Below are 43,738 nucleotides of genomic sequence, written 5' to 3'. Positions count from 1 at the left end.
GCGTTCGGCGGGGGCGGGGGGCCCCGCCGGGGCGGGGGGCTCCCCCGGGGGCCCCGCCCCCCCCGGGCCCGGCTCACGGGGGGGCCGGGTCCGGCCAACCGGGCCTTCCCCGGACCGGGGCCGCCCACCGGCACGCCGCCCGCGGGGGCGCCGGTCAGCCGGGACGGCCCCCGGCCGCGGCCGCCTCGATGGTCCACGGCGTGCGCTCGACGTGGGCGACGACGAACGCCACCGCCAGCGACCCGCCGGCGACCAGTGCGTACGAGGCGGTCCAGCCCCCGGTCAGCTCACGCAGCAGCCCGAACAGCAGAGGGCCACCCAGGGCGATCCCGCTGCCCGCGCCCTGCACGAACCCGGACAGGGCCGCCGAGCCCCGCGCGGTGGTGCTGCGCGCGTTGATCATCGTCATGGTCACCACGAACAGGCTGGTGCCCAGGCCCAGGCAGACCACCCACAGCGGCGCCAGCTGCGGTGCCGCCGCCACCCCCAGGTAGCCGACCGCGTAGCCGGTGAGGCCGAGTGCCACGATCGGGAAGGTGTTCACGGCACGCAGGGTGAGGGTCGGCGCGACCAGCCCGAACAGCAGGCTGGAGCCCACCATCAGGGACACCATGGCACCGGCAGCGGCCGGGGAGTGGCCCGCGCCGGTCAGCAGCGCGGGCAGCCAGGTGAACAGGGTGAAGACGTTCCAGGTGACCATGCCGAACAGCAGGGCCATCCGCCAGGCCGTGCCGACCCGCCAGATCGGGCGGGCCGGTCCGGCGCCGGCGGCGTCCTCCGGCCCCGCGCCGTCGGCCGGGACGGCGCCCGGCCGGCGCCCGGAGGCGGCGACGGCAGGGGCGTCCCGGCGCACCCGGCGCCCCTGGAGCGCCCACAGCAGGGCGGCCGCCAGGGCGAGCACCGACCAGGCGCCCAGGGCGAAGCGCCAGCCCACCGTCTCGGCCAGGGGGACGGCGACCAGCGGGGGGAACAGGGCTCCCGCGTGGATGGCGACCATCTGGACCGTGCTCAGGGCCGCCAGGCGGTCGGGGAAGTACTGCTTGATCAGCGGCGGGAGCACGACGTTGCCCAGCGCCGCGCCGGTGAGGGCGATGCCGGTGAGGACCAGCAGGGTCCCGGTGTCGGGGGCGAAGGAGCGCACGACCTGTCCCGCCCCGGTCAGGAGCATGCTCAGAGCGGCGGTGGCCTCCGGCCCCAGCCGGCGCATGATCGCGGGCGTGACCAGACCGAACACCGCGAAGGCGATCAGGGGCAGGGTGCCGAACACGCCGACGACGACGGCGGTGAACCCGAACTCCTCCCCCACCGTGGCGAGCAGGGGGGACAGCGAGGTGACCACCAGGCGCAGGTTGAGCGCCGCGCAGACGATCGCGATGAGGGCCAGGGTGCGGCCACGGGTCCGCGGGCGGGCCGACGATCGGTCGGCGGCTGCCGGGACAGAGGAAGGTCTCACGGTACGGACGTCCCTTGTGTTCTGCGGTGGCGCGTCCTCGCGCCAGAGCTGGGCCGAACGGCGGGGCGACGGTGCCTGCTCCGGAAGGATCACTTCCTCGGCGAGCCAAATACGACCTTTTCTCTCAAATGTTAATCATAGAGCGGGTGTATACACAACATTCCGTATTTAATACGGCTACAATGCACCCATGCCTGATCTTGACGAACTTGATACGGCGATTCTGGCCGAACTCCAGTCAGACGCACGAAAAACCAACCGGGACGTGGCCGCCGCGGTCGGCGCATCGCCCACGACGACCCTCGACCGGACCCGCGCGCTGCGGGAGAAGGGTGTGATTCGCGGCTCGATCCTGGACGTGGACCTGGAGAAGATCGGCCGCCCGGTACAGGCGCTCATCACCGTGAGCGTCGTGAAGCCCTCACGCCACAACATCGAGGCCTTCCGGGACTGGGTCCGCTCCCTGCCGGACACCCTGTCCGTGTTCGTCACCTCGGGCAGCGAGGACTTCCTGGTCCACGTGGCCCTGCCGGACAACAACAGCCTGTACGCGTTCGTCGTCGACAAGCTGACGGAGAGACCCGAGGTCGCGGACGTGCGCGCCTCGATCGTCTACGAGCACCTGCGCAACGACCGCATCGCGCCGACCACGGCGCGCACCCGGCGGCGCTGACCCGGACGCACCGGCCGGGCCCTCCGCCTTCCCGGGAGGGCTCCGCCGGAACGGCGCGCCGAGGGTTCACGGCCCACGGCCCGGGACGGCTCCCGCGGCGACCGCGGTCCCGGCATCCCCCGTCCCCGACCCCTCGGTCCTCCGTCTTCCGCGGGCGACCCGGAGTTCCCCGCAGGGCCAGCACGAACAGCGGGGGAACGCCCACGTATCGTGTCAGGTGTGACACGAGTCTCATCCGACCCCGCGCCCGGGTCCGCCGACGTCCACACGGTCTGGCGGGACCTGGGCCTCCCGGGGCTCATCGACGTCCACACGCACTTCATGCCGCACAACGTGCTGCGCAAGGTGCGGAACCACTTCGACGCCCTCGGAGACCAGTGGCCCCTCGCCTACCGGGGGGACGAGCACGAGTGCCTCGCCCTGCTCAGGGGGTTCGGCGTCCGCCACTTCACGGCGCTCTCGTACCCGCACCGTCCGGACATGGCCGTGTGGCTCAACGACTGGGCGGGCGGCTTCGCCGACGACAACCCCGACTGCCTGCGCAGCGCCACCTTCTACCCCGAGCCCGGCGCCGGCGACTACGTGGCCGCCGCCGTCGAGGCCGGCGTCCTCGTGTTCAAGGCCCACCTCCAGGTCGGCGGCTACGACCCGCGCGACCCCCTGCTCTCCGACGTCTGGGGGAACCTCGCCGACGCCGGGACGCCCGTGGTGGTCCACTGCGGTTCCGGCCCCGAGCCGGGCCGCTTCACCGGTCCGGGCCCCTTCTCCGAGGTCCTGAGCGCACACCCCCGGCTGACCGCCGTCATCGCGCACGCCGGGGCGCCGGAGTACGTCGAGTTCCTGGACCTCGCCGAGAAGTACGGCCGCGTCCACCTCGACACCACGATGGTGTTCACCGACTTCGCCGAGGCCCGGGCGCCGTTCCCCGCCGACGCCCTCCCCCGCCTGGCGGACCTGGGCGAGCGCGTCCTGCTGGGCACCGACTTCCCGAACATCCCCTACCCCTACGCCGAGCAGCTCCACGCCCTGACCCGCCTCGGCCTGGGCCCGGACTGGCTCCGGGCCGTCCTCCACGGCAACGCGGCACGGCTGTTCGGACTGTGACCGCCCCCAACCGGGAACCGCCGCGGACACGGGCCGGCCGCGGACACGGACCGGCCCAGCACAGAAGGAAGGCACCATGGAACTCGCACTGACCCCCCTGGAGTTCGCGCGCCGGACGCGCAGACTGCACCCGGACCGCGAGGCGGTCGTCGACCGGGGCCTCCGGCTGACCTACGAGGAGTTCTTCGACCGGTGCGACCGGTGGTCGTCGGTCCTCCAGGGCATGGGGGTGGCCAAGGGCGACCGGGTCGCGTACATCTCCCCCAACACCCACGCGCAGCTGGAGTCCTTCTACGCGGTGCCGCAGCTCGGCGCGGTCCTGGTACCGGTGAACTTCCGCCTGTCCGCCGACGACTTCGCCTACATCGTCAACCACTCCGGGGCGAAGGTCCTGTGCGTGCACGCCGACCAGCTCGACACCGTCGACGCCGTCCGCGACCGGCTTCCGGACGTGGAGCGGTTCGTGGCGCTGGAGGGGGCCCGGTCCGGCTGGGAGGACTACGAGGCCCTGGTCGCGGAGGCCTCCCCCGAGTTCGTGCGCCCGGTCGTCGAGGAGACCGACCTCCTGACCGTCAACTACACGAGCGGGACCACCGCGCGCCCCAAGGGCGTGATGATCACCCACCGCAACGCGTACATGAACTCGGTGGGCACCCTGCTCCACCTGCGGATGGACGTCGGTGACCGGTACCTGTGGACCCTGCCGATGTTCCACGCGAACGGCTGGACCTACACGTGGACGGTGACGGCCGCGTCCGCCACCCACGTGTGCCTGCCCGCGATGGACCCGGCCACCGTGTACGACCTGATCCGCGACGAGGGCGTCACCTGGCTGTGCGCGGCGCCCACCGTGCTGATCATGCTGGCCAACACCCCGGAGGGGGTGCGCGGCGAGGTCCCGCCCGGCGTGCGCGTGGTCACCGCCGGGGCCTCCCCGGCCGCCGACACGATCGAGCGCCTGGAAGACGGTTTCGACTGGACCGTCACCCACGTCTACGGGCTGACGGAGACCGCTCCGTTCATCACCGTGTGCGAGCCCCGGCCGGAGCACGGGGGGCTGTCCGGCCGCGACCGCGCCGCCGTCAAGGCCCGGCAGGGGGTCGAGCTGCTCACCTCCGGCGAGCTGCGCGTGGTGGACACCGCCGGCCGGGAGGTCCCCTGGGACGGTACGACCGTCGGGGAGATCACCGTGCGCGGGAACGTGGTCATGAACGGCTACTACGACGACCCCGAGGCCACCGAGGCGGCCATGGGCGACGGCTGGTTCCACACCGGGGACGCCGCGGTGACCCACCCGGACGGGTACGTGGAGATCCAGGACCGGATCAAGGACGTCATCATCTCCGGCGGCGAGAACATCTCGTCCGTCGAGGTGGAAGGGGTCCTCCTGCGGCACCCGGCGGTGCTGGAGGCCGCGGTCGTGGGGGTGCCGCACGAGCGCTGGGGCGAGACGCCGAGGGCGTCCGTGGTGCTGCGCGAGGGTGCCGAGGCCACGGAGAAGGAGCTGATCGGCTTCGCCCGCGACAACCTGGCCCACTTCAAGGCGCCCACGCAGGTGGAGTTCCTCGACCAGCTCCCCAAGACCGCCACCGGCAAGATCCGGAAGTTCGTCCTGCGCGGCGGAGCGTCCGCCGTGTCACGGCAGTAGGCGGCGGAGCGGGCCCGGCGTCCCCCGACCGGGCCCGCGCGGGGCCGTCCGGCGGGCCGGTCCGGCCCGCGGGGGCGGCTCACACCGACGGGCCGAGGACCATGAACCCGGCGCCGAAGGGGTCCGCGCAGTTCGCGACCCGCCCCACGCCCGGCGTGTCCTCCGGCTCCGTGTACACCTGTCCGCCAGCGTCGGCCGCCCGTTCCGCGGCGGCGTCGCAGTCGTCCACACGGAACACGGGGATCCAGAGCGCGGTGCCCGCGTCGTCGGACAGCCGGGACCTGTCGACGGGCAGGATCCCGCCGTGGGCGGCCTCCTCCCCCGTCCCCTCCGGTCCGACGAGCGTGTACTCATGGGCCCCGGCCAGGGCGAAGGAGTGGAAGGACCATCCGAAGAGCCCGCCGTAGAAGGAGCGCGCCCCCGCCCCGTCCGGCGACCACAGTTCGAGCCAGCACAGGGAGCCCGGGCGGTCCGCGACGTCGAACCCGGCGAACCTCCCCTCCTGCCAGACGGCGAAGTGCCCGCCCCGTGGATCCAGGAAGCGGGCCATCCACCCGAGTCCCATGACGTCCAGCGGCTCGACGAGCACGGTGCCGCCCAGTCCGCGCACCGCCTTGGCCGCGGCCCCCGCGTCCGGGACGGAGAAGTAGGCGGTCCACGCGGGCTGCTCGCCCTCCTCCATCAGCGGGCCGAGCCCGCCGACGTCCTTCCCGTCCAGGCGGGCGAACCGGTAACCGCCCGTGTGCGGTCCCGCCGAGGTGTCGGTCCACCCGAACATCCGCCGGTAGAAGGCGGCGGCCGCGTCGACGTCCGGTGTGCCCAGCTCCAGCCAACAGGGGGCGCCCGGTGTGAAGTCGGTGGTGATCATGGCAGTGGCCTCCGTGTTCCTTGCGGCCGCGGTCCCCGCCGGGGCCCGGCCCCGAACGGGCGCGGTTTCACATCGGCGAGGGCGCGAGCAGGACGAACCCCGCGCCGAACACGTCGGCGCACAGGGCGAGCCGCCCCACCCCCGGTGTGCTCTCCGGACCCGTGTACACCCGGCCGCCCGCCGATCGGACCCTCTCCACGGCCGCGTCGCAGTTCTCGACCGCGAACACCGGGTGCCAGTCCGCCGCGCCCCCGGTGGCGGCCAGCTGAGCGGGATCGACCGGCATGATCCCGCCGTGCGCCCGGTCCCGCCCCTGCCCGGCGGGGGTGACGATCGTGTACGTCCCGGCCTCCCCCGGCAGGGAGAAGCCGGTGTAGGACCACTTGAAGAGCTCGGCGTAGAAATCCCGCGCACCGTCGCCGTCGGGGGTCCACAGCTCGACCCAGCACAGCGTCCCGGGGCGGTCGGCGGCCTCCATCCCCCGGAAGGCCCTGGCCTGCCAGAGCCCGGCGTAGCCGCCCTGAGGGTCGGTGAACTCCGCCATGCGCCCGCGGTGGAGGACGTCGAACGGCTCCACCACGAGGGTTCCGCCGAGGTGCTCCACCGTGAGGACCGTGTCGTCCACGTCGGGGTCGGAGAAGTAGACCGTCCAGGCGGGCCTCTCGCTCTCGCCCATGAACGGCACGAGCCCGGCCACGGCGGCGCCGTCCAGGAGCAGGTACCGGTATCCGGCGCTGTCGGGGCCTCCCTCGACCGCCTGCCAGCCGAACAGCTCCCGGTAGAACGCGGCCGAGGCCTCGACGTCGGGCGACGACAGATCGGTCCAACAGGGTGAACCGGGCAGGAAGTCGGTGGTGATCATCAGAACCCCTTCTCCATCGGACGCACACCACTTCCGAGTGTGACCCGGCCGACCGGCCCGTCGGGGATCGGGGCGGCAAAGACTCTCACAACTCACCTTGGCCGGCCCGGCCGCTCCGGAACGCGGTCGGGGAGGCGCTCAGCGCCGCACCTCCAGCGGGAGCTCCGCCAGGACACGCGTCCCTCCGCTCAGACGTCTGGTCACCGTCAGACGCCCTCCGACGGATTCGACCCGTTCGCGCATCCCGGCGATCCCCGAGCCCGCGCTCCCGCCGGCCCGGATCCCGACGCCGTCGTCGTCGACCCGGACGACGAGCTCGCCCCCGACCGGCGCCAGCATGAGCTCGCACCGTTCGGCCGCCGCGTGCCGAACGATGTTGCTCAGCGCCTCCTGGACGACACGGGTGGCGACGAAGGCGGCTTCCCCTCCGTGTTCCGGGAGGTCGATGTGGGCATCCACCTCCAGGCCGCTCACCGTCGCCGCCGCGACCAGCTCACGAAGCGCGGCGGCGTGGTTCCCGCCGCTGCCGAGCGGAGCACGGTCACGCCGGCGCAGCGCCCGCACCAGGTCCTGCACCTGGACCAGGGCCGAACGCGACCGGTGCTCGATGTCCTCCAGCGCCTCGAGGAGCTCCTCCCGCTCCGAGGACGACACGGCCCGCGCGACGGCGGCTTCGGCGCTGATGGTGCTCAGCGCGTGGCCCACGACGTCGTGGACCTCGCGGGCCATGGCGGCCTCCCTCCGGACGTGCTCGAACTCGGCCTGCTGGCGTTCGGCACGACGCACCGCCCCGAGCCGCTCCGCCTCGGCTCGTCCGAGGAGCCAGGCCACACCGATCGCGCCGAGGCCGAACACGACCCCCTGCATCGCGTCCTGTGCCGATGAGCTGACCCCCAGCACGAGGGACACCAGGACGAGGACCCCCAGGACGACGGAGCCGGCGTCGCGTTCCCGGGGCCCGCCCCGCAGCGCCAGGGGGTACAGGCACCAGGCCGCCCCCACCATGGGATCGGTGGTGGCGGAGAGCAGCCATCCCACCGCCGTGGAGGCCAGCGCCACGGACACCGCGGCAGCCGGGAACCTCCACCGGAGCAGCACGGCGCCGCCCACGAGCAGCGCGAGGCAGGAGCCGAGCAGCCGGTCCCCTCCCGGGGCCAGACCGAGCACCGGGGGGATCCAGAAGACCAGCACGACGGCCGCGGACACGGCGGCGTCCACCAGCCGTGAGGCGGCGGAGCGCCGACCCGACGCCTCCCGAGCATCTCTCAACATGCGTCGATCCCACCACAGCGGCCCGCACCGCCGACCACGGCGCCCCACCCTCCGCACCCGTCCTCGGCGAGTGCCTTTCCATCCGCCACCGCACGGAGGCCCGTATCAGGGTGGTGCGGGCCCACCCGGGCTCTGATGGAGGAGTACCCGTCCACGAAATCCCTCCTTCACCCCCTGCTCGGAAAACTTTGGTTCACAAATTTCTCAACTTCACCTTGAACAACATGCGTCCATTCACGCATGCATAGACATGCGATTCAGCAGCAGGCGACCCGACGACGAGGCGAATAGGATTGATGACGCAGCGGAAACGATTCATTGCAGAACGTACCCGCCTCCAATTCAAGATCATTTATTCATGATTATCGAACCTGTTTCCTCATGTCTGTTCCAGTAACCCCAGTTCAATAAGGGTAGAACGGTTACCGCAGAGCGCCCACGAAGCCCCGGAGGGCGCCTCATCCCTGTTTCCTTCGAAGATTTCTGCAAGAACACTCCCCCACCAGGGGTTTCTTTCTCCGAGTGAAGCCCGGGGAGAACGTTCACAACGCCGTGACCTGCACTTCCAGAACGAAAGACATCCACCGTGGCGGCGGAGGTTCATTGACTTGGGCGGGAGAACTCACTTAGATTCCCTACGGACGGACAAACGTTCGTCCGCATACCGGGGCCGGCGGATCAGCAGGCCTGCCTACAGCCCTTTCCGACCAAACAGCCACGGTCATTGGGGAAGCCATTACCCCTTCGGGGGCCTCCTACGACCTGTATTGGCGCCCGTGGAAGACTGAAGGAAGCCGCCCCGCCAGATCCGCCAGTTCTCCAAGAAAGGAAAGACCATGAAGAAGTACACCTCCCCCTCTCTTACCCACATCGGTTCGTTCAAGAAGCTTACGAAGTCGCTGGGTCGCCTGAGCTGCAATGACATCCTCGGCTTCCGCGCCCTGTGGACGACCAGCCCCGCCTGCTGAACGACCTGAACAAGTACGGGGCAGCACTCCTGGAGTGCTGCCCCGTACTCCCATGCGAGATCGGAGAATACCGCTCTACAGAAATTCAGGACGAGCCCCGAGACGCAAAATGAAACCACCGGCACGAGAGGAGTGATCGTGGCGCTATTCATCCTCCCCGACACCGATATTCATGAGCGCACCCTGTCGCTGTTCCAGGACACAGTGGGTCCTGTGCTCTGCCATCACCGCTCCGGACGCCCCTGGATACTGGGCAGTCCAGCCAGCGGCGTATTCTTGACATCGCACAACAGGAATTTAAACTTCGTCGTCACCGGCCACGCCTGCCTAAAAAGCGGGGATCTCACAGAGAAAACGGACAGGATCTCCTCCCTTTCACAGACGAAGGACCTCGCCGACGAGCTCGTGGACTTCGATGTCCTCCTCTTCGCCCACAACGGCGAGGAACTCCACGCCTATGCTCCAGTCTTTCAGTCGAGGTCTCTTTTCTGGACGCGGTACGACGGGCTTGTGGTAGTGAGCGACGAACAGTATCCACTCGCCGCTCTCAACGGTTTCGAGTTAGATCACAGCGTACTCGCCACGCGCCTCGCCAACGCCGAGGTGTCCCACCCCTTCATACGGCGGCCGATATGGCTCAACGTCGACGCCTTGGGGACTGCAGAATACCTACACATCGCCAAAGATTCCGAACCCCGAAGAAGTCTGTGGTGGCGCCCACCGAAGGCTGACCAGCCGCTGGATGAACTGAAACACAAGCTCTCCACAGGGATCGAGACAGCACTGAGGTCACGCACAGAAGGCCGCCCTGCAGTCAGCGCCGACCTTTCAGGGGGCTTAGACTCCACAACGCTGGGCTTTTTCTTGTCCAGCATCGGACTGAATCTCCACACCTTCTTCATGGAGTCGAGGGATAAATCAAACAACGACTGGTCGTGGTCGGACCGCGCAGCGCGTGAGATTTCCTCCCATCATTTGAAGGTGCCCTACCAGTCGGTTCTGGACCACATCACGGGGGAGATCCCGGCCTCACCCTCTATCTTTCCGGAGGGGCCTGGAGCACTGTCGACAGCCATAGCATCGGCTTCCACCATTGAGAAGCATATCGGGGGTACCGGAAGCACCCTACATCTGAACGGACACGCAGGGGACGCCCTTTTCGGGCAGGTATCAAGCATGATCTGGTCCTACTTCAGGTCGGGTGGGCGGGGCAGGTACGCCTGGATCTGGCGGTACCGGACGATGAACCGCATCCCTGTACCAGCGTTGATCAGAATGCTCTTGGATCGGAGGACCTTCTCCTATGAGCTCGGCCAGATCGCCTCGGGGAACTACTCGTATCCAGCTCACGATGCATCTGATTACTCGAGCTGGATCCAGGTGCCACGGTTCCCCAGCTTCTTCACCGAAGCAACCAGGGAACAGGTGAGCAACCTCGCCCTGTCCGAGCTCCGGAAAGGAGTCGCCGAACTGTCCCCGGACCGGACAGCCCATCAAATACTCTCCTATCTCACCGTCCATGGGGCAGTGAACAGGAGGATGAACTACGTGTCGGACAAGGTCCAGTTCGACAGCCCGTATCTCGACAGAAGAGTCGTCGAAGCAGCACTTTCCCTCAATCACAGGGATCGAACGCGACAGTATCCGGCCAAGCCATTGCTTGCAGCAGCGAGACCGAAAGAGATGGGCCTCGACTACTTTCTGCGCCGCGACAAGGGGGACTACACACCTGAGGTGTTCGACCACCACCGGACGATACTCGACCGCGCACACGACACCTTCTCCGGCGGGTCGCTACTCGGCGACATGGGGCTCGTGAAGAACGAAGAGGTGGTGAGAGCATCTGATTCCTACTCGGCAGACGGGATCGCATATTCGGAAGTCGTTGACCTCGAATTCGCCGAGAGATGGCTTCGGAACGTCCGCGAAGAAAAGACCAGAACCGCCGCGGGAGGAAAACAGGCATGGTAAAGCTCAAATCCACGGTCAAGATCAGCGCAAACGAGGAAGGCGCTCTGCTGCTGGACACGAAGAGAGGAACCTACTGGCATCTGAACGCGGTTGGCATACGACTTGCCGAGGCCCTCGACGTAGAACGGTCGGTCGATGAACTCGTCCTGACCGTCACCACTGATTTCGACGTGCCCCCGGACGTCGCGCGACGCGACGTCCGCAAGCTTCTCCGGGACATGAAAAAGGCGCGTCTCGTCGAGGGGAGGATAGCGTGAGCAGCCCCGTCCTACCGGAACCGGCAGCGGAGTCCGCCTCCCGCGGAGCGCTGCTCCGTTCTCGCGCCTGTGTGGGGTTGGCGCTCGTCGTCAGCCAGCTCAAGCCGCATCGGATCAGGCAGCTCATGAGCCTGGTCGTGCGCAACGGCGGGAGACCCGCGGTGGAGGACGTGGAACACCACCGGGGACTGGTCGTCTCCGTCAGCACGCTGTGCGCCGGTGAGGGCTGTCTGCCGCGGTCGATAGCCACCGCGCTCCTGGCGAGGTGGCACGGCTACGGCGTCACCTGGTGCACCGGCGTCCAGGACAGGCCCTTCGCCGCACATGCCTGGGTCGAGATCGACGGTCGCCCCGTGGGTGAGTCCGCCGATCTGGGCGGGTTCCGCAAGATGCTCGTGTGCACCCCGGAGTACGCCTCGTCAGGCGGTGAGAAGAATTGACCGTCCCGGATACGGACACAGACCCCCGGGACCCGCTCCGTTCCGGGGACGGGGGTGCGCCTGGCCCCTCAAACGGCCCGGTCGCCGGTTTTCGTGACGTCCTGCCGCTCCTGAGGCCGTACCGCGTTCCGCTCGGCATCGCCTTCTTCCTCGGCACCCTCGGCACCGCCGCCGGCGCGGTCCAGCCTCTCGTGGTGTCCAGGATGGTCGACACCTTCCAGAGCGGCCTCCCTCTGGGTGAGGCGGCTCTGCTGGTCGTGCTCCTGCTCGTCAGCGCAGTGCTGACCGGGGTGCGCGAACTCGTGATCGAACGAACGGGTGAGAGGTTCGCCTATGATTCCCGCGAACGGCTGGTGAAGCACCTCTACTCGCTGCCGATGACCAGGCTTGACTTCCGGGACCGGGCAGACCTGGTCACGCGGGTGACGACAGACGTCTCCGAGACACGGACCTTCCTGACATCTGGCCTGATCGACCTTGCCATCAGCACGATCACCGTATTGATATCGCTTGTCATGATGGCGTTGATCGACCCCGTACTGCTCGGCCTTTCCTTCGTGGCGGTTCTGGTCGTGTTCGTCGTCGTCCTGGCTCTCGGCAGGAAGACCAGGCCGGTCGGGCTCCAGATGCAGAACGCGCTGGGTGCTCTCGCGGAGAGCGTCTCGCGCTCGCTGGGGTCCATGAAGACTGTGCGAGCCGCCCGGGCGGTCGGCCGGGAATCCGACAAGGCCATGGCGATGGCCTCGGAGGTCCGCCGAGCCGGCCTCAGGGCAGCAGGTCTGCGCGCGCTGCTGCAGACGGTGTCCGGTGTGGCCGTGCAGGTTCTCCTGATCGTGATCGTCGGCTTCGGCGCCCTGAGGGTCGCGTCGGGGGAGCTCACCACCGGTGAACTGAGCGCATTCATCATGTACTTGATGCTCATGGTGACCCCGATCGCGATGGTGGGGAATGTCGTGGCCTCCCTCGGTGAAGCTTTCGGCGCCTTGGCGCGCATATTAGAGATAAAGTCCGAGCCCACAGAACCGGACATCCAGACTGCAAACAGCAGTATCCTCGCCGGGCATGCGGACGAAGTCTTCCGCTTCGAAAGCGTATCGTTCCGGTATGACCGACCGACGTCGAGCGTCCCCGACAGCACAGAATTGACGCTCTCCAGCGTCTCGTTCTCCGTCGCACGGGGGGAAACCGTTGCCCTCGTAGGGCCGTCCGGCGCGGGTAAATCAACCCTGTTCTCACTTCTTGAGCGATTCTACGAACCGACCGATGGTCGGATACTCTTCCATGGACAAGACGTCATGGAATTATCACGCGATAAACTCCGGAAGCAGCTGGCATATGTCGATCAAGACGCCGTTGTACTTTCCGGGAACGTGAGAGAGAACCTGATGCTGGCTGACACAGAAGCGACGGACACCGAGTGCATCGACGCTCTGAGACAAGTCGGGCTCGTGCAGGACCGCGAGGAAGGCCGCCGTTATCTCGAAAAGCAGATCGGCGAAATGGGCATGCGCCTCAGTGGTGGACAGCGCCAGCGTCTGGCAATCGCCAGGGCTCTGCTCTCCGGGAACCCCGTGCTGCTGCTGGACGAGGCGACATCAAATTTGGACAGCCGTAACGAGGCCCTGATCCGGGATGCCCTGGACCTCTCGGCAATCGACCGGACAACGCTGGTGATCGCCCATCGTTTCTCAACCGTGGTCTCGGCGGACAAGATCATTGTCCTCGACATGGGACGCGTTATCGCCCAGGGAACCCACCACGAACTGATCCAGAGCTGCGAGTTGTACAATGAGCTCGCAAAGCACCAGTTCCTCTCGGGGCACGCGGAGAAGATATGAGCTCGCAGGTGTATGAACCCTCTCCTCCCGCCAGGGAGGACATCGCCGTCGTCGACGCGGCCGGGGCCGGAGGACCGACGCACCCCGGGTCCTCCATCAGGGTCTTCATGGCGGACGACGACGACGGTTTCCTGCGCGCCTACAGGAAATTCTTCGCGAAGGTTCCCGATATCGACCTGGTCGGCACAGCCGACACGGGAAAGGGAATGGTGAAGCGGCTGGCCGCCTCGGAGCCGGACGTCCTGCTGCTCGACATCGAGATGCCGGGGCCGAGCGGCATCGACGTCGTCCGCGATTTGCGACGGAATTCGCTTTCGACGAGAACCGTGATGCTCACTTCGTTCGACCACGACGAATACGTTCACGAGGCCCTGCGATTCGGCGCTTCCGGCTTCCTCCTGAAGAGCGCTTCGCCCGTCCGGATACTGAGCGCGATCAGAGCCGTCCACGCGGGACACGCGTCCTTGGCGCTGGACGTGACGTCGCGTTTGTTCGGTCGCCTCTCCGCCGGGGGCGGCGCCGCCCCGGCCGGACCGCCTGACGGCGGACACCCGTCCTTCACCGAGCAGCAGATCAAGATCTGCCGTCTCCTGGCAGCCGGCCACAGGAGCCAGGACATCGCAGCAGAACTCCATCTGAGCAACGAGACCGTGCGTACCTACCTTCGGCGCATGTTCGAGAAGTTCGGCGCCAAGAACCGGACCCACCTCGTCGTCCTGGCCTACGAGGCGGGCGTCCTTGGCTGAGGCCGGACCCCGCCCGGACGGACCGGGGCCGCCAGGTGTCCACTTTCGGGTGTCAGCGCGGCGGGGCCCGGCGTGTGAAGCTCGATGCGCACGGAGGAGGCGGTCGACACAAGGGGTCTGGTGCCGGTGATCGAAGTCAAGGACGTTTCGAAGAAGTACGGTCCCAAGGTGGCCGTCGACCGGGTGAGCTTCAGCGCCGCCCCCGGACGGGTCACCGGTTTCCTCGGCCCGAACGGGGCCGGGAAGTCGAGTACGCTCCGCGTTCTCCTCGGGATCGACCGGGCCACCTCCGGCACGGCGCTCATCGAGGGCCGGCCGTACACATCGCTACGACAGCCCCTGAGGACAGTCGGTGCGATGCTCGACGGCGCCTCGGCCGTGCCGGAACGCCGGGGAGTCGACCACCTTCGCTGGATCGCCCAGTCCAACCGCATACCGTCCCGGCGGATCTCCGAGGTCCTGGAGACGGTCGGTCTCTCCGAAGCGGCGAAGGTGCGGGTGGGCAAGTACTCCCTGGGCATGAAACAGAGGCTGGGTCTGGCCGCGGCCCTGCTCGGAGAGCCGCGGATCCTCGTCCTCGACGAGCCGGTCAACGGCCTCGACCCCGAAGGCATCCGGACCATCCGTACCTTCCTGCGACGGTATGCCGACCAGGGCAACACCGTGTTGCTGTCCAGCCACCTCATGGGCGAGACCGCGGAGACGGTCGACGACATCGTGATCATCGACAAGGGCCGCATCATCGCGAACGGCTCCCTGAGCGAGATCACCGAGGGGCACGCCTCCCTCGAAGACGCGTTCTTCTCGTTGACGGGCAGCCAGCCCGGGCAGAGTTGGTGATGGGCGTGCTGAGCGTCGTCCGATCCGAGTTGACGAAGGTCCTGACCCTCCCGAGCGTCTGGGTGATCACGGGCGTCATCCTCGCCCTCAACGTCTTCTTCCAGTACCAGACTCTCGGATTCAACATCGACACCGTCGCGAACGTGCGGCCCGACGGTATGTCCGAGGTCGATGGAAGGGCCGTTCACGCCGAGACGGAACTCCGGCAGACGCTCGGTGTCAGCGTCTTCAATCCGGGCCTCCTCTTCCCGATCCTCGGCGCGGTGCTCGCGGGTACGGAGTTCCGGGCGGGGCAGCTCGGCCTGAGCTTGGTCGCCGTTCCCCACCGCCTCCGCCTGGTCCTGGGCAAGCTCTCGGCCATGACGGCCTACGCGCTCGTGCTCGGGCTCGTGTGCATCGCCATGGCCAACGCCTTCATGTACATCGCTGTCCGGAACTGGAACCCCGGCATGCTGTGGAGCACGGACATGCTGGCGGCCGAGGCCGCCCTGCTCCTCTTCACCGTGACGTTCACCCTGATCGGCGCCGGGATCACCCTCATCACCCGGCGCACTCTGACCGGGATCATCGCGACGGTGATCCTGATCATGCTGACCATGGCCCAGGTGGTCGCGATGGTTTCGCCCGCCGTGGACGCGTTCCTGCCCCTGAGCGCGGCGCGCAACCTTCTGCTGCAGGGACGGGACGCGGGCGCGCCGCTGACCGGCAGCGCCGGGCACGGCGCGGCAGTCCTGGCCGGTTGGGCGCTCGTCACCTCTGTCGTCGCGACGCTCGCCGTCAAGCGGAGGGACGCAAGGTGAACACGAGGACCGAGGCGCCCGTGATCCGTCGACGCGACGTCACCGCCGCAGAGATCACCAAGATCATCACGAACCCGGTCGGCATCACCATGCTCGCCGTCACCCTGGCCGCGAACACGCTCCTGGCGGTGATCGAGGCGTCGGGGGTCACCTTCTACACCGGAGGCTCCCAAGGGCCCTCGACGCTGTCCTCCTTCGGCACTCTCATGCTCGCCCCGGTGTACGCGTTCCTGGTCCTGCCCGTGCACGCCGCGGCGAGCGAATACCGCGGAGGCCAGCTTCGCATGAGCCTCACCGCGACCCCGGACCGCCGCGCCCTGGTGCTCGGGAAGCTGGGAGCGATGGTCACCACCGTGCTCACCGCGGCGGTCGTCGTGCTCGCCCCCGCGCGACTGCTCATCGGGGTCTCGGCCGGGTCGGGGGCGGGAGAGCTTCTCCTCGACCTCGGACGGTGGATCGCGGTGTACGCGTTCATGTCGGTGATCGCCTTCGGCCTCGCCGGCCTCCTCCGCAGCACGATCACGCCCCTGGGGATCCTGATCACCCTCCCCCTGGTCGTCGCCACCGGCGTCCTGCAGTGGCCGGAAGCGCTCAGGCTCCTGCCCGACCAGGCCGGCCTGAGCCTGATCGGAACCCCCGCCTACGACGTGCATGAGCTTCCACCCGGAATCGCCGCGCTGACCCTCGCGGTCTGGGCTCTCGTGGCCCTCGCCGTGTACGCGGTCTTCCTGGTGCGCCGCGACGCCTGAACCGTTCGGACGAGAACTCCCCGGCACCCCCGCGCCGGGAGGCACCTTAACAAACACGAGGAGAGGTATACAGAATGAAGCAGGGAACGAAGACCGTTGTCTGGTCGATTGCGGGCGTCATCGCCCTGGCCCTGATCATCACGTTTCTCACCCTTGGCGGTTGATCGCCGGGAAAGCACCCCGGTGAAAACCCGTCGGACCGACCGGGCGTCCCGCCAGGAGTAATCGGTACCGACCCCGGGGCCCTCGGAACCGCCCGGCCCCGAACGGGGCAGGGCCGCCCCGCCGAACGGACGACTCGGTGGAAACGGGCGCCTTGCCGGGAGCACCGGCAGAACCGCCCCGCTCCGGAGTGAGGCTGCACGGCGGACCGGACTCCAGGAGCCCCTGGCACACGGGGCACCACCGCCCCGCCACCCTGTATCGGACAGCCGAGGCCGCACGGAACACCAGGAAGGGATTTTTCTGTTGGCAAACTATTTATTGTTCGACAGCAGCTGTGCAAGGTGCGGGAACCTGGCTCGAACTGTCGAGAAGATCGGAGGCGGATGGCTGGAGAGCCGAAGCCTCGAAGATCCGCATATACAGGAGATGCTCTCCCGGGCCAGACCCGGCTGGGACTGGAAGCCGATGTTGGTGACGGTCCGCCGAGAACGGGTCCGCGTCTACTCCGGGATATGGATGGTGCTGCGCCTGGGCGTCGGTCTCGGTCCGCGGAAGTCGTTCCGGATTCTGACCAGCGCCGCCTGAGCCCGGAGCGCCTTTCGACGTGGCGCCCCTGGTCGAACGACGGTCACGCCCCGGGAAACCGGCATGCAGACCCCCGCCCCCCGGGACACTCCGCCCTGCCGGGGAACGGCGGGGCAACCCACTGTGTCCTCCCTCGTCACGGGCCCTCAAGACTCCCGGTGGCCCGTAGCAGCCCGCTCACGGCACGGGGCATCGCACGGAGCGGCCGTGCTCGGACCGCCCCGGGTCAGCGCTTGAAGTGGATGAAGAGACGGCCGAAGTTCTTGGAGTCCTTCTCGACCCGGTGGTAGCGGGCCTTGACGTCCTTGCGGTCGAGGTAGCGCAGCACCCGCTTCTTCAGCTGCCCCGACCCCTTGCCGGGGATGATCTCCACGGTTCTGGCCCCGGTGCGCTCGGCCTCGTCCATGATGTCGGCGAGGGCCCTGTCGATGTCGCGGCCCTTGTTGAAGATGTCGTGCAGGTCGAGTTTGAGCCGCACCGTGCCTCCTCCGCGTCCGGTCACACGGATGATACGGGTCGACCGGACGCGGAGGCCGCTCAGGCCCGCCCGGTCGCCCGGTTCCGTTCGCGGCCGCTCCCGCCCCCGCGTCTGCGCAGCGCCCACCACAGGCCCGCCGCGGTCGCCGCGGCCAGCAGTGCTGCGGCCAGGAGGGTGACGGCGTCTGGGCGCACGACCGACTGGCCCCGCAGCGCCTGCCAGGCGGTCAGGACCAGGAGCGCCGCGTGGGCCGATCCGACCACGGCGACCACGCGCAGCCGCACGGCGTCCGGCTCCAGCCGCGGGTGGCGGCGGCCCAGCGCCACCAGGAGCAGGGCGAGCAGGACGAGCGCCTGGAGCCCGTGGATGCCGACGAAGTGGGCGACCCGCAGGTCCCCGGCGACCGTGCTCCAGCCCACGACCGGCAGCCCCGGCCCGCCGTCCGCCACGCCGACGGTGTGCGCCCCGATCACGTCCCCCGGTCCGCCGTTCTCCAGGGCGACCATCTGCTGGTCGGACGGGACGGTCATGAAGAAGGCCGCGGCCATTCCGGCGAGGGCGATCCCCGTGCCGATCCGCACCGCCCAGGTGGTGGAGCGCTCGCCGACGCGCTGCACGAGCAGCAGGACGCCGATCCCGAGGTTGGCGGTCCACGCGGTGACGATCATGGCGGCCATGGCGTTGTAGACGGCCGTGTCGAACGGGGTCGCGTAGTTGTAGTGGCTGAGCTCGCCCCGCCAGGCCTGGAGCCCGATCGCGGCCAGCTCGCCCAGGACCATGGCGGAGAAGAGCGTCCCGAGCCACCACCCGGTGCGCCGCCACCGCACGAGCAGCGAGAGCAGCCACGCCAGGGTGACGTTGTAGACCGCGATCGACAGGGCGAACTTGGCCGGCTTGAGCCAGATCGGGCGGCCGACGAGGGTGCGGTCGTCCACCGCGAGGCCGACGAGGGCCGCCGCCAGGACGACCGCGCACAGGGCGGCGGTCGCCATGAGGGGGCGGTGCCAGTCCGGCGCGGTCCGCAGGAACGCGCCGGGGGCGGGGCGGGGGGTGGTCGGGACGTTCACGCTTCTCCTTTTTGGATACTTCCACTATCCATTACGGATACCTTTACTATCCATGAAGCACCGGGACGTGGCAAGGGAAAGAAGCGAGGATGGGCCCATGCGTATCGGCGAGCTGAGTGAGCGGTCCGGGACCCCGGTGCCGACGATCAAGTACTACCTCCGCGAAGGGCTCCTGCCCCGGGGCGAGCGCACCGGCCCCAACCAGGCGAGCTACGGGGAGGGGCACCTCCACCGGCTGCGCCTGGTCCGCGCCCTGACCGACGTGGGCGGCCTGCCCATCGCCACCACCCGCGAGATCCTCGCCCGCGTCGACTCCCCCGACCCTCCGATCACCCACGAACTCCTCGGCCACGCCATGCACGTGCTCCCGCCCGCCACGAAGGGCGTCGCCACCGCCGAAGAGGAGGACCACGGCCGGGCGCGGGCCCTGTTCGAGCGGCGCGGCTGGCACGTCCACCCCGAGAGCCGCGCCGCCGCCGACCTGGCCGAGGTGGTCTCCACCTACCGCCGCGCAGGGCGCCCCCTCGACGACGAGGCCCTCGACGGCTACGCCGCCACCATGGAGCAGGCGGCCCGGGTGGACCTCGACGTCATCGGCCGGGTCACCGGCACCGACGAGATCCTGGAGAGCGCCGTCGTGTACTCGGTGCTCGGCGACACCCTCATGGCGGTCCTGCGCAGGCTCGCGCAGGCCGACGAGTCCGCCCGGCGGGCCGGCGTGGTGCCCGGGGACTGACCGCGGACCCGCGCCGGGCGCGGGGTCACAGCGCCCCCGCGAAGGCCTCGCGCACCGTGTCGTCGCGGTCCAGGACCGCGAACACCACGTGCTCGAACATCCCGGCGAACCCGCCGCCCGGCCTCAAGTGCCCCGCGAAGGCCGCCGCCACCTCCGACGGGTGGTTGCCGAACACGCCGCACCCCCACGCCCCGAGCACCAGCCGGTCGACCCCCTGCTCGGCCGCGACGGCGAGCACGCCGCGCGCCCGCGCGGCCAGGACGCCGGGGACGGGGTCGGCGGGTTCGACCCGGTTGCGCTCGATCATCCGCCGGTTCGGCGCCGCGCAGGTGAGGAAGGAGACCAGCAGGGGCTCCGGCAGCCACCCGCCCCCGTCGTCGCGGTACACCGGCACGCCGGGCGACCAGATCACCCTGTCCGTGTAGAGCAGGCTCCCGTGCTCCCGGTGGTGGTCGTAGTACTCCGGGCACAGCACCAGGGAGGCGTACAGGGCGCTCGACCTGGCCAGGCTCTCCTCCTGCGCACGCGCGCCGTTGGCGACGCCGCCGCCGGGCCTGCGGGCGGACGCGAAGTTCAGCGCCGCCACATGGGGCCGCCCCGGCCCGGACGCCAGTCGCCCGGCCGCGGCGAGCGTGCTCTCCCGGGTGACCTCGAAACGGGTCGTGCGCCGCATCCCCGGCCCGGAGGGGGCCGCCGGCTCACCCGGCAGGTAGAGCCGCGTGCCCGCCCGCATCGCGGCCAGGTCCCCCGACAGGTCCACCAGCCGCTCCCCGACCCGGTAGTGCCCCTGCTCGAAGGCGTCGCGGGTCTCCCGCCACACGGCACGCAACCTCTGGGACACGGGGCCCTCCTCCTGTGGTCCACGGCGCGGGCCCGGCCCGCGGTCCCTGGAGGCGGACGGTCGTCGGCCGAATACCGGTCGAACTACGCAAACTACTCCCCCGGACCCGAGCCTCCAAGAAGATTTCCGCATCCGGACAGCCCGAAAACCCCTGGCACGCGACGGGGGGCGCACGGGATCATCCCTATGTGGAAAGACCGGCGAACACACGCATGAACACCGAGGAGAGGGTCCGCGCCTCCAAGTTCCTGGCGCGCGTCCTGCGCCACGACCCCGGCCTCGCGGGGCTGCGTCTGGACGCCCAGGGGTGGGCCGGGGTGGAGGACCTCCTCGCGGGCTGCCGCGACGCCGGGATCCGCCTCTCCCGGGAAACCCTCGCCGAGGTGGTCGGGAACAACGACAAGAAGCGGTTCGCCCTCAGCCCGGACGGCACCCGCATCCGCGCACAGCAGGGCCACTCCGTCGATGTCGACCTCGGTTGGGAGCCGAGCGTCCCCCCGGAACTGCTCCACCACGGAACCGTGGGCCGGTTCCTGCCCGCCATCGCCGCCGAGGGCCTGCGTCCGATGAACCGCCACGACGTCCACCTGTCCCCCGACACGGAGACCGCCCGCCGGGTGGGGGCCCGCCGGGGCACCCCCGTGGTGCTCTCCGTCGCCGCCGGGCGCATGCACGCCGACGGCCACGTCTTCCGTGTGACCGGGAACGGGGTGTGGCTCGTCGCCGCCGTGCCCCCGGAATACCTGGGCGGGTCCGCCGCGCCCGACCTCTGAGGCGGGGCGTCCCGGTCGGCCCTCAGCCCTTCGGCCTGACCGCGGAGAAGATCGCGGTGCCGGGGATCATCCGGCCCCGCACCGGCCCCCAGCCTCCCCACACGCGGTCGAGCCCCTCCGGCCACTCCGGTTCGACCAGGTCCTTCAGCGTCAGCCCCGCGCGGGCGATCCCCCGTACCCAGTCGCCCGCCGTGTGGTGGTGCTCCACGTAGACCGCGTTGCCCTCGTCGTCCTCCTCCACGTAGGCGCGGCGGTCGAAGTAGGACTGGTGGACGGTGAACCCCTCCTCGCCGGGGTCGTCCGGGAAGCTCCACCGGACCGGGTGCGTCACCGAGAAGACCAGGCGCCCGCCGGGGCGCAGGACCCGCGCCGCCTCACCGAGGGCGTCGTCGGCCGAGGGCACGAACGGGAACGCGCCGAACGACGAGAACACCGCGTCGAAGGAGGCGTCGGCGAAAGGCAGCCTCTGGGCGTCGGCCTGCACGGTCGGCAGGCTGTGCCCCGTCTCGGCGTCGATCCGCCGCGAGTGCTGCAGCTGCCGGAACGACAGGTCGAACGCGACCACCTCCCGCACGCCCCTCGCGCGCAGCCACCGGCCGCACTGGCCCGCACCGCAGCCGACCTCCAGGACCCGCGCCCCCCGCAGCTCCGCGGGCTCGCCGAGCAGCCCCGCCCGCTCCTCGGTCAGCCCCTCCGGGCACCACACGAAATCGGCGTCGCCCAGGAAGCCGCCGTGTTCGGCCTGGTAGGCGTCGGCGGCGCCGTCCCACCACAGGCGTCCGGCGCGGGCGCTCTCCCCCGCGTCGACGTCGCGGCGCTCCACGTGTCCGGGCGCCGGGTAGTCGGTCTCGTCGTGCATGGGGCTGGCTCCTCGTGCCGTGGACGGGGACTCAACGGTCGGTACCGCCACCGGTCCCGGCGGCGGCCTCCGACGGCTCCTGCCCGGGCGGCCCCGCGGGGGCCGCCTCCCCCGGACGCCCGTCCTCGCGGGCCTCCCGGGCCTCGCGCAGTTCGCGGCGGACGAGGAAGATCCAGCCCGCGACGGCGACGACGGCGAACACCCACCACTGCACGGCGTAGGAGGCGCTCATGCCGGAGTCCACCTCGCGCAGCTCGACCGGCTCGGGGGCCGGATCGGGCGCCGGGTCCTGCCGGGTGAGCTCGACGAATCCGCCGTAGACCGGGTAGGGCAGTCCGTCCGCGATCATGTCGACGTCGACCATCATGAGCTGCCCCTCGGGCAGGTCGTCGCGGTTGCGCAGGCCGCTGTTCTCCTCCGTCTCGGAGAAGTGCAGCCGACCGGTCACGTCCACGGTCCCGCCGGGGGCCGCCGGGGGCTCGGGGGCGTCCAGCGCGGTCTCACCGCGCTGGATCCATCCGCGGTTGACCAGGACGGCCGTGCCGTCCTCACCAACCAGGGGGGTCAGGACGTGGTACCCGACGCCGCCGGATCCGTCGCGGTTGCGCAGGAGGATCTCGTGGGAGGTGTCCCAGGTGCCGGAGGCCTCGACGGTGCGCCACCGGTCGCCGGGGGCGACGTCCTCCCCGACGGCGGCCAGCTCCGAGACGGGAACGGGTTCGGCTGCGAGGTTGTCCTGCTGGAGGTTGACGGACGCGCTGCGCAGCTCCCAGCGGTCCAGCTGCCAGAAGCCCAGCCAGACGAAGCTGGGCACGATCACCAGGACGAGCGCGTGGAACGCCAGCATGCGTTGCGACAACAGGACCTTGAGCACGTCTTCGAGGTTATGAGACGCTCCGGGCCGCGCCGCACCGCCCCTCGCGAACGGCCGCGGGGCCGCCGGCGTCCGGCGGCCCCGCGTGGGCGCCCGGGGCGCGGGGAGCCTCCCCTCCCCGCGTCCCGACCCCGGTCCGGACCTGCCGGACCCGGGCCTCCTACTCCTCGTGGCCGGCGGCGGCGGACGCCTTGCGCTTGCGGGCGAAGTACAGGCCCGCGCCGCCCGCGCCGATCGCGGCGACCGCGGCGGCGACGAGGCCGCCCAGAGCGGTACCGGTCACGGCGAGCTGCTCGTCGGCCTGCGGCTGGGGGGTGGCGGGCCGGTCGCCACTGACGCTGGAGTCGTCCTCGCCCCTGTCCTCCTCACGGGGCGCCTCCGGAACGGTGGGCTCCTCCTCGGGGGCCTCGGGCTCCTCGGGGGTCTCGCCACCCGGCTCCTCGGGCTCCTCGGGGGTCTCGGGGTCGGGGTCCCCGCCCTCGGAGATGGTCTCCATGCAGGCGGACTGGGCGAGGCCGAGCACGGAGACGGCGTTGCCGCAGATGTCGACGGCGGCGTCGACGGGGACGAGCACCTGGTTGCCGCTGGCCACACCGCCCGCGCCGCTGGTGGAGGCTCCGCCCTCGTTCTCGGGGGAGGCCTGGATGATGTTGATGATGGTGGTGCACTTGGCACTGGAGCCGCCCAGGATGGCCACCGAGTTGCCGCAGACGTTGATGGCCGCGTCGACGGGGACGACGATCTGGTTTCCGCTGGCCACCCCGCCGGAGCCGTCCGTGAGGGCGCGGGGCGCGTCGGCGCTCTCCTGCTCCAGGACCTCGACGACCTCCAGGCACTCGGCCTCGGAGATGCCGCCGACGGCGACGGAGTTCCCGCACGCGTCGACGGCGGCGTCGACGGGGACGATGATCTGGTTGCCGCTGGCGATGCCGCCGGCGCCGCTGGTGGCGGCCCCGCCCTGGCCGCTGACCTCGTAGAGGACCTCCGAGACCCGGGTGCACTTGGCCGAGGAGATGCCGAGCACCGCGAGCGAGTTGCCGCACAGATCGGCCTCGATGTCCACGGGGACGACGATCTGGTTGCCGCTGCCGATGCCGCCGGAGCCGTCGGTGGTGGTGTCGGCGAAGGCCGCCGTGACGGGGGCGATGACCAGCCCGGCGGTCATCACGGTGGCGAAGGAGTAACGGAGTGTGTTGCGCATGTGCGGCTAGGACCTTTCACGGAGACAGCCTGGGTTGCGCCGGTCGTGGCGCTGGTGGTCGTGGGCGGACCGGGTGTCCGCGTCGCGGCGGAGCACTCGTGCGGTCCCGCTGCCACGACCGTGCGGGTCCGTCACCGGCGAGCGGTGGAACGGCGGGGTGACCCGCGCACGTGGGAGTCGTGGTCCGGCGTTCTCCGAAGTGGTTTTCCGGGGACGAACCGCCGACGGACCGAAACGTTAGCAAGCCACTGCGGGCTCGCACGCGTTTTCAGGCAATGTCCGCCATCGCCACAAATACCTTCCGCTCACAGTATGTCACTCTGAGGGATACCCGCTGTTCACAGGCATGGAGACGACTACTCAGGGTACACACAAAACAACAGAGAGCCATGAAAGATGATGAATTTTTTTCAGGTAAACCCCCGTGCGTAATCCACTAAGCACCTTCGTTGATTAGTTTGACCGGTCTTCGAGTACGCCTTATACCCCAAGGCACCCCCTTGCGCTCCATGAGAACAATGCGGCGTTGGAGAGAAAAGAGCGGATAGACGTGCGCGACGCACGGAGCTCCCGGAGCACCGGAGACGGAAGGACCCTTCGCACGACGACCCCCGCCCCCTCCGATGCCGGCGCCAAGGAAAGAGAAAAAGGAACTCACAGCAGCCGAAATGATGCCTTCGCCGTCCCAATACGACCTCTACCGCAACTCAGGAAACTCTCACCCCACTCACGGCGGCCTCGACCGAACCCGCTGGCCATGAGCGTGCGATCGACGGCGGGCGGCCGAAAACCGACCGGAATACAGCCGATGTCGTACCGACGAAAAAGGGACCGCCGGCCCTACTCTGAGCACTGCCGGTGATCACCGGTGACGGGTCGGTACGCCCATGGCCGCCAATCCGTTCATGAAGGCCAACTGGAAACGCATGATGTGCGTCCTCTTTTCAGGACATGCCCTCCGTTTCCCCCGCCCCCACTGGAGCATGCAATGCAGTCCGTACCCCCGTGCCCCCGCACGCGCACGACACTGTCGGCCGGCGCCGCGACACTCGCCCTCCTCCTGGCCGCGACCGCCTGCTCCTCGGAGGGTGACGGGCAGACGCAAGAGGTGGAGGGCGCGGTCGCCCCCGGGGTGGAGGCCTCCGCCCCGCCCTCCCCCGACACGGAGTCCGAGTCCTCCCACGAGCCGTTCACCATCGCCTTCGGCGGCGACGTCATGTTCGAGGGGATGCTCGAACCCCGCCTGGCCGACCCCGCCACCGCGCTCGGCCCCGTCTCCGCGCAGCTCTCCGCCGCCGACCTGGCCATGGTCAACCTGGAGACCGCCGTCACCGAGGGCGGCACCCCCGCCCCCGACAAGGAGTTCCTGTTCCGCTCGCCCCCGAGCGCCCTGGAGGCCCTGGCCGCCGGAGGCGTGGACGTGGCCACCGTCGCCAACAACCACGGCATGGACTACGGCACGGACGGACTGATCGACACGCTGGAGAACGGCGAGGCCTCCGGTGTCGCGCTGGTCGGCGCGGGCCGCGACGCCGACGAGGCGTACGCACCCCATGTGGCCGAGGTCAACGGCCAGAGCGTGGCCCTGCTCGGCGCCACCGACGTCATGGACGACCACCTCGTGGCGGAGTGGACCGCGGGTGAGGGCAAGCCCGGCATGGCCTCCACCAAGAACGAGATGCGGGAGCGGATGCTCGACGCGGTCTCCGGGGCCGCGGCCGAGCACGACAACGTCGTGGTCTTCCTCCACTGGGGCCTGGAGGGCGCGCACTGCCCGCTGCCGCACGCGCCCTCCCTCGCCGAGGAGCTGGTCTCGGCCGGGGCGACCGCCGTGGTCGGCGGCCACGCGCACGTCCTGTCCCCGGGCGGGTTCACCGGCGACTCCTACGTGCACTACGGGCTGGGCAACTTCGTGTTCTACAACGTCGAGGGGCCCACCGCCGAGACGGGGGTGCTCACCCTCACCTTCGACCGGGGCAGTGTGACCGGGGCGGACTGGGCGCCGGCGCGGATCCAGGGCGGCGTGCCCGTCCCCTACGAGGACGAGGCCGCGGGTCAGGCCGCCCAGACGTGGCTCGACATGCGCGCCGGGTGCGGGCTGCCCCTGACCGACTCCCCCGCCTAGCGGACCGGACGGGCGTCCGCCCCCTCCGGCGGGGCGGGCGCCCGTCGGCGGGCCCCGGTCCGGACGTTCGGCCGGCCGGGGCCGCCGCCCGGGAGGAGTGACCCGCGCGCGGACCGGGGACGGGGGCCGACCGCAGCCCCGCACCTCAGCTGACGTGGACGACCGGGCGCCGTTTCGGTTCCCCCTCGGCCTCGCGGAGGATCTCCCGGGTGAACGACGCGGTCTCCCCCTCCCCCAGCACGCCGAACCTGAACAGCAGCCGGATCGGCGACCCCTCCGACCAGGCGAAGTAGCAGTGCGGAACGGCCCCGGTCCGGTCACGGAGGCACAGGAGGACCGCCGCGAGCGCGTTGGGGGCCGCCGGGCTGCGCACCCGCAGGACCCGGTGGCCGTCCACCTCCACCCCGCGCACCCGCAGGACGCTCGCGAACTCCGACGGGTGGTGCACCTCGACCTCCACGAACAGCGGCGGCGTCCGGAGCGGGATCGGGTGCAGGAGCATCTGCTCGCGCTCGATCTCCTCGTACCCGGCCGCCCCGCCGGACCCGGGCCGGTTGGCGAACAGGTGCAGCCGGCCCCGGAGCACCGCCTCCAGGGCGAACCTGACCGCCGTCTCGTCCAGGTGGACGCTGCTGGTCCGGAGTTCCGTGCTCCTCAGCGCCCGTGAGACCAGCGACACCAGGACGGTGCCGGCCACGAACGCCAGCGCTATGAGCAGCCCGTCCGGCCTGGCCGCGACGTTGTCGGCGAGCGCGTAGCCGAACACCGCCGTCAGGAACCCGAACCCGGCCACCGCCCGCCGCCGCCCCGAGCGGTGGGCGAGGATCGTCACCGCCAGGGCCGAGGTGACCAGCATGGCGAGGATCCCGGTGGCGTACGCACCCGACTGGGCGGTGACCCCCGCGTCGAAGGCCACGGTGATGGCCATCGCGACGGCCGTGTACACCAGCACCACGGGCCGCACGGCCAGTCCCCACGCGGGCGCCATCCCGTAGCGCGGCAGGTAGCGCGGCACGATGTTGATCAGGCCCGCCATGGCCGAGGCCCCGGCGAACCACAGGATGAGGACCGTGCTCACGTCGTAGAACACGCCGAACCCGTTGCCGAGCAGGTCGTACGCGAGGTAGGCGAGCACGCGGTCGGCGGCGGGCCCGCCGGGCTCCACCGCCTCCCGGGGGACCAGGACCCCGGAGACGAACGTCGTGGACAGCAGGTAGACGCTCATGACCACGGCGGCCGTGGTCAGCATGGTCCGTGTGTCGGCGATCCGCGACCGCAGGCGCTCCTGTCCGGTCCCTCCCCCGGTCCGGATCAGGGGCATCATGCTGACGCCCGTCTCGAACCCCGACAGGCCGAGGACCAGGAGGGGGAAGGCCACCAGGACGGTGGCCGCCATCGACGGGAGCCCCCGGCCGTTCCCGAGGAGCGCGCCCTCCCAGCCGGCGAGGGTCGACGGGTCCGCCGCGATGCGCACCAGCGCGGCGACCACCACCACCGCGTTGAGCAGCAGGAACACCAGCACCAGGGGGACGGCGATCCGGACCGCCTCGCGGAACCCGGCCAGGAACACCGCGCCCAGGAGGGCGAGGAGGACGAGGGTGACCGGCACCGGGTGGTCGGCCACGGCGGCGGGGGTGTACGGGTTGGCGGCCAGGTGCGCGGTGGCGTCGGCGGTGGACAGGGTGATGGTGACGATCCACGACGTCGCCACGAAGCCCAGCAGGCACAGGACGAGGAACTTGCCCCTCCACTCGGGGAGCAGGTGTTCCAGCATCGCCACCGACCCCTGGCCGTGCGGGCTGCGCTCGGCCACCCTCCGGTACACGGGCAGCATCCCGCCCAGGGTGAGGACGACGATCAGCAGCGTCGCCACGGGTGAGAGGGCGCCCGCGGTGAGGATCGCGATCGCCGGGAGGTAGCTGAGGGTGGAGAAGTAGTCGACGCCGGTCAGGCACATGACCCGCCACCAGGCGTGCTGACGCTCGGCGTGCGGCGCCGACCCCGGGCCGCCCACCTCGTCCACCCGCCTGGCCAGGAGCCACCGCGCCAGGGCGCCGCGCGCGCGGGAGCCGTCCGAGGGAGGGGCTTCCCACACGTAGGGGCCGGTGTCCCCGCCGTCGGCGCGGTCTGCGCCCGTGTCCGCACCGGCGCCGCCCGCGGCCGCCCGGCCGGGCTCCCCGGCGCCCCCGCCGTGGCCGGAGCCCCCCTCGGCGTTCCCGCCGGAGTCCCGTCGCATCGCGTCTCCCCCCGGAGCAGGGCACGGGCACTGCCGTGCCCGGCGCACCCCCAAGTCTCCTGCTCGGGGGCGCTCCCGGGGGTCAGCCCGGCGACCGCGTGTCGGCCGGAGCACGGCCGGAACCCCGAGCCAGGGTGCCCGCGGGTTCTGGAGGCGCCGCGGACGGGTTGATGGGGGACGGGCCGATCCGGCGGGGGCGCCGAAGGTCCCCGCGCTCACAGGCGGCCGCGGTGCCCCCACGACACCGGGGCCGCATCGGAGCGGGGGTCCGGGAGGAGCAGGGTCCCTAGGGAGTGTTTTTTGGAGGCTTTCGGGTCGGCGAGCGGCCGTCCAGGCCATCTCTCGCAAGCCGATGTGCGAAGTTCAGCCTGGTTGTGCTTCACGAGCGCAGAGGCGCAGCGAGAGGCAGCCTGGTGGACGCGAGCCCGGAAGAATCCACAAAACAGGACCTAGAGGCTCCCGACCCCCACCCCGTGGCGGGCGGCGACCTCCTCCATCTCGGCCAGCAGGGCGCGGCGGTGGGCCGCCCCCAGGTAGGAGGCGTGCACGGCGTTCGCCGCGAGGCGGACCAGGTCCCCGGCCCCCAGTCCCAGCCGGTGGGCGGTGGCGTACTCGCGGTTGAGGTCGGTGCCGAACATGGTCGGGTCGTCGGTGTTGAGCGTGACCAGCAGCCCGGCGTCGAGCATGCGGGGCAGCGGGTGGTCACCGATCGCCTCCACGGCGCGGGTGCACACGTTGGAGGTGGGGCTGACGTCCACCGGGACCTGCTCCTCCACCAGCCGGGCCACCAGCTCCGCGTCGCGCATGGAGTCGATGCCGTGCCCGATGCGCTCGGCGCGGAGCGCGTCCAGGGCCTCCCGCACGCGCTCGGGTCCACCGTGCTCACCGGCGTGCGGGAGACTGGCGAGCCCGGCGGCGCGCGCCCTGCCGAACACCCCCGCGTACTGCTCCAGGGGCGTCTCCACACCGCCCACCCCGAAGCCCACCACGCTGGGCGGGCCCTCCGCCAGGACGGCCTCCAGCGTGGCCTCGGCGCTCTCCAGACCGAAGTCGGCGGGGAAGTCGGGGATCCACCGGAGCCTGATGCCGTGCTCGCGCTCGGCCTCGCGGCGCGCGTGCTCGATCCCGTCGAACACCACCCGCGCGGGCACACCGCGCATCAGGTGCGTGTAGAGGCTGACGTGCACCTCCGCGTAGCGGACGTTCTGCGCGGCCAGCCGCCCGGCGACCGCCGAGGCGAGGACGGCGAAGTCCTCCTCGTCCCTGAGGGTCGTCACCGACGCCAGGTAGACCTCGATGAAGTGGGGGAAGTCGGTGAAGGCGTACCAGTCCCGGAGCTTCTCCAGGGTGTCGGGGACGCCCTCGGCCGCGTGTCTGCGGGCCAGGCCGAAGAGGGTCTCGGCGGGCATCGAGCCTTCGAGGTGGACGTGCAGCTCGACCTTGGGAAGGTCCCGGACGAGCGCGTCGACGCCGGTCCCGGCGGGGGCGGTGTGGTTCTCCATGGCGCGAGGTTACGCGCGGTCACGCGCCCGCCCAACCCCTTCCGGACGAACCTGACGACGGCCTGTCAGCCTCTCCCCCCGGCGGCCCGCCCGCCGTCGTGGTGCGCCGGGCCCCCGGTCGGGGCGACCGCGACCGGTCGGCGAACCACAGAGGGGTACATTGCGGACATGATCCCCCAGGGCGACCCCCACCCCTCCGTCCCCCGTCCGCCGCGCCCCCGCTGGGCCGCCCGGCTCCGGACCTACCGCGCCAGCCACCCGGGCGCGTTCGCCCTCCGCGCCTCGGGCGCACTGCTGTTCGTGATCGCTGCGGCCGGAATCCTGGGCTTCTCCACGGCGACCGGTGCCTGGCTGTTCGGCGCCCTCCTCACGATGGGCCTGCTGTTGGTGACCGGAACCCTCGCAATGGCCGCGGTGCTTTCGGGGGGCATGTCCCCCGAGGCCAAGCGGGCCGGGCGCGCACTTGAGGCCGCCAAACTGAAGAACCTCCCCCCGGGCACCGACCCCGCCAAGCTCGCGGAGGCCTGGCGGCTCGTCCGGAAGGGGAGACTCGGCCCGGACCCGGAGACCAACCGGCTGGGGCGAATCGTCGTCGAGGGGCAGCTGTCCAGCGGAACGCCGGTCGCCTTGGCCGTCGTGTTCGCGACGATGGCCCTTCTCAACGTGTTCCAGGTCGTCATCCGCATCCTGGAGAGCGGGGTCTCCGGCTTCCCCATCCTGCTCCTGGGACTGTCCGCCCTCCTACTGGTGCTGGCGTGCATGACCCCCTCCATGATGAAGCGCCGGCGGCTCCGCGTGGAGGCGTTCCGCGACGCCTACGACGCCGCCCACGGCGACGGCGCGGACGAGGGTTCCGACACCACGGCGTGAACGCGGCCCGGGCCCCGGGCACGACGTGACCGGGAGCGCCGTCCCTGCGGGCTCTCACTCACGGAACCGGTGCCGGAGCCGTGAGTACGGGCCCCACGCATCGGGCTTCACGCCCCGCGCCGGGCCGGAGGCCCCGCCCACGCGCCCGGCCGAGCGGCGGAACGCCCAGGGCCCGGGCACGGGGACGCGGCGCCGGGGGCGGGGCCGGGCGCACCCATCGGAGCGCGCCCGGCCCCGGCCCGGACGGCATCAGACGGTGGGCGCGGCCCCGTTCACGCGGCGGGGCACGCCCAGCGGGTTGTCGTCGCGCAGCTCGCGGGGGAGCAGCGACTGCGGCACCGACTGGAAGGACACCGGGCGCAGGAATCGCCGGATCGCCGTGGTGCCCACCGACGTGTGCAGGGGCGCGGTGGTCGCCGGGTAGGGGCCGCCGTGGGTCATGGCGTACGTGACGGCCACCCCCGTCGGCCATCCGTTCCAGACCACCCGTCCCGCGACGGACGCCCCCAGCGCCAGCAGCGCGGGCGCCACCGGGTCGTCCTCCTCACCGTGCACGGTGACGGTGAGCTGGCCGCGGAGCACCCCCGCCGCCTCCAGGAGGCGGCGCTCGTCGGCGTACGCGACCACGAGGGTCGCCGGCCCGAAGCACTCCTCCAGGAGGGTGTCGGCGTGCTCCAGCAGGGAGTCCAGGTCGGTCCGCAGCAGGCTCGGGGACCAGTCGTCGCCGGTGTGCCTGGCCTGGACGAGCACCTCGGTGGCGGGGTGGCCGCTGAGCGCGTCCAGGCCCCGCTCGAACCCCTCCGCCACGCGGTCGTTGAGGAGCGGGCCCGCCGCCCTGTCGGCGAAGTCGGCGACCAGGGCGCCGAGGTCGGCGTCCTCCGGCAGGAACACCACGCCCGGCTTCGTGCAGAACTGCCCCGACCCCATGGCCGCCGAGTCGGCGTAGCCGCCGAGGATCTGCTCTCCGCGTGCCGCCATGGCGGCACGGGTGACGAACACCGGGTTCACGCTGCCGAGCTCGCCGTAGAAGGGGATCGGCTCGGGCCGGGCCGCGGCCAGGTCGAACAGGGCGCGCCCGCCCGGGATCGACCCGGTGAACCCGACGGCGCGGGTGAGCGGGTGGGTGACCGCCAGCCTGCCCGCCTCCATGCCCTCCACCAGCGCGAAAGAGCCCTCGGGCGCCCCGGCCCCGGTGAGCGCGTCGACGACGACACCGGCGGTGGCGCGGGCCAGCTCCGGGTGGCCGGGGTGGGCCTTGACGACCACCGGGCACCCGGCGGCCAGCGCCGAGGCGCTGTCCCCGCCGGCCGTGGCGAAGGCGAAGGGGAAGTTGCTGGCCCCGAACACGACGACGGGGCCGAGCGGGACGAGGATGCGGCGCACGTCCGGGCGCGGCGTCCCCCATTCGGGGTCGGCGGGGTCGACGGCGGCCTCCAGGTAGGAGCCGTCCTCCAGGGTCTGCGCGAACAGCCTGAGCTGGAAGGTGGTGCGGCCCAGCTCTCCCTTGCAGCGCGCCTCGGGGTAGTGGGCCTCCTCCGCGGCGAGGGGCACGAGCCGGTCGGCGGCGCCGTCGAGGGCGTCGGCGACGGCGCGCAGCAGGCCGGCGCGCTCGCCCGGGGTGAGGGCGGCCAGGAGCGGGGCCGCGGCGGCGGCCCGTTCGAGGACGGCGTCGAGTTCCTCCGGTGTGGTGTCCGGGGCGGTGGTCATGGCTCAGCCTCCAGGAGGGGTGCGTGCACTGCGTCGGGCACTGATCCAACCATGCCACGCCCTCCGTTGGAAAGCGCTATCCTGAGCGGCCCGGGCGACCGGGTCCCCCTGCGGCCCCGGGCCGCGAAACAGACACGGACCGACGAACACGACGAACGGCGCCGACGCCCCTGCCCCCCGTCCGCACCGCCCAGGACCCGGGCGACGCCTCCGGCACAGGCGGACCGGACACCACGGGAAGGGGTCGGGGAACGAAACTGGAATTTCCCCGGAACCAGGTGATTCCGGAAAGGCATCATAGGAGCCGTGACGACAAATTCCCGAAGCTCAACGCCCCCGCGGTCGCGACGCTCCCCCGGTCCCGCCGGGAGCGCCTACGCGCCGCGCGAGAGCCGTGGACCGGCCGGCGTCGCCCACGACGAACTCGCGTTCGCGCAGGCCCCCCTCCGGAGACTTCCGGCCCAGCAGCGCAGCATGCTCAGAGTGCAGCGCATGCTCGACTGCTGCGCCGAGCTCCTCGACGAGGTCGGCTACGACAACCTCTCCACCACACGGATCGCCGAACGGGCCGGGGTCGCCATCGGTTCCGTCTACCAGTTCTTCCCGGACAAGAAGGCCATCACCCAGGCGCTGGGCCTGCGCTTCCTCGACCAGTTCGGCGCCCGGGTGACCGAGCGGATCGCCGACGCGTCGTTCAGCCACTGGACCGCCGCCGTCGACGCCGTCGTCGACGAGTACATCGACATGCACCGCCACGTGCCCGGCTTCCGCAGCCTGCACTTCGGCGACATCGTCGACACCCGGCTCCTCAACGGCGGGGCCGACAACAACCGCGTCATCTCCATCCGCCTGCGCCGGATCATCGTCTCCGTCACCGGCATCCCCGACGACGACGCACTCGACCGGGCCGTCCACGTAGCCGTCGAGGCCGCCGACGCCGTCCTCAAGCTCGCCTTCCGCGACGACGCCGACGGCGACACCAGGCTCATCGGCGAGGCCAAGCGGCTGGTCAGCAGCTACCTGTCCGACTTCTCCGAGCGCAGCGGGGGCGACCACCCGTGGTAGCCGACGCCGGAACCCTCACCGGCCCCGTCACCGGAACCGCCGCTGGGGTGCCCTTCCTCGCCCTGCCGCCCGCGACGGGCGACCTCCCGGCCCCGCTCGTCGTCGGCCTGCACGCCTTCGAGCCGCCCCGAGCCGAGGCCTCCCTCGCCGGCACCCTGCCCATGGCGGCGCTCCCGGCCTGGCGGATCCACCTCGGGCTGCCGCTGTTCGGCGCCCGGCTGCCCGAGGGCGGCGTCCCCGAGGTCAACCGCCGCGGCGAGCGCGACCACCTCGTCGACCTGTTCGCCCCGGTGGTGGAGCAGGCCGCCGCCGAGCTCCGCGCCGCCGTCTCCGAGCTGCGCTCGGCCTTCCCCGTCACCGACGCCCCCGTCGGCCTGGCCGGGGTGGGAGCCGGGGCCGCCGCGGTCCTGCTCGCCCTCGCCGAGGGCCGCGTGCCCGTCGGCGCCGCCGCCGTCGTCAACCCGGTCGTGGACCCGGCCCTGGTCGTCACCGCCCGCGCGCGACGCGACGGGACGCCCTACAGGTGGACCGACCGGGCCCTCCAGGCCCGCGCACGGCTGGACTTCGTCGGCCGGGCCGACGAGATCGCCCGGGGACGCGTCCCCCTGCTGGTCGTCAACGGCGGGCTCGACGACGTCGTGGCCCCCGAACAGGGCGGGGCGCTGTGCGACGCCCTGGCCGGGCACGCCCCCGAGCATGCGCTCCGTCACATCGTGGTGCCCGATCTGGCACACGCCATCGGACCCGAGCCCGGACTCGAACCCGGGCGGCCCACCCCGGCGGGAGTACTCGCCGACAGGGCGCTCACCGAGTGGTTCCACCGCCACCTCACGTCTTCCACGCAGGTCCGGGCATCCGCGGAGGCCTAGTCACGGCCCCCGGGGCGCCACGCCCCCGGCAGGGGCCGCGGGCACGCCGACCGTTCACCGCGTACACTCCGCCGCCTCGCCGCGCGTCCCCTCGACGTACGCCGACGCGACAGTTGGTACGCGTTCCATGGGATCATCCAGTGGCGACCGCACCGAGCGGTCCACCTGACCGTTTCGACTCATCCTTCAGGAGGGCGAACCACGTGACGGAACCGGCACCGGTCTTTGCCAGCGGGGTCGACAACGAGCGGTTGAACGCACAGCTCCGCTTCCTCCTGGAAGTCGACAAGCTCAAGCGCATCCTGCGGCAGAACCTGCTGGTGGACGGATCACGGCGGGAGAACTCGGCCGAGCACTCCTGGCACCTGGCCCTCTCCGCCCGCACCTTCGCCGAGTACGCCCCCGAGGGCACCGACATCGACCGCGTCGTCGAGATGCTCGTGCTCCACGACATCGTCGAGATCGACGCCGGGGACACCTTCCTCTTCGACAAGGTGAACTCCGAGACGCAGGAGGCGCGCGAGCGGGCCGCGGCGGCCCGCATCTTCCCCCTCCTCCCCGAGGACCAGGCCGAGCGCGCCCGCGAGCTCTGGGAGGAGTTCGAGGCACGCGTCTCCGCCGAGGCCCGCTTCGCCCGCGCCGTGGACAGGCTGTCCCCGATGCTCGCCAACTGGCACAACGAGGGCGGGACCTGGGTCCGGTTCGGCATCACCCGGGCACAGGTCATGGAGAAGGTCAAGCTGATCCAGGAGGGCTCCGAGGCCCTGGGAGCCTACGCGGCGGCCCTGATCGACGACGCCGACCGGCGCGGCTACTTCCGCACCTGAGCCCCCCGCGGGGCAGCCCCCGCCGCGCATCCGGCCCCGGACGGCGGGTCGGCCGGGTACGGGGAGCGGTCAGATCCGGCCCATGACCAGCTGGACCGCCGCCGTCAGCCCGACGACGACCAGGCACACGCGCAGGGCCGCCGGGCTGAGCCTGCGGCCGAAGTTGGCCCCCAGGTAGCCGCCCATGACGGTCCCGGCCGCGATGAGGCCGACCACCGGCCACGACGGCGAGGCTAGCACGATGTAGAACACGGCGGCGGTGCCGTTGGCGATCGTGGTCAGCGCGTTCTTCAGCGCGTTGAGCCGCTGGAGGTCGTCGTCCAGGGACGCGCCGAGGATGCTGATGAGGATGATCCCCTGGGCCGCGGCGAAGTAGCCGCCGTAGGTGCCGGTCGCGTAGGCGCCCAGCGGCAGCAGGGGTCCCCCGTTCTTGGAGGCCGGTCGGCGGGAGCGCGCCCACCTGGTGATCCGCGGCTGGAGCAGGATCAGCACGCACGCGCCGCCGATCATGAACGGCACGACGAACTCGAACACGCCCGCGGGCAGGTAGATGAGCAGGAGCGCGCCGGTCATCGCGCCGAGGAACGACATCCCGCCGAGGCGGAGGATCCGGCCGCGCTGGCCGGCGAGCTCGCGCCGGTAGGCGATGGTGCCGCTGAGCGTGCCGGGGGCGAGCCCGATGCTGTTGGACACGGTCGCGGTGACGGGCGGGAAGCCGAGGGCGAGGAGCACGGGGAACGTGAACAGGGTCCCCGAGCCCGCGATCGCGTTGACCCCGCCGGCCGCCACACCGGCCAGCAGGATGACCGCCGCCTCCCAGAGTTCCATGCGACCAGCTTTCCGGATCCCGCTCCCCGACCGTCGAGGGCGTCAACAGACTACGAGAGCCGGTCATCGGCGCCCCACGCCGGGGATACGTGATCCAGGGCATAGCCGGTCCCCGCCGAACGGTGCGCGACGGGCCCCGGAACGCGCCCCGCCCCGCAGGTCGGGCGCCGTGCGCGCCGTCCTGCGGGGCGGGGAGGAGGGCCGGGTCCGGGCGGCCCCGGGTCAGGGAGCCCGCACGACCTCGTCGCGGAGCCGGTCGAAGGCCGTGCCGACGCCCTGGAGGGCCCTGCCCATCTCGGACGGGACGATCCAGACCTTGTTGGCGTCGCCCTTGGCGATCTCGGGCAGCTTCTGGAGGTACTGGTAGGCCAGCACGTCCGGGTCCACCCGGCTCGTGTGCAGCGCCTTGAACACCATGTGGATGGCGTCGGCCTCACCGCGCGCCCGCAGCGTCTGGGCGTCGGCGTCGGCCTTGGCGGTGAGCATCTGGGCCTCGGCCGAACCCTTGGCCCGCAGCACCGCCGCCGCACGCTCACCCTCAGCGCGCAGCACGGCGGACTGCTTCTCGCCCTCGGCGCTGAGCAGCTGCGCGCGCTTCTCGCGGTCGGCACGCATCTGCATCTCCATCGCCTCCTGCACGGAGGACGGCGGCTCGATGCCCTTGAGCTCGATGCGGCTGATCTCGATGCCCCAGTCGCGGGTGGCCTCGTCCAGCACCGCCTTGAGCTCGCGGTTGATCTCGTCGCGGGAGGTGAGCGTGCCCTCCAGGTTCATGCCGCCGATGACGTTGCGGAGGGTGGCCAGGGTGAGCTGCTCGACGGCCTGGATGAAGTTCGCGACCTCGTAGGTGGCCTTGTAGGCGTCCCGGACGCGGATGTAGACGGCCGAGTCGACCTCCACCGCGAGGTTGTCCTCGGTGATCGCCGACTGCGGGGGGAAGCTCACGACCTGGACGCGGCGGTCGATCCGCTCGCGCACCTGGTCGACCCCGGGAATGACGACGTTGAAACCCGAGCTCAGGGTCCGGTGGAACTTACCGAACCGCTCGACGACGTCCTCCATCGAGTGCGGAACGATACGCACGCTCCGCCAGAAGATGAGCAACAGGACCGCGACGAAAAGCGCCACGATGATGATCATGGTCATCGGCGCACCCCGGTCTCCGAACAAGGGGCGGCGTTCAGTATCGACATCTGGGCAGCTCCGGATCTCCTGACGGGGGTGGCAGGCGGTGCGGACGGACCGCGTCCACCGGCGGACCCGCCCACCCGAAGATCTCCAAGCGCGCCGAAATGGAGCGATCCGCTCACCGACCGTTGACGCTACCCCATATACGTCGGGGCGACCACATCTGGACAGGAATACTGTTTATGGTCAATCGATTTGTGTTATTACCGCAATCCCTATCGGCGACTTCCCGCTCGGAATGCCCTGGTCAGACCGCGCGCGCGTTCCAGCGGTCGCCGTCGCGCTCCACCTTGAGCGGCAGGCCGAAGGTCTCCGACAGGTGCTCGGCGGTCAGGACCTCCTCGATCGGCCCCGCCTGGACGACGCCGCCGTCACGGAGCAGCAGCACGTGCGTGAACCCCGCCGGGATCTCCTCCACGTGGTGGGAGACCACGACCAGGGCGGGCGCGGACTCGTTGCGGGCCAGCCCGCCCAGGCGGCGCACCAGGTCCTCCCGGCCCCCCAGGTCCAGACCCGCGGCGGGCTCGTCCAGGAGCAGCAGCTCCGGGTCGGCCATCAGCGCGCGGGCGATCAGGACGCGCTTGCGCTCGCCCTCGGACAGGGTGTGGAAGTCCCGGTCGGCCAGGTCGGCGACCCCCCAGTGGCCCAGCAGCGCGCGGGCGCGGCCGTAGTCCGGGCTGCCGTACTCCTCGCGGAACCGGCCCACGTACCCGTAGGCGGCGCTCAGCACGATGTCGAGGACGGGGGTGCCCGCCTCGATCCGCGAGGCCACCGAGGCGCCCGCGTAGCCGATCAGGGGCCGCAGCTCGAAGACGTCCACCCGTCCCAGGCGCTCGCCGAGGATCTCCACGTCGCCCGCGGTCGGGTACAGCTGGCTGAACGCCACGTTGAGGAGCGTCGTCTTGCCCGCGCCGTTCGGCCCGAGGACCGCCCACCGCTCACCCTCCAGCACCGACCAGTCCACGCCGTCGACCAGGGTGGCGCCACCCCGTCGGACCGTGACCCCGCTCAGGCCCAGAACCCGCCCGTCCATCGTCCTCCCTCACATCACGCCCCACGCCGGTGCACGGGCCGACCTACCCTGAAGCAATGCAACTCACGTCCGCACCACTCGTCGCCTGGGGCAACGCCTGGCTGTCAGGCCACGTCGGGCTCGACGACGCCGTCGACGCGGTCGAACGGCGCGGCGGCCCCAACCTGATCGGGACAGTACCTGTCGCGGACCTGCCCTTCGACAGCGGCGTACCGCTGCGGTCGGCACTGGTACGACTTCGTGGCCTGGGACTGTCCGCGTTCCGGCTGTCCCTGCCGACCTGGGGCGACCCCCTCGGGCTCGTGGGCCCGAAGGAGCTCAACCAGGCCGCCATCGAGGCCCAGGAGGGGGTGCTGGTGCAGCTCGCCGGCCAGCAGATGGGCATGGTGCCCTCCCCCGACCGGCGTGGTTCATCCTATGTGGGCGTTTCGTGGGCGCCGTATCGGGCCGACCCGGCGCCCCCGCAGGTTCCCGGTCTGGCCGAGGCGGAGCAGACCCTGAAGCTCACCCTGATCGAGGTCGCCAGGACCCTGGAGGGCGTGGACGACATCGCGGCGTTCGCCCCGGGCGTGCACCGGGAGCTGGGCGACCTGGGGGGCCGCGAGGCGCCGCCGCTGGCGCACGGCTACCCGCCCCGCGCCCACCGGGTGGCGGCCCAGGCGGAACGGCTCGCGAAGGTGGTGAGGCTGGCCGAGCCGGCGTCGGGCCGAGGGATGGACGCCCGTCAGGCGGCGGCGCGGTCCGACGCGCTGCGGAAGCTGGACGCCGCGGTGCGGCGGGCCAGGGTGGCCGCCCACGCGGCCATCGCCCTCCCCGGGCACGCGCCGAACGGCCGCTGAGCCGGACCGGGCGGGCACGGCGGACACCGGGCCGGGCTCCGCCGACGCCGCTCCGGCCCCGTGGTCGGGGCGGAGGGCCCCTCAGCGGCCCCTGTCGGAGCGGCCGGACGGGTCCCCCCGGACCGCACCCCCTCGGCGTTCCCGGGCCGTCTCACCCGGCGGACGCGGCCTCCCCTTCCCCCCGCCCGGCCCCGGCGGCGCGACCGCCCCGTGTCCGGCGGCGCAGCGCCGCGAGGCGGACCGCCCTCGCCGAGACGACGGCCGCGCAGGCCAGGGCGACCACGGCGAGCGCCGACCAGAACGACGTGAAGAGATAGGGCACCTGGAACCACGCCACGTCCCTCCCCCGGAACAGCCACCCGACCACCTCGTGCAGGACCACCAGGAGCAGCGGCGGCCCCGCGTAGGGCAGCAGGCGCGCCGCCACCGCCCACCGGGGGCCGCCCTCGCGCGCGAGGGCCCAGTCGCGCGACCGCCGCACACCGCGCCAGGCGAGCGGGACGGCGGCGGCTCCCGCGGCCAGGAGGACCGCGTCGACGACCACCGGTCCGGCGCCCGTCGGCGGCCCGGGTGCGGAGCCCGCGTCGACCAGCTCGACGAGCGCGGAGGCCAGGGGGTGGGCCCCGCCCCACGAGGACCCCGTGTTGGCCATGACGGCCACGCCGTACCCGCTGTCGGGCAGCAGTGCCTGGTGCGCCGTCGCGGTGAGCAGGTCTCCCCCGTGCTCGACGACCCGCGAACCCGACGCGGTCTCCCCCAGCGACCATCCCAGGGCGTAGGACCCGGAGGCCGCGGAGGGGGTGTGCAGCGCCCGGACGCCCTCCTCCGACAGGATCCGGACACCGTCCGGCCCCAGCCCGCCGCCGGTGTGGGCGACGAGCCACGCGCCCATGTCGGCCGCGGTGCTGACCACGCCGCCGGAGCCGTTGCCGAACCCGGGGGGCTCGTCCGCGGGGAACGCGCGTCCGAGCACGGAGACGTGCCCCCGCGCACCGGACGGCAGGTCCAGGTCCGTGTCGACGGTGGTGCTGTCGTCCATCCCCAGCGGGGAGAACACCCGTGCCTCCAGGTGATCGGCGAAGGGCCTGCCGCCGACCACCTCGACGAGGCGGGCGGCGACCTGGAAGTTCGGGTTGTGGTACTCCCAGCGCGTGCCGGGCTCGGCGGCCAGGCGTGCGCCGCGCAGGTCCGCCACGGACTCGCGCAGGGTGAGGGTGTCCCTGCCGCGGCTGTAGGACGCGAACTCGGTGTCGGACATGCCGGAGGTCTGGTCGAGCAGCTGGCGCACGGTGATCCGCTCCGCCCGGGGGTCGGCCATCGTGAACTCGGGCAGGTGCTCCCGCACCGGGTCGTCCAGGTCGAGCTCCCCCTCCTCGGCCAGCTGGAGGACCGCCAGCGCGGTGACCGACTTGCTGAGCGAGGCCACCGCCATGGGCGTGTGCTCGGTGACGGCGGCGCCGCCCGGGGTGGTCCCGTACCCGCGGGCGTGCACGACCTCGGTGCCGCGGGTGAGCACCACGGCGGCGCCGGGAAGACCGGTGGCGCGGCGGTACTCCTCCACGACCGCGTCCACCTCCCCGGGGGACGGGGCCGGAGGAGCGGCCCCCGGGGTGAGCGGGGCCGTCCCGGCGGAGCCGGGCGCGGCGGGGAGGACCAGCAGCGCGACGGCGCCGAGGAGGCAGAGGAGCGCGGGGACGGAGCGCCCGCGCGGGGGGACGGGTGCACCGCGGAGGGTGGAGAAGGCCATGGCCCAACGCTAGGAGCGCTCCCCCCGCCGGACCACCGTGCGCGCCTCCGACCGCACCTGGGGTTCTCCGCAGGGCGCCCCTGCGGCCACCACCACGCCGCGCCGCGCGCTCCGGGCCCGAGAGGGGCGGGGCGGGTGCGGAGGCCCGGCCCGGGCCCCGCCAGGGTCGGCCGCATGGTGTTCGACTCCGATGTCCTCGACTGTGCGGGTTCGCCGAACCGGGCGCCCTGTCGACCGCCTTCCTGCGCCACACCGGTGTCCGCCCCTCGGCCTACCTCGGCTCCCGACCGGCCCCGGAGGACCGGGCCGGGACCGGTGACGGAGGCGCGAACGCCCGGCGCTCCGGCGCACCCTGGTAAGGGGCGCGGGAATTCTCGGGGTAGGTCCAGGGGATATACCTGATCCATCGTGACGGGAGAGTGCCGATACTGGGTGTGTGGCGCCGGGCCCCGGCCCCACCGAGTCGACGAGGAGAACCAGTCATCATGCAGCCCGAGCACATCCGAGCCTCCGACGCGGACCGGGACAAGGTTGCCGAGCGGCTGCGGGAGGCCGTGGCTGAAGGTCGCCTCACCCCGGTGGAGCACGAGGAGCGCCTGGACACCCTGTACAGGGCCAAGACCGTCGGGGAGCTCGCCCCGATCGTCTCGGACCTGCCCGTCACCGACCAGGGGTACGACTACGCGGCCATGGACCGCCGGTCGTCCGAGCCCCCGAGCGGGATGGAGATCCTGGGGAGCGAGGCCCGCGACCTCGCCGGCCAGAGCAAGGGCTCCGAGAACCTGGTCGCGGTGTTCGGCGGCTGCGAGCGCAAGGGCCGCTGGCTGGTCGAGCCCCGGACCAACGTGTCCGTGCTCTGCGGCGGGGTCGAACTGGACCTCCGCGAGGCCGTCCTCAGCCAGCACGAGGTGACCATCCAGGTCGCCGTCATCATGGGCGGGGTGGACATCACCGTGCCGCACGGGGTGAGAGTGATCAACAACACCTCGGCGATCCTGGGCGGCGCGGACATGCACGGGACGGACCAGGTCACGGACCCGAACGCCCCGATCATCCGGTTGACGGGCACGTGCATGCTCGGCGGAGTGGACATCAAGGCCAAGGGTCCGCGCCGCAAGAAGAAGAACCGGGGCAACCGGTAGGCGCCGGAGTGACCTACACCTCTCCTCCAGCTGTCCACATGGTGAACTAGCTGGGCGAAGAGCCCTCCCGGCTCGACCGGCCCCTCCCCCGGCCGAGTACCGTGGAAGACGCCATGAATGATGATTCCACGTTGTTGGTGACAGTGACCGGGCACGACCGGCCCGGCATCAGCGCGCGTCTCCTGAGCACCCTCTCCGTCTTCCCGGTGACCATCGTCGACCTCGAACAGGTCGTTCTGGCGGGACGCCTGGTGCTGGGGACGGTTCTCGGGGTCGACGAGCGCGTGGCCCCCGGCGTGAGCCGCCAGCGGGTCTTCGAGGAGGTGCGCAGCGCCCTCGACAAGACCGCGATCGACCTCGACATGGAGGTCGAGTACGGGGACGGGGACGGCAACGGCCGCGTCAACGACTTCGCCTCCGGCCGCCTGCACGTGACCGTCCTGGCCGACCCCCTGCGCCCCGGCGCCCTCGGCGCGATCACGTCGTGCGTGGCGAGGGCCGGAGCGAACATCGACCGGATAGAGCGGCTGTCGAGCTACCCGGTGACCTCCGTGGAGATGGAGATCTCCGGGGGCAGCGCCGAGCAGCTGAGGGCCGAGCTCGCCATGGAGGCCTCCACCCAGGGCGTCGACGTCGCGGTGCAGCCCAGCGGCCTGCACCGCCGCGCCAAGCACCTCATCGTCATGGACGTCGACTCCACCCTGATCCAGGGCGAGGTGATCGAGCTCCTGGCGGCCCACGCCGGCTGCGAGCAGGAGGTCGCCCGGGTCACCGAGGAGGCCATGCGCGGCGAACTCGACTTCGAGGAGTCCCTCCGGCGCAGGGTGTCCCTGCTGAAGGGCCTCGACGCCTCCGCCATCGACGCGGTGCGCGAGGAGATCCAGCTGACCCCCGGGGCCCGGACCCTGGTCCGCACCCTGAAGCGCCTGGGCTACGAGTGCGGGATCGTGAGCGGCGGCTTCACCCAGATCACGGACGTGCTCGTGGAACGCCTCGGGCTGGACTACTCCGCGGCGAACACCCTGGAGGTCGTGGACGGGACGCTGACCGGCGAACTGGTCGGCCCGATCATCGACCGGAAGGGCAAGGCCACCACCCTGAAGCGGTTCGCCGCCGAGGCCGGCGTGCCCCTGGAGCAGACGGTCGCCGTCGGCGACGGCGCGAACGACCTGGACATGCTCCAGGTGGCGGGACTGGGCGTCGCGTTCAACGCGAAGCCGGTGGTCCGCCAGCAGGCCGACACCTCCGTGAACGTGCCCTACCTGGACACGATCGCGTTCATCCTCGGCATCACCCGCGAGGAGATCGAGGCCGCCGACCTCCACGGGCTGGCCACCGAACCGGCCTCCCCCTCCTCACCCGCCACCGCAGGCGTCTGACACACCGACGGGGCCCGCGGACGCGCTACGGGGCGTCTGCGGGCCCCGTGTCGTCCACAGGCGGCATCCTCCCCTGGCGCGGCACACCCCCACTCCGCTTTCCTGGAAACAGGGGGGCCACCCCACCCCCCACCACCCCGCACACCACCCGTTTCACAAACGCACAAGCACAGGCACAAAAAAGAGGGCCACAGCCCCCAAAAAACCACCCCACCCCACACACAAAAAAGGAGGGGGCCGCCCACAAGGCAACCCCCTCCCTCACAAAAAACCGTGGCAGCGACCTACTCTCCCACCCCACCACAGGGCAGTA

The 43,738-nt window shown here is 71.3% G+C and carries 39 protein-coding genes; 22 read left to right on the top strand and 17 right to left on the bottom strand.

Annotation, left to right across the window (positions count from 1 at the left end; genetic code table 11):
* Nucleotides 1-154: 154 nt before the first annotated feature.
* The gene (locus ABZ234_RS27265; RefSeq protein WP_355013928.1) at nucleotides 155-1,453 is read right to left on the bottom strand and encodes an MFS transporter; all 1,299 of its coding nucleotides are present in this window, start codon (nucleotides 1,451-1,453) and stop codon (nucleotides 155-157) included.
* Between the two features lie 190 nt (nucleotides 1,454-1,643).
* Between ABZ234_RS27265 and ABZ234_RS27260 the strand changes: the two genes are divergently transcribed.
* The 3 genes from ABZ234_RS27260 (at nucleotide 1,644) to ABZ234_RS27250 (ending at nucleotide 4,878) form a co-directional block, all read left to right on the top strand.
* On the top strand, nucleotides 1,644-2,126 hold the full coding sequence (locus tag ABZ234_RS27260; RefSeq protein WP_267947515.1) for an Lrp/AsnC family transcriptional regulator: 483 nt from the start codon (nucleotides 1,644-1,646) through the stop codon (nucleotides 2,124-2,126).
* Between the two features lie 219 nt (nucleotides 2,127-2,345).
* Nucleotides 2,346-3,230 (top strand): amidohydrolase family protein, encoded by an 885-nt coding sequence (locus ABZ234_RS27255; RefSeq protein WP_355013927.1) that lies wholly within the window; start codon nucleotides 2,346-2,348, stop codon nucleotides 3,228-3,230.
* 76 nt (nucleotides 3,231-3,306) lie between these two features.
* Complete coding sequence (locus tag ABZ234_RS27250; protein ID WP_355013926.1) at nucleotides 3,307-4,878, top strand: long-chain-fatty-acid--CoA ligase; 1,572 nt, start codon at nucleotides 3,307-3,309, stop codon at nucleotides 4,876-4,878.
* 79 nt (nucleotides 4,879-4,957) lie between these two features.
* Here the strand turns inward: ABZ234_RS27250 and ABZ234_RS27245 are convergent, their stop codons facing one another.
* The 3 genes from ABZ234_RS27245 to ABZ234_RS27235 form a co-directional block, all read right to left on the bottom strand.
* A complete protein-coding gene (locus ABZ234_RS27245; RefSeq protein ID WP_355013925.1) occupies nucleotides 4,958-5,746 on the bottom strand; it encodes a VOC family protein in 789 nt (262 codons plus the stop codon).
* Between the two features lie 67 nt (nucleotides 5,747-5,813).
* The gene (locus ABZ234_RS27240; RefSeq protein ID WP_267947511.1) at nucleotides 5,814-6,608 is read right to left on the bottom strand and encodes a VOC family protein; all 795 of its coding nucleotides are present in this window, start codon (nucleotides 6,606-6,608) and stop codon (nucleotides 5,814-5,816) included.
* 138 nt (nucleotides 6,609-6,746) lie between these two features.
* Entirely contained in the window at nucleotides 6,747-7,880 is a 1,134-nt protein-coding gene (locus ABZ234_RS27235) for an ATP-binding protein (protein ID WP_355013924.1), read from the bottom strand.
* 836 nt (nucleotides 7,881-8,716) lie between these two features.
* Between ABZ234_RS27235 and ABZ234_RS27230 the strand changes: the two genes are divergently transcribed.
* The 9 genes from ABZ234_RS27230 to ABZ234_RS27190 all read left to right on the top strand — a co-directional run bounded on the left by ABZ234_RS27230 (nucleotide 8,717) and on the right by ABZ234_RS27190 (nucleotide 16,489).
* Nucleotides 8,717-8,848 carry a putative RiPP precursor gene (locus ABZ234_RS27230; RefSeq protein WP_267947509.1) on the top strand — a complete coding sequence of 44 codons (132 nt, stop codon included), beginning with the start codon at nucleotides 8,717-8,719 and terminating at the stop codon, nucleotides 8,846-8,848.
* A gap of 138 nt (nucleotides 8,849-8,986) precedes the next feature.
* Complete coding sequence (locus ABZ234_RS27225; protein ID WP_355013923.1) at nucleotides 8,987-10,819, top strand: asparagine synthase-related protein; 1,833 nt, start codon at nucleotides 8,987-8,989, stop codon at nucleotides 10,817-10,819.
* A complete protein-coding gene (locus ABZ234_RS27220; RefSeq protein ID WP_267947507.1) occupies nucleotides 10,813-11,076 on the top strand; it encodes a PqqD family protein in 264 nt (87 codons plus the stop codon). Before ABZ234_RS27225 ends, ABZ234_RS27220 begins: the two co-directional genes overlap by 7 nt.
* On the top strand, nucleotides 11,073-11,516 hold the full coding sequence (locus tag ABZ234_RS27215; RefSeq protein WP_355013922.1) for a lasso peptide biosynthesis B2 protein: 444 nt from the start codon (nucleotides 11,073-11,075) through the stop codon (nucleotides 11,514-11,516). Before ABZ234_RS27220 ends, ABZ234_RS27215 begins: the two co-directional genes overlap by 4 nt.
* A complete protein-coding gene (locus tag ABZ234_RS27210) occupies nucleotides 11,513-13,354 on the top strand; it encodes an ABC transporter ATP-binding protein (RefSeq protein ID WP_355013921.1) in 1,842 nt (613 codons plus the stop codon). The genes ABZ234_RS27215 and ABZ234_RS27210 overlap by 4 nt, the downstream gene beginning before the upstream one ends.
* A complete protein-coding gene (locus ABZ234_RS27205) occupies nucleotides 13,351-14,100 on the top strand; it encodes a response regulator transcription factor (protein WP_355013920.1) in 750 nt (249 codons plus the stop codon). Before ABZ234_RS27210 ends, ABZ234_RS27205 begins: the two co-directional genes overlap by 4 nt.
* A gap of 126 nt (nucleotides 14,101-14,226) precedes the next feature.
* Nucleotides 14,227-14,940: an ATP-binding cassette domain-containing protein gene (locus ABZ234_RS27200; RefSeq protein WP_267950209.1), complete on the top strand. Its 714-nt coding sequence runs from the start codon at nucleotides 14,227-14,229 to the stop codon at nucleotides 14,938-14,940.
* On the top strand, nucleotides 14,940-15,740 hold the full coding sequence (locus tag ABZ234_RS27195) for an ABC transporter permease (RefSeq protein WP_355013919.1): 801 nt from the start codon (nucleotides 14,940-14,942) through the stop codon (nucleotides 15,738-15,740). Before ABZ234_RS27200 ends, ABZ234_RS27195 begins: the two co-directional genes overlap by 1 nt.
* A complete protein-coding gene (locus tag ABZ234_RS27190) occupies nucleotides 15,737-16,489 on the top strand; it encodes an ABC transporter (RefSeq protein ID WP_355013918.1) in 753 nt (250 codons plus the stop codon). The genes ABZ234_RS27195 and ABZ234_RS27190 overlap by 4 nt, the downstream gene beginning before the upstream one ends.
* Nucleotides 16,490-17,465: 976 nt before the next feature.
* On the opposite strand, the gene ABZ234_RS27185 is transcribed toward ABZ234_RS27190, so the two are convergent.
* Nucleotides 17,466-17,717, bottom strand: coding sequence for a Smr/MutS family protein (locus ABZ234_RS27185; protein ID WP_267950208.1), 252 nt, complete (start codon nucleotides 17,715-17,717; stop codon nucleotides 17,466-17,468).
* A 59-nt stretch (nucleotides 17,718-17,776) separates the two neighbouring features.
* Nucleotides 17,777-18,784 (bottom strand): hypothetical protein, encoded by a 1,008-nt coding sequence (locus ABZ234_RS27180; RefSeq protein ID WP_355013917.1) that lies wholly within the window; start codon nucleotides 18,782-18,784, stop codon nucleotides 17,777-17,779.
* A 97-nt stretch (nucleotides 18,785-18,881) separates the two neighbouring features.
* On the opposite strand from ABZ234_RS27180, the gene ABZ234_RS27175 reads away from it, so the two are divergent.
* On the top strand, nucleotides 18,882-19,520 hold the full coding sequence (locus ABZ234_RS27175) for a MerR family transcriptional regulator (RefSeq protein WP_355013916.1): 639 nt from the start codon (nucleotides 18,882-18,884) through the stop codon (nucleotides 19,518-19,520).
* 25 nt (nucleotides 19,521-19,545) lie between these two features.
* Here the strand turns inward: ABZ234_RS27175 and ABZ234_RS27170 are convergent, their stop codons facing one another.
* Nucleotides 19,546-20,361 (bottom strand): TIGR02452 family protein, encoded by an 816-nt coding sequence (locus tag ABZ234_RS27170; RefSeq protein WP_355013915.1) that lies wholly within the window; start codon nucleotides 20,359-20,361, stop codon nucleotides 19,546-19,548.
* A gap of 212 nt (nucleotides 20,362-20,573) precedes the next feature.
* Between ABZ234_RS27170 and ABZ234_RS27165 the strand changes: the two genes are divergently transcribed.
* Complete coding sequence (locus ABZ234_RS27165) at nucleotides 20,574-21,134, top strand: RNA 2'-phosphotransferase (RefSeq protein WP_355013914.1); 561 nt, start codon at nucleotides 20,574-20,576, stop codon at nucleotides 21,132-21,134.
* Nucleotides 21,135-21,156: 22 nt separating this feature from the next.
* On the opposite strand, the gene ABZ234_RS27160 is transcribed toward ABZ234_RS27165, so the two are convergent.
* The 3 genes from ABZ234_RS27160 to ABZ234_RS27150 form a co-directional block, all read right to left on the bottom strand.
* The gene (locus tag ABZ234_RS27160) at nucleotides 21,157-21,993 is read right to left on the bottom strand and encodes a methyltransferase domain-containing protein (RefSeq protein WP_355013913.1); all 837 of its coding nucleotides are present in this window, start codon (nucleotides 21,991-21,993) and stop codon (nucleotides 21,157-21,159) included.
* Between the two features lie 31 nt (nucleotides 21,994-22,024).
* Complete coding sequence (locus tag ABZ234_RS27155) at nucleotides 22,025-22,867, bottom strand: SURF1 family protein (protein WP_267947496.1); 843 nt, start codon at nucleotides 22,865-22,867, stop codon at nucleotides 22,025-22,027.
* Between the two features lie 160 nt (nucleotides 22,868-23,027).
* The gene (locus ABZ234_RS27150) at nucleotides 23,028-24,068 is read right to left on the bottom strand and encodes a chaplin family protein (RefSeq protein WP_355013912.1); all 1,041 of its coding nucleotides are present in this window, start codon (nucleotides 24,066-24,068) and stop codon (nucleotides 23,028-23,030) included.
* Between the two features lie 988 nt (nucleotides 24,069-25,056).
* Here ABZ234_RS27150 and ABZ234_RS27145 point away from each other — a divergent pair.
* Entirely contained in the window at nucleotides 25,057-26,193 is a 1,137-nt protein-coding gene (locus ABZ234_RS27145; RefSeq protein WP_355013911.1) for a CapA family protein, read from the top strand.
* Nucleotides 26,194-26,338: 145 nt separating this feature from the next.
* On the opposite strand, the gene ABZ234_RS27140 is transcribed toward ABZ234_RS27145, so the two are convergent.
* Together ABZ234_RS27140 and add are read right to left on the bottom strand one after the other, a co-directional pair.
* The gene (locus ABZ234_RS27140) at nucleotides 26,339-28,429 is read right to left on the bottom strand and encodes an amino acid transporter (protein ID WP_355013910.1); all 2,091 of its coding nucleotides are present in this window, start codon (nucleotides 28,427-28,429) and stop codon (nucleotides 26,339-26,341) included.
* A 449-nt stretch (nucleotides 28,430-28,878) separates the two neighbouring features.
* Nucleotides 28,879-29,931 carry an adenosine deaminase gene (gene add, locus ABZ234_RS27135; protein WP_355013909.1) on the bottom strand — a complete coding sequence of 351 codons (1,053 nt, stop codon included), beginning with the start codon at nucleotides 29,929-29,931 and terminating at the stop codon, nucleotides 28,879-28,881.
* 168 nt (nucleotides 29,932-30,099) lie between these two features.
* On the opposite strand from add, the gene ABZ234_RS27130 reads away from it, so the two are divergent.
* Nucleotides 30,100-30,801: a hypothetical protein gene (locus ABZ234_RS27130; RefSeq protein ID WP_355013908.1), complete on the top strand. Its 702-nt coding sequence runs from the start codon at nucleotides 30,100-30,102 to the stop codon at nucleotides 30,799-30,801.
* Nucleotides 30,802-31,050: 249 nt separating this feature from the next.
* Here the strand turns inward: ABZ234_RS27130 and ABZ234_RS27125 are convergent, their stop codons facing one another.
* Entirely contained in the window at nucleotides 31,051-32,508 is a 1,458-nt protein-coding gene (locus ABZ234_RS27125; protein WP_355013907.1) for an aldehyde dehydrogenase (NADP(+)), read from the bottom strand.
* A gap of 474 nt (nucleotides 32,509-32,982) precedes the next feature.
* Here ABZ234_RS27125 and ABZ234_RS27120 point away from each other — a divergent pair, with 474 nt between their 5' ends.
* The 3 genes from ABZ234_RS27120 to ABZ234_RS27110 all read left to right on the top strand — a co-directional run bounded on the left by ABZ234_RS27120 (nucleotide 32,983) and on the right by ABZ234_RS27110 (nucleotide 35,269).
* Nucleotides 32,983-33,573: a TetR family transcriptional regulator gene (locus ABZ234_RS27120; RefSeq protein ID WP_344182555.1), complete on the top strand. Its 591-nt coding sequence runs from the start codon at nucleotides 32,983-32,985 to the stop codon at nucleotides 33,571-33,573.
* On the top strand, nucleotides 33,567-34,442 hold the full coding sequence (locus tag ABZ234_RS27115) for an alpha/beta hydrolase (RefSeq protein ID WP_355013906.1): 876 nt from the start codon (nucleotides 33,567-33,569) through the stop codon (nucleotides 34,440-34,442). The genes ABZ234_RS27120 and ABZ234_RS27115 overlap by 7 nt, the downstream gene beginning before the upstream one ends.
* A gap of 203 nt (nucleotides 34,443-34,645) precedes the next feature.
* The gene (locus ABZ234_RS27110) at nucleotides 34,646-35,269 is read left to right on the top strand and encodes an HD domain-containing protein (RefSeq protein ID WP_267947487.1); all 624 of its coding nucleotides are present in this window, start codon (nucleotides 34,646-34,648) and stop codon (nucleotides 35,267-35,269) included.
* Nucleotides 35,270-35,338: 69 nt separating this feature from the next.
* On the opposite strand, the gene ABZ234_RS27105 is transcribed toward ABZ234_RS27110, so the two are convergent.
* The 3 genes from ABZ234_RS27105 to ABZ234_RS27095 all read right to left on the bottom strand — a co-directional run bounded on the left by ABZ234_RS27105 (nucleotide 35,339) and on the right by ABZ234_RS27095 (nucleotide 38,318).
* Nucleotides 35,339-36,097 (bottom strand): sulfite exporter TauE/SafE family protein, encoded by a 759-nt coding sequence (locus ABZ234_RS27105; protein ID WP_355013905.1) that lies wholly within the window; start codon nucleotides 36,095-36,097, stop codon nucleotides 35,339-35,341.
* 222 nt (nucleotides 36,098-36,319) lie between these two features.
* Nucleotides 36,320-37,243 carry an SPFH domain-containing protein gene (locus tag ABZ234_RS27100; protein ID WP_267947485.1) on the bottom strand — a complete coding sequence of 308 codons (924 nt, stop codon included), beginning with the start codon at nucleotides 37,241-37,243 and terminating at the stop codon, nucleotides 36,320-36,322.
* A gap of 289 nt (nucleotides 37,244-37,532) precedes the next feature.
* Nucleotides 37,533-38,318, bottom strand: a complete 786-nt coding sequence (locus tag ABZ234_RS27095; RefSeq protein WP_330161998.1) for an ABC transporter ATP-binding protein — start codon at nucleotides 38,316-38,318, stop codon at nucleotides 37,533-37,535.
* Between the two features lie 56 nt (nucleotides 38,319-38,374).
* Between ABZ234_RS27095 and ABZ234_RS27090 the strand changes: the two genes are divergently transcribed.
* On the top strand, nucleotides 38,375-39,157 hold the full coding sequence (locus ABZ234_RS27090; protein WP_267947483.1) for a hypothetical protein: 783 nt from the start codon (nucleotides 38,375-38,377) through the stop codon (nucleotides 39,155-39,157).
* Between the two features lie 151 nt (nucleotides 39,158-39,308).
* Here ABZ234_RS27090 and ABZ234_RS27085 read toward each other — a convergent pair whose 3' ends face one another.
* Nucleotides 39,309-40,904, bottom strand: coding sequence for a serine hydrolase domain-containing protein (locus ABZ234_RS27085; protein WP_355013904.1), 1,596 nt, complete (start codon nucleotides 40,902-40,904; stop codon nucleotides 39,309-39,311).
* Between the two features lie 485 nt (nucleotides 40,905-41,389).
* On the opposite strand from ABZ234_RS27085, the gene ABZ234_RS27080 reads away from it, so the two are divergent.
* Both ABZ234_RS27080 and serB read left to right on the top strand, forming a co-directional pair.
* On the top strand, nucleotides 41,390-42,046 hold the full coding sequence (locus tag ABZ234_RS27080) for a DUF1707 domain-containing protein (RefSeq protein WP_355013903.1): 657 nt from the start codon (nucleotides 41,390-41,392) through the stop codon (nucleotides 42,044-42,046).
* Between the two features lie 113 nt (nucleotides 42,047-42,159).
* Nucleotides 42,160-43,425, top strand: coding sequence for a phosphoserine phosphatase SerB (serB, locus tag ABZ234_RS27075; protein ID WP_267947480.1), 1,266 nt, complete (start codon nucleotides 42,160-42,162; stop codon nucleotides 43,423-43,425).
* Nucleotides 43,426-43,738 lie beyond the last annotated feature (313 nt).

It is taken from the genome of Nocardiopsis sp. NPDC006198, assembly GCF_040613895.1.
Lineage (GTDB): Bacteria > Actinomycetota > Actinomycetes > Streptosporangiales > Streptosporangiaceae > Nocardiopsis > Nocardiopsis tropica.
The sequence above is the reverse complement of the archived record's forward strand: the minus strand, read 5'-3'. Positions and strand labels throughout refer to the sequence as shown.

Bases quoted from the DNA above. Each gene is read 5' to 3' on its own strand.
- ABZ234_RS27095 (WP_330161998.1), bottom strand. From the start codon at position 38,318: ATGGACGGGCGGGTTCTGGGCCTGAGCGGGGTCACGGTCCGACGGGGT.
- ABZ234_RS27220 (WP_267947507.1), top strand. From the start codon at position 10,813: ATGGTAAAGCTCAAATCCACGGTCAAGATCAGCGCAAACGAGGAAGGC.
- ABZ234_RS27250 (WP_355013926.1), top strand. From the start codon at position 3,307: ATGGAACTCGCACTGACCCCCCTGGAGTTCGCGCGCCGGACGCGCAGA.
- ABZ234_RS27195 (WP_355013919.1), top strand. From the start codon at position 14,940: ATGGGCGTGCTGAGCGTCGTCCGATCCGAGTTGACGAAGGTCCTGACC.
- ABZ234_RS27160 (WP_355013913.1), bottom strand. From the start codon at position 21,993: ATGCACGACGAGACCGACTACCCGGCGCCCGGACACGTGGAGCGCCGC.
- ABZ234_RS27230 (WP_267947509.1), top strand. From the start codon at position 8,717: ATGAAGAAGTACACCTCCCCCTCTCTTACCCACATCGGTTCGTTCAAG.
- ABZ234_RS27120 (WP_344182555.1), top strand. From the start codon at position 32,983: ATGCTCAGAGTGCAGCGCATGCTCGACTGCTGCGCCGAGCTCCTCGAC.
- ABZ234_RS27165 (WP_355013914.1), top strand. From the start codon at position 20,574: ATGAACACCGAGGAGAGGGTCCGCGCCTCCAAGTTCCTGGCGCGCGTC.
- ABZ234_RS27100 (WP_267947485.1), bottom strand. From the start codon at position 37,243: ATGACCATGATCATCATCGTGGCGCTTTTCGTCGCGGTCCTGTTGCTC.
- ABZ234_RS27260 (WP_267947515.1), top strand. From the start codon at position 1,644: ATGCCTGATCTTGACGAACTTGATACGGCGATTCTGGCCGAACTCCAG.
- ABZ234_RS27090 (WP_267947483.1), top strand. From the start codon at position 38,375: ATGCAACTCACGTCCGCACCACTCGTCGCCTGGGGCAACGCCTGGCTG.
- ABZ234_RS27240 (WP_267947511.1), bottom strand. From the start codon at position 6,608: ATGATCACCACCGACTTCCTGCCCGGTTCACCCTGTTGGACCGATCTG.
- ABZ234_RS27150 (WP_355013912.1), bottom strand. From the start codon at position 24,068: ATGCGCAACACACTCCGTTACTCCTTCGCCACCGTGATGACCGCCGGG.
- ABZ234_RS27130 (WP_355013908.1), top strand. From the start codon at position 30,100: ATGATCCCCCAGGGCGACCCCCACCCCTCCGTCCCCCGTCCGCCGCGC.
- ABZ234_RS27125 (WP_355013907.1), bottom strand. From the start codon at position 32,508: ATGACCACCGCCCCGGACACCACACCGGAGGAACTCGACGCCGTCCTC.
- ABZ234_RS27145 (WP_355013911.1), top strand. From the start codon at position 25,057: ATGCAGTCCGTACCCCCGTGCCCCCGCACGCGCACGACACTGTCGGCC.
- serB (WP_267947480.1), top strand. From the start codon at position 42,160: ATGAATGATGATTCCACGTTGTTGGTGACAGTGACCGGGCACGACCGG.
- ABZ234_RS27080 (WP_355013903.1), top strand. From the start codon at position 41,390: ATGCAGCCCGAGCACATCCGAGCCTCCGACGCGGACCGGGACAAGGTT.
- ABZ234_RS27205 (WP_355013920.1), top strand. From the start codon at position 13,351: ATGAGCTCGCAGGTGTATGAACCCTCTCCTCCCGCCAGGGAGGACATC.
- add (WP_355013909.1), bottom strand. From the start codon at position 29,931: ATGGAGAACCACACCGCCCCCGCCGGGACCGGCGTCGACGCGCTCGTC.
- ABZ234_RS27175 (WP_355013916.1), top strand. From the start codon at position 18,882: ATGCGTATCGGCGAGCTGAGTGAGCGGTCCGGGACCCCGGTGCCGACG.
- ABZ234_RS27105 (WP_355013905.1), bottom strand. From the start codon at position 36,097: ATGGAACTCTGGGAGGCGGCGGTCATCCTGCTGGCCGGTGTGGCGGCC.
- ABZ234_RS27245 (WP_355013925.1), bottom strand. From the start codon at position 5,746: ATGATCACCACCGACTTCACACCGGGCGCCCCCTGTTGGCTGGAGCTG.
- ABZ234_RS27085 (WP_355013904.1), bottom strand. From the start codon at position 40,904: ATGGCCTTCTCCACCCTCCGCGGTGCACCCGTCCCCCCGCGCGGGCGC.
- ABZ234_RS27235 (WP_355013924.1), bottom strand. From the start codon at position 7,880: ATGTTGAGAGATGCTCGGGAGGCGTCGGGTCGGCGCTCCGCCGCCTCA.
- ABZ234_RS27140 (WP_355013910.1), bottom strand. From the start codon at position 28,429: ATGCGACGGGACTCCGGCGGGAACGCCGAGGGGGGCTCCGGCCACGGC.